43 protein-coding genes and 5 pseudogenes are annotated in these 47228 nt (G+C 38.9%); 33 read left to right on the top strand and 15 right to left on the bottom strand.

Going from position 1 to position 47228, the window contains the following annotated elements:
- Positions 1 to 196, bottom strand: a 196-nt coding sequence (locus AC1DVK_RS19375) for a transposase (RefSeq protein ID WP_477627162.1), incomplete at its 3' end; no start/stop codon positions are given.
- A gap of 446 nt (positions 197 to 642) precedes the next feature.
- Between AC1DVK_RS19375 and AC1DVK_RS19370 the strand changes: the two genes are divergently transcribed.
- From AC1DVK_RS19370 to AC1DVK_RS19360, 3 genes are all read left to right on the top strand, one after another.
- Positions 643 to 1542, top strand: coding sequence for an ABC transporter ATP-binding protein (locus AC1DVK_RS19370; protein ID WP_061462806.1), 900 nt, complete (start codon positions 643 to 645; stop codon positions 1540 to 1542).
- On the top strand, positions 1535 to 2785 hold the full coding sequence (locus AC1DVK_RS19365; RefSeq protein WP_410861796.1) for an ABC transporter permease: 1251 nt from the start codon (positions 1535 to 1537) through the stop codon (positions 2783 to 2785). The genes AC1DVK_RS19370 and AC1DVK_RS19365 overlap by 8 nt, the downstream gene beginning before the upstream one ends.
- 207 nt (positions 2786 to 2992) lie before the next feature.
- Complete coding sequence (locus AC1DVK_RS19360) at positions 2993 to 3301, top strand: hypothetical protein (protein WP_089363285.1); 309 nt, start codon at positions 2993 to 2995, stop codon at positions 3299 to 3301.
- A gap of 189 nt (positions 3302 to 3490) precedes the next feature.
- On the opposite strand, the pseudogene AC1DVK_RS19355 reads toward AC1DVK_RS19360, so the two are convergent.
- Both AC1DVK_RS19355 and AC1DVK_RS19350 read right to left on the bottom strand, forming a co-directional pair.
- Positions 3491 to 3658, bottom strand: a pseudogene (locus AC1DVK_RS19355) (transposase); the annotation flags it as partial.
- Positions 3659 to 3678: 20 nt separating this feature from the next.
- A complete protein-coding gene (locus AC1DVK_RS19350) occupies positions 3679 to 3891 on the bottom strand; it encodes a hypothetical protein (RefSeq protein ID WP_477627161.1) in 213 nt (70 codons plus the stop codon).
- Between the two features lie 421 nt (positions 3892 to 4312).
- Between AC1DVK_RS19350 and AC1DVK_RS19345 the strand changes: the two genes are divergently transcribed.
- From AC1DVK_RS19345 to AC1DVK_RS19335, 3 genes are read left to right on the top strand one after another with little or no spacing between them, the layout of a single operon-like run.
- Positions 4313 to 4648: a metal-sensitive transcriptional regulator gene (locus tag AC1DVK_RS19345; RefSeq protein WP_089363317.1), complete on the top strand. Its 336-nt coding sequence runs from the start codon at positions 4313 to 4315 to the stop codon at positions 4646 to 4648.
- Positions 4649 to 4665: 17 nt separating this feature from the next.
- Positions 4666 to 4872: a copper chaperone CopZ gene (gene copZ / locus AC1DVK_RS19340; protein WP_061462811.1), complete on the top strand. Its 207-nt coding sequence runs from the start codon at positions 4666 to 4668 to the stop codon at positions 4870 to 4872.
- A 58-nt stretch (positions 4873 to 4930) separates the two neighbouring features.
- Entirely contained in the window at positions 4931 to 7363 is a 2433-nt protein-coding gene (locus AC1DVK_RS19335) for a heavy metal translocating P-type ATPase (RefSeq protein WP_477627160.1), read from the top strand.
- 218 nt (positions 7364 to 7581) lie between these two features.
- On the opposite strand, the gene AC1DVK_RS19330 is transcribed toward AC1DVK_RS19335, so the two are convergent.
- The gene (locus tag AC1DVK_RS19330; protein ID WP_089363288.1) at positions 7582 to 8085 is read right to left on the bottom strand and encodes a DinB family protein; all 504 of its coding nucleotides are present in this window, start codon (positions 8083 to 8085) and stop codon (positions 7582 to 7584) included.
- 200 nt (positions 8086 to 8285) lie between these two features.
- The gene (locus tag AC1DVK_RS19325; RefSeq protein WP_477627159.1) at positions 8286 to 8570 is read right to left on the bottom strand and encodes a DUF3784 domain-containing protein; all 285 of its coding nucleotides are present in this window, start codon (positions 8568 to 8570) and stop codon (positions 8286 to 8288) included.
- Between the two features lie 1323 nt (positions 8571 to 9893).
- On the opposite strand from AC1DVK_RS19325, the gene AC1DVK_RS19320 reads away from it, so the two are divergent.
- Together AC1DVK_RS19320 and AC1DVK_RS19315 are read left to right on the top strand one after the other, a co-directional pair.
- Positions 9894 to 10814, top strand: a complete 921-nt coding sequence (locus AC1DVK_RS19320; RefSeq protein WP_477627158.1) for a patatin-like phospholipase family protein — start codon at positions 9894 to 9896, stop codon at positions 10812 to 10814.
- A gap of 1082 nt (positions 10815 to 11896) precedes the next feature.
- Positions 11897 to 12253, top strand: coding sequence for a hypothetical protein (locus AC1DVK_RS19315; RefSeq protein WP_477627157.1), 357 nt, complete (start codon positions 11897 to 11899; stop codon positions 12251 to 12253).
- 178 nt (positions 12254 to 12431) lie between these two features.
- On the opposite strand, the gene AC1DVK_RS19310 is transcribed toward AC1DVK_RS19315, so the two are convergent.
- Both AC1DVK_RS19310 and AC1DVK_RS19305 read right to left on the bottom strand, forming a co-directional pair.
- Positions 12432 to 12806, bottom strand: coding sequence for a DnaA N-terminal domain-containing protein (locus AC1DVK_RS19310; protein ID WP_477627156.1), 375 nt, complete (start codon positions 12804 to 12806; stop codon positions 12432 to 12434).
- A gap of 189 nt (positions 12807 to 12995) precedes the next feature.
- Entirely contained in the window at positions 12996 to 13163 is a 168-nt protein-coding gene (locus tag AC1DVK_RS19305; protein ID WP_089363293.1) for an aspartyl-phosphate phosphatase Spo0E family protein, read from the bottom strand.
- Between the two features lie 541 nt (positions 13164 to 13704).
- On the opposite strand from AC1DVK_RS19305, the gene AC1DVK_RS19300 reads away from it, so the two are divergent.
- The 13 genes and pseudogenes from AC1DVK_RS19300 to AC1DVK_RS19240 all read left to right on the top strand — a co-directional run.
- Positions 13705 to 15447: an alkaline phosphatase D family protein gene (locus AC1DVK_RS19300; RefSeq protein ID WP_477627155.1), complete on the top strand. Its 1743-nt coding sequence runs from the start codon at positions 13705 to 13707 to the stop codon at positions 15445 to 15447.
- Positions 15448 to 15505: 58 nt separating this feature from the next.
- Positions 15506 to 15718, top strand: a complete 213-nt coding sequence (locus AC1DVK_RS19295; RefSeq protein WP_061462820.1) for a twin-arginine translocase TatA/TatE family subunit — start codon at positions 15506 to 15508, stop codon at positions 15716 to 15718.
- A gap of 161 nt (positions 15719 to 15879) precedes the next feature.
- On the top strand, positions 15880 to 16581 hold the full coding sequence (tatC, locus tag AC1DVK_RS19290; protein ID WP_477627165.1) for a twin-arginine translocase subunit TatC: 702 nt from the start codon (positions 15880 to 15882) through the stop codon (positions 16579 to 16581).
- A 784-nt stretch (positions 16582 to 17365) separates the two neighbouring features.
- Positions 17366 to 17986 (top strand): YitT family protein, encoded by a 621-nt coding sequence (locus tag AC1DVK_RS19285; protein ID WP_477627154.1) that lies wholly within the window; start codon positions 17366 to 17368, stop codon positions 17984 to 17986.
- Between the two features lie 356 nt (positions 17987 to 18342).
- Entirely contained in the window at positions 18343 to 19755 is a 1413-nt protein-coding gene (locus AC1DVK_RS19280) for an amino acid permease (RefSeq protein WP_125163299.1), read from the top strand.
- Positions 19756 to 19932: 177 nt separating this feature from the next.
- Complete coding sequence (locus AC1DVK_RS19275; protein WP_289320545.1) at positions 19933 to 20388, top strand: hypothetical protein; 456 nt, start codon at positions 19933 to 19935, stop codon at positions 20386 to 20388.
- Positions 20389 to 20493: 105 nt separating this feature from the next.
- Positions 20494 to 21324, top strand: coding sequence for a phosphonoacetaldehyde hydrolase (phnX, locus tag AC1DVK_RS19270; protein ID WP_477627153.1), 831 nt, complete (start codon positions 20494 to 20496; stop codon positions 21322 to 21324).
- A gap of 174 nt (positions 21325 to 21498) precedes the next feature.
- Positions 21499 to 23262 carry a sulfoacetaldehyde acetyltransferase gene (xsc, locus tag AC1DVK_RS19265; RefSeq protein WP_125163301.1) on the top strand — a complete coding sequence of 588 codons (1764 nt, stop codon included), beginning with the start codon at positions 21499 to 21501 and terminating at the stop codon, positions 23260 to 23262.
- A 144-nt stretch (positions 23263 to 23406) separates the two neighbouring features.
- Complete coding sequence (locus AC1DVK_RS19260; protein WP_477627164.1) at positions 23407 to 24759, top strand: aminotransferase; 1353 nt, start codon at positions 23407 to 23409, stop codon at positions 24757 to 24759.
- A gap of 153 nt (positions 24760 to 24912) precedes the next feature.
- Positions 24913 to 25662 (top strand): PIG-L family deacetylase, encoded by a 750-nt coding sequence (locus AC1DVK_RS19255; RefSeq protein ID WP_477627152.1) that lies wholly within the window; start codon positions 24913 to 24915, stop codon positions 25660 to 25662.
- A 64-nt stretch (positions 25663 to 25726) separates the two neighbouring features.
- Positions 25727 to 26764 carry a YeiH family protein gene (locus tag AC1DVK_RS19250; protein WP_477627163.1) on the top strand — a complete coding sequence of 346 codons (1038 nt, stop codon included), beginning with the start codon at positions 25727 to 25729 and terminating at the stop codon, positions 26762 to 26764.
- 250 nt (positions 26765 to 27014) lie between these two features.
- The gene (locus AC1DVK_RS19245; protein WP_477627151.1) at positions 27015 to 27722 is read left to right on the top strand and encodes a GntR family transcriptional regulator; all 708 of its coding nucleotides are present in this window, start codon (positions 27015 to 27017) and stop codon (positions 27720 to 27722) included.
- A 651-nt stretch (positions 27723 to 28373) separates the two neighbouring features.
- Positions 28374 to 28472, top strand: a pseudogene (locus tag AC1DVK_RS19240) (IS3 family transposase); the annotation flags it as partial.
- Positions 28473 to 28519: 47 nt separating this feature from the next.
- On the opposite strand, the gene AC1DVK_RS19235 reads toward AC1DVK_RS19240, so the two are convergent.
- Positions 28520 to 28657, bottom strand: a complete 138-nt coding sequence (locus AC1DVK_RS19235) for a hypothetical protein (protein ID WP_167555979.1) — start codon at positions 28655 to 28657, stop codon at positions 28520 to 28522.
- 288 nt (positions 28658 to 28945) lie between these two features.
- Between AC1DVK_RS19235 and AC1DVK_RS19230 the strand changes: the two genes are divergently transcribed.
- Entirely contained in the window at positions 28946 to 29317 is a 372-nt protein-coding gene (locus AC1DVK_RS19230) for a hypothetical protein (RefSeq protein ID WP_061466050.1), read from the top strand.
- A gap of 29 nt (positions 29318 to 29346) precedes the next feature.
- Entirely contained in the window at positions 29347 to 30615 is a 1269-nt protein-coding gene (locus tag AC1DVK_RS19225; protein ID WP_477627150.1) for an erythromycin esterase family protein, read from the top strand.
- Between the two features lie 218 nt (positions 30616 to 30833).
- Here the strand turns inward: AC1DVK_RS19225 and AC1DVK_RS19220 are convergent.
- Positions 30834 to 31457 (bottom strand): annotated as a pseudogene (locus tag AC1DVK_RS19220) (YczE/YyaS/YitT family protein).
- A gap of 2 nt (positions 31458 to 31459) precedes the next feature.
- Positions 31460 to 31900 (bottom strand): GNAT family N-acetyltransferase, encoded by a 441-nt coding sequence (locus AC1DVK_RS19215; protein ID WP_089363305.1) that lies wholly within the window; start codon positions 31898 to 31900, stop codon positions 31460 to 31462.
- Positions 31901 to 32024: 124 nt separating this feature from the next.
- Between AC1DVK_RS19215 and AC1DVK_RS19210 the strand changes: the two are divergent.
- Positions 32025 to 32455 (top strand): annotated as a pseudogene (locus AC1DVK_RS19210) (MarR family winged helix-turn-helix transcriptional regulator).
- Positions 32456 to 32575: 120 nt separating this feature from the next.
- On the opposite strand, the gene AC1DVK_RS19205 reads toward AC1DVK_RS19210, so the two are convergent.
- From AC1DVK_RS19205 to AC1DVK_RS19190, 4 genes are read right to left on the bottom strand one after another with little or no spacing between them, the layout of a single operon-like run.
- Complete coding sequence (locus tag AC1DVK_RS19205; RefSeq protein WP_477627149.1) at positions 32576 to 34435, bottom strand: ABC transporter ATP-binding protein; 1860 nt, start codon at positions 34433 to 34435, stop codon at positions 32576 to 32578.
- Positions 34432 to 36156: an ABC transporter ATP-binding protein gene (locus AC1DVK_RS19200; protein WP_289337687.1), complete on the bottom strand. Its 1725-nt coding sequence runs from the start codon at positions 36154 to 36156 to the stop codon at positions 34432 to 34434. The genes AC1DVK_RS19205 and AC1DVK_RS19200 overlap by 4 nt, the downstream gene beginning before the upstream one ends.
- A complete protein-coding gene (locus AC1DVK_RS19195; RefSeq protein ID WP_061462834.1) occupies positions 36153 to 36632 on the bottom strand; it encodes a MarR family winged helix-turn-helix transcriptional regulator in 480 nt (159 codons plus the stop codon). Before AC1DVK_RS19195 ends, AC1DVK_RS19200 begins: the two co-directional genes overlap by 4 nt.
- A gap of 59 nt (positions 36633 to 36691) precedes the next feature.
- On the bottom strand, positions 36692 to 36940 hold the full coding sequence (locus AC1DVK_RS19190) for a hypothetical protein (RefSeq protein WP_477627148.1): 249 nt from the start codon (positions 36938 to 36940) through the stop codon (positions 36692 to 36694).
- A gap of 414 nt (positions 36941 to 37354) precedes the next feature.
- Here AC1DVK_RS19190 and AC1DVK_RS19185 point away from each other — a divergent pair, with 414 nt between their 5' ends.
- The 7 genes and pseudogenes from AC1DVK_RS19185 to AC1DVK_RS19155 all read left to right on the top strand — a co-directional run bounded on the left by AC1DVK_RS19185 (position 37355) and on the right by AC1DVK_RS19155 (position 43745).
- Positions 37355 to 38350, top strand: coding sequence for a thiamine pyrophosphate-dependent dehydrogenase E1 component subunit alpha (locus AC1DVK_RS19185; RefSeq protein ID WP_061462835.1), 996 nt, complete (start codon positions 37355 to 37357; stop codon positions 38348 to 38350).
- 12 nt (positions 38351 to 38362) lie between these two features.
- Entirely contained in the window at positions 38363 to 39346 is a 984-nt protein-coding gene (locus tag AC1DVK_RS19180) for an alpha-ketoacid dehydrogenase subunit beta (protein ID WP_061462836.1), read from the top strand.
- 33 nt (positions 39347 to 39379) lie between these two features.
- Positions 39380 to 39563 (top strand): annotated as a pseudogene (locus AC1DVK_RS19175) (2-oxo acid dehydrogenase subunit E2); the annotation flags it as partial.
- A 378-nt stretch (positions 39564 to 39941) separates the two neighbouring features.
- Positions 39942 to 40175: a hypothetical protein gene (locus AC1DVK_RS19170; protein WP_477627147.1), complete on the top strand. Its 234-nt coding sequence runs from the start codon at positions 39942 to 39944 to the stop codon at positions 40173 to 40175.
- Positions 40176 to 40703: 528 nt separating this feature from the next.
- Positions 40704 to 41627, top strand: a complete 924-nt coding sequence (locus tag AC1DVK_RS19165) for a DMT family transporter (protein ID WP_477627146.1) — start codon at positions 40704 to 40706, stop codon at positions 41625 to 41627.
- 430 nt (positions 41628 to 42057) lie between these two features.
- The gene (locus AC1DVK_RS19160; RefSeq protein ID WP_061462838.1) at positions 42058 to 43035 is read left to right on the top strand and encodes a ring-cleaving dioxygenase; all 978 of its coding nucleotides are present in this window, start codon (positions 42058 to 42060) and stop codon (positions 43033 to 43035) included.
- Positions 43036 to 43145: 110 nt separating this feature from the next.
- The gene (locus AC1DVK_RS19155) at positions 43146 to 43745 is read left to right on the top strand and encodes a nitroreductase family protein (RefSeq protein ID WP_089363312.1); all 600 of its coding nucleotides are present in this window, start codon (positions 43146 to 43148) and stop codon (positions 43743 to 43745) included.
- Positions 43746 to 43895: 150 nt separating this feature from the next.
- On the opposite strand, the gene AC1DVK_RS19150 is transcribed toward AC1DVK_RS19155, so the two are convergent.
- A complete protein-coding gene (locus AC1DVK_RS19150; protein WP_477627145.1) occupies positions 43896 to 45239 on the bottom strand; it encodes an aminotransferase-like domain-containing protein in 1344 nt (447 codons plus the stop codon).
- Between the two features lie 117 nt (positions 45240 to 45356).
- On the opposite strand from AC1DVK_RS19150, the gene AC1DVK_RS19145 reads away from it, so the two are divergent.
- Both AC1DVK_RS19145 and AC1DVK_RS19140 read left to right on the top strand, forming a co-directional pair.
- Positions 45357 to 46313, top strand: a complete 957-nt coding sequence (locus AC1DVK_RS19145) for a DMT family transporter (RefSeq protein ID WP_477627144.1) — start codon at positions 45357 to 45359, stop codon at positions 46311 to 46313.
- Positions 46314 to 47198, top strand: coding sequence for a DMT family transporter (locus tag AC1DVK_RS19140; RefSeq protein ID WP_477627143.1), 885 nt, complete (start codon positions 46314 to 46316; stop codon positions 47196 to 47198).
- Positions 47199 to 47228: the final 30 nt, after the last annotated feature.

Here is a 47228-nt window from a genome sequence, read left to right as displayed (position 1 = left end):
ATGTCAGTTTAACTAAAATAACTGGATCAATACTTGGGCGTCCTACCTCTGAATACATCTCTTTCACCAAGTCATAAATGAATGTGAAGTCAATGGCAGCCTCCATTTTACGAACCAAATGGTTCGGTGACACCAGTTGATCTAACGGAATCATTTCAAGTTGATCTCGCTGAATTGAATCATGTTTAGAAAGCATCCTCATCACCTCAAGTTTTAATACTTCTACTTTAAAACAAAAATGACTCCAGGCAAAAGTGTTTATCTAAAAGGTAAGACAAAGTTGATTGGAGCGGGTGTTCGAGACTCCTGCTTAGAAAAGCGCGTCTAGGGGAGACACCAAAGGCGAAAGCCGAGGAGGCTCCTCGACCGCCCGCGGAAAGCGAGTGCCCTACGTTCCAATCAACTGCCAAATTGTACAACTCATAAAAAATAGACAAACTCGATTTTCATCGAGTTTGTCTACAGTCTGAAAACGCTAAAAGCGTTTGTAATTCTTTTCAAGTGGCTCTAGATAGTGAAAATTTGTTTCTAGAACTTTGCATATAATGGTGGGGAGAAGAGTTCTTTAGATCACCTCGGCAGTTGAAATTGGAAAACCTTTCCGTTAACATGGAATAGAATCATATATTAGGAGGTTGTACATTGGCTTTACAAATCAAAGAAGTTACGAAAAAATTCGGGGATTTCACAGCTGTCAATCAGCTTGATTTAACGATCCCCGAGAAAGAAATGTTCGGTTTTTTAGGTGGGAACGGGGCGGGGAAAACGACAACGTTCCGGATGATACTCGGCCTGCTTGACCCCACTGAAGGCGAAGTGATCTGGGATGGTAAGAAAATCGATTATACGACCAGCTCATTGATTGGCTATCTTCCAGAGGAACGCGGGCTATATCCTAAACTGAAGGTACGCGATCAAATTGTGTATTTGGCTAGATTAAGAGGGATGAACAAACGAGATGCTTTGAAAGAGTTGGAGTATTGGCTAGACCGCTTTATGGTGCCCGAGTACATCGATAAGCGGGTAGAAGAGCTTTCAAAGGGGAATCAGCAAAAAATCCAGCTGATCGCCTCCATGATTCATAAACCTGAATTACTTATCCTTGACGAACCATTCAGCGGGCTGGATCCGGTTAATGTGGAAATACTGAAGAAAGCGGTCATCGACTTAAGGGACAGCGGCACGACGATCGTTTTCTCGAGCCATCGCATGGAGCATGTTGAGGAGATGTGTGAGCATCTTTGCATCATGCATAAAGGTTCCCCGGTTGTGGCTGGAAAATTAAAAGAAATTAAGCGTTCTTTTGGTAAAAAGAATGTTTCAATAAAAGCCGATTTTGATTTATCTTTCCTGGATACTTATTCAGGTGTAACAAAAATTAAGAACACGATGGAGGGGAAAATCCTTCAAGTCACTGGTGAAGATGTAGCTGAGAACATGATTCGTGATCTCGTTCCAAGAGGTTTCGTTCGAAAATTTGAATTGGAAGAACCTTCGCTTACGGATATTTTCATTGAAAAAGTAGGTGCCGTCTATGAATAAATTTTGGATTGTCCTTTCCCATACATATCTATCAAAATTAAAAACGAAATCCTTTATCATTTCTACAATCATTATGATGGCCTTGATTCTTGTCCTTACGAATATTTCGAAACTTATAGATTCATTCGATAGTGATGATCAGGAAAAGGTTGCTGTCATCGATCAGACTGAAGATGGCATATTTGATTCTTATAAAAATGCGGTAGCAGGTGTGAACGAGGGCATTTCGGTAATATCCGCCCAGGATGAAAAAGCAGCGGAGGAAATGGTCAGCAAAGAAGAAATCGTTGGGTATCTGTTGATCAAAAAGGATGAGACCCTCGGCTTCAAGGGAACGTATAAAGCGAATCAAATTTCAGATTCAATGGTAAGTAATGATTTGCTTCTAGCGCTTACCCAATTGAAGGGCCAAATAACAGCGAAGGAATTGAAATTGACAGAGCAGCAAATCGCACAATTGAATACGCCGCCAGCATATGAAACGATTGCGCTTCAGAAAAATGCAAAAACAGAAGAAGACCTCAATCAAGCTCGCGGTCTTGTGTATGTGCTCTTATTCGTCATTTACTTCGGTGTGTTGATGTATGCAACGATGATTGCAATGGAAGTAGCTACTGAAAAGACTTCACGGGTCATGGAAATCCTGATTTCAAGTGTCCCGCCAGTCACGCAGATGTTCGCAAAAATAATGGGGGTAGCTTTGCTTAGTCTTACTCAAATGCTTTTATTTTTTGGCGTGGGTTATTTCTCGATTAAACAAAACTTGACAGGTATGGATGAAGGGTTCTTCTCGTTTTTTGGATTCGGCAACATCAATATCTCAACGATCATTTATGCAATCATCTTCGCTTTGCTTGGTTATCTTCTTTATGCGACTCTTGCTGCATGTCTGGGGTCCGTTGTCAGCAAAATTGAAGATGTCCAGCAAATGATTTCACCGATGACCATGTTAGTTGTCATTGCCTTCATGATTGCGATGTTTGGACTAGGGAATCCGTCAGCCAATTATATTACGATTACATCATTCATTCCATTCTTCACGCCTATGATCATGTTCCTGCGCGTAGGCATGCTTGATGTTCCATTCTGGGAAATCGCCATCAGCATTTCAGTGTTGATCCTAACCATTGTTTTACTTGGTATAATCGGATCAAAAATCTATCGTGGTGGAGTCTTGATGTACGGAAGCTCAAAATCACTGAAAAGCATTAAAAATGCCCTGCAATTATCAAAGAAAAATTAACATGAAATCTGGATCCTTCATTTCCTGTTGGAGGTTTCCAGGTTCGCCGTCATTACGCGTGTGTGCCGCAGTAGTTTCTATAGCAGTTTACACAGTTAATAAAAAAAATTGGGGATTTATGAAAAAGGTGCAAAAAGGAACATAGATATAAGGGAACACACGTAAAATGAATTCCATTTATGGAACCATGATCAGGAGTGAATTATCTTGAGCAATTTTGTAACTTTGACGATAGCTTCAGAAGCGTTTCTCTTGCTATCCTTCATCATCATGTTTTTATCGGCCAGGAATGGGAAAAAGAATGCTCTCTTGGTTATCCTGTTCATCATTGGAGGTGCGCCGCTTCTATATCTAGCCATTGATCATGCGACCAGCGATTACTTGGACGCGAATATCGGATTGGGCCTTGCTTTTATGTTCACCTGGATATATAGCGTAATAGCTTTTATCATTGGCATCATTCTTTTAGTGAAAAAGAAAAGGAATAATGATAATAATATTTCAAAAGAACAGTAATCATCACATTGGAATCATAAATTAAATGAAAATAAAAACGCTGAGGATACATGAGTAGCCTCTAGCGCAGTTTGTAGACAAAAGGGGTTCGGAATGTTTTAATTCCGGACCCCTTTTGAAATCCCCTTTTTAATTTTTCTCAAGATTAAGAGATGGGGCCTCTACGAGCCCACTATATTAAGCCATTCTTGGGCGCCCTATCTCTGAATACATATCTTTCACCAAGTCATATATGAATGAGAAGTCAGTGGCGGCCTCCATTTTTCGAACAAAATGGTTCGCTGGCACCAGTTGATCCAAAGTAATCATTTCAAGTTGATCTCGCTGAAAAGAATGATGTTTCGAAAGCTTCGTCATCACCTCAAGTTTTTATACTCCTATTTTAAAACAAGGCTGTTTTCACATACTTTGTTGCTATTTACCWGGTWGTGAGTTGTKGTTGATTTCCCCTCCAGATGCTCGCTTTCCGCGGGGCGGGCGGTGAGCCTCCTCGGTGTAAACGCCTGTGGGGTCTCACCTGTCCCGCTGCTCCCGCAGGAGTCTCGCACTTCCGCTCCAATCAACCTTAAATAGTTTCGTTTTAAAAACAACAATCTTTACGAAAAGAGCCTAAAACAAAAAAGACTTTAGGCAAAAGCGGTTCTATCTAATTGTTAAAACAAAGTTGATTGGAGCGAGTGTCGAGACTCCTGCTTAGAAAATGGCGTCTAGGGGAGAACCCCCGACCGCCCGCGGAAAGCGAGTGCCCAACGTTCCAATCAACGTTCGAATTTTTACAACCTTCAGCGTTTAGTTTGGGCTAATGTATTAATAAAACATCCTCACTACTCGCATTTCTTAGGCAAAGAGGACCTTGGCTGGTAACTCCCAAAATATGAGTTTCCTAACTAAAGAATAGAAAATGGTAAAAAACGAATAGTAAATAAATAAAGAACGTAAATCTCATTCTTTACATAGGGTAGGAGGGTATGGTATATTAATTTCTAGGAGGGATGGAAAATGGATGAAATAATGAATGGGCATGATTCGATGAACGAAGATGAATGCTGTACGACCTCTTCCCACGGCCGAAAGAGTCATCACTCGGATTCAGTAAAAAAGAATTTAACGACCCGGTTAAATCGCATCGAAGGTCAAATTCGCGGTATAAAGGGTCTTATTGAAAAAGATACGTACTGTGACGATGTGATTACCCAAATAGCTGCTACTCAAAGTGCGATGAATAGTGTGGCCAAGATTTTATTGGAAGGCCATCTTAGGAATTGTGTGGTTGAACGGCTGAATGATGGGGATACGGCGGTTATAGATGAAGTGCTTGTAACGATACAAAAATTAATGAAGAAGTAAAGGAGAAGTGGTTTTAAATGGAAAATGTAACATTGAATGTCAGTGGAATGTCTTGTGGTCATTGTGTGAATGCTGTTGAAGGTAATGTAGGAAAACTTGCAGGTGTTGAAAGCGTAAAAGTGCATTTGGAAGCAGGCAAAGTAGATGTAGCTTTTGATAAAGAAAGAGTATCACTTGAAAAAATAAAAGAAACAATCGATGATCAAGGCTACGATGTCGAGTAGACGAAAAAAGTGCTTCTAAGGCACTTCTTTTTTACAAAAAAATATACCCCATAGCGGTATGGGAAGGCGTGATGATGTGAGYAGCCATATAAAAGAAACAAGTATGCAGATATCAGGCATGACTTGCGCTGCCTGTGCAACCAGGATTGAAAAAGGGTTAAACAGAATGGAAGGCGTGGAAGAAGCCACCGTTAATTTGGCTCTTGAGAAATCAGTCATAAAGTATGATTCAGAAAAATTAAGCAACAAGGACTTTGAAAAGAAAATTCAAGATCTTGGCTATGGTGTAGTGAAAGAGAAAAAGGAATTTATGATTACTGGCATGACCTGTGCAGCCTGTGCTACCCGAATTGAAAAAGGGTTAAATAAGTTGGATGGAGTGAGCCTGGCTAATGTGAATCTGGCGCTTGAAAATGCGACCGTCGAATATGATCCTTCGGAAGCGTCCCCAGTTGATATCATTCAACGAGTGGAGAAGTTGGGGTATGGGGCGATCATCAAGGAAGATAATATGGATTCAGTGGATTTCCGTCAGAAAGAAATTCAAAAACAAAAGAATAAATTCACCTTTTCCGTCATTTTATCTTTTCCATTGTTATGGGCAATGGTTAGCCATTTTAGTTTTACTTCGTTTATCTATATGCCTGATTTCCTCATGAATCCTTGGGTGCAAATGGCATTTGCCACCCCCGTGCAATTCATCATTGGAAAGCAGTTTTATGTTGGTGCTTATAAAGCCTTGAAAAATAAAAGCGCCAATATGGATGTATTGGTCGCAATGGGAACATCCGCTGCCTATTTTTACAGTGTCTATCAGGCGATCATTTCGATTGGATTCCATCACAATACGGCACAACTTTATTTCGAAACAAGTTCGATTCTTATCACCCTCATTCTTTTAGGGAAGCTTTTTGAAGCAAAAGCAAAAGGACGTTCTTCCGAGGCCATCAAAAAATTGATGGGGCTTCAGGCCAAAACGGCATTGGTGTTAAGGAATGGTGAAGAGCGTGACATACCACTTGAAGAGGTCATTGTAGGGGATACGGTTTTGGTGAAGCCGGGTGAAAAGATCCCTGTCGATGGAGTAGTGGTTGAAGGGAACTCGGCAGTCGATGAATCCATGTTAACGGGTGAGAGCATTCCGGTAGATAAAACAATCGGGGATACTGTGATAGGTTCAACATTGAATAAGAATGGTTTTCTCCAAATGAATGCGACGAAGATCGGAAAGGATACAGCTCTTTCTCAAATCATTAAAGTCGTCGAAGATGCTCAAGGGTCCAAAGCTCCGATTCAAAGGCTTGCTGACCAAATTTCCGGTGTCTTCGTTCCTATCGTTGTCGGAATCGCCCTTTTAACTTTTCTTGTTTGGATTATAGGGGTCAGCCCTGGAGAATTCCTACCTGCTTTTGAAGCGATGATTGCAGTGCTAGTCATAGCTTGTCCCTGTGCTTTAGGTCTGGCCACCCCCACATCCATCATGGCAGGATCAGGGCGGGCTGCAGAATTCGGTATTTTATTTAAAGGCGGGGAGCATTTGGAAACCACTCACCATATTGATACGGTCATTTTGGATAAAACGGGAACGGTAACGAATGGTACCCCTGTGTTAACCGATGTCATCATCGAGAATGGAATGGAAGAAGATCAGTTTTTATCTCTTATTGGTGCAGTTGAAAAACAATCCGAACACCCTCTTGCCCAATCCATCGTTCAAGGAATTCAAGCAAGACAGGTATCACTTGCAGAGGTTGGGGAATTCGAAGCGATACCTGGTTATGGGGTGAGAGCTGTAGTGGATCAAAAAGAGCTATTCGTCGGGACGCGAAAATTGATGAAGCAAAATAACGTGGATATAACAAATGCGCTAACAGCGATGGAAGAACTTGAAGTGCAAGGGAAAACCGCGATGCTCGCTAGCATTGAAGGTGAATATGCAGGCCTCATTGCTGTTGCGGATACGATAAAAGATACCTCGGTAACGGCTATAAAAAGGTTAAAAGCAATGAATATCCAGGTCATCATGATAACAGGGGATAATCAAAGGACAGCAAATGCCATCGGCAATCAAGTGGGCATTGACCAAGTGATTGCAGAAGTACTTCCTGAAGGGAAAGCAGAGGAAGTTGAAAAACTGCAGGCCGCCGGTAAAAAAGTGGCAATGGTCGGGGATGGGATAAATGATGCACCAGCACTTGCACTTGCTGATATAGGAATGGCTATCGGAACCGGGACGGACGTAGCCATGGAAGCTGCCGATATCACTTTGATCCGAGGTGATTTGAACAGTATTGCAGATGCAATCCTCATGAGCAGGAAAACGATGCGAAATATCAAACAAAACCTATTCTGGGCATTTGCTTATAACGTAATCGGAATACCAATTGCCGCAATCGGACTGCTTGCCCCGTGGTTAGCGGGTGCTGCCATGGCTTTCAGTTCTGTATCAGTCGTTTTAAATGCACTGCGCCTTCAACGGGTAAAACTATAAAAAATCATATAACCATAAAAAGAAGGCATTGGTAATTATCAATGCCTTTTTCTATCTTAATGACTAATATGATTTGAGAGTATAAAGGAACATCAGGCAGGAGTCGCTGTAAATAACTAAAGTTCATTTTCCAGATGAATGCCGATTGTCCCCTTGCCAAGGATTTATCGGCTTTTTATATGTAATGGCAAATCCAAATCGAGGTTGCCATGCCAAGCTTATTTTAAACAGTAAAATACAAAATCTGTAGGTACGCCACGCTCGCCGTGTTGATGGAGCATCGCTGACACATTACCCCGATGATAGGTTCCATGGTTCACTACATGATGGATGAGGTCGGCAAGTACAAACTCACAAGCCCCCATTTTGGGGTGTTCGGTTACAATGGTCCGTTCCAGATCAGGCTGCGTAGCAAGAAAATCATAATAATCCTTTGCAAGTGCATCATAGCACGATTCTAGTTCATTTATTGAAACTCCAACCACTTCTTCCCGCCGCCGTTCAACTTTCTTAAAAGTATCTTGAATGGTGCTTCCTTTCATTATCTCCAACCATGTGATATCTGTTGCGTAAAGGTGAACCAGGACGTCCTTAATGGATGGAAAGACACTTTTTATCGTGTCGACATAGACTCCGTCAGGTAATTGTTTTAAGTTATGGAAAACTTGCTGATTAGCCCAAACATGGTAATCATACATTTTCGTGGCACGGTTCTTTTCCATTTTTCTCACTCCTTCTATTGTTACTTAACCCATTTCGACAATAATTAAAGAATACCTTTATCAAATCCTGCTAAAAATCTTGATATTAAAGAGGGGAATTTTCCTGAAAAAGTAAAAGGAATGCTGAGTGTTCCTATGCCAAACATTCCTCATAGTTCCCATTTCTAATCCTTCGGTTTTATTCTAAATATGCTCAATGATTAATCCAGTAACTTTCTATTGATAAACACGTATATAATTGTTAAAAAGACAAATATGGCTAGGGTAAGAATTTTACCTTCATAATGATAGTCGATCATGCTGTTTATAATCATTAATAAGCCTAATGGAAGAAAAAAGCCGCTGCCTGTCACTATCCCCAATAAGGATTTATTTTTAATCATTTTTTCATTAACTCCAGCTAACAGCCATGTTTGCTTTTTGATTCCCACTAAATAGGAAATTAATAAAAAAGCTATACCAATGATCAATAAACCATAGTCCATCTCAATACCTCCAATAAGATTTATTCCTATTAATTTATTACGATCTATAATTACAAAAGTTTCCTTTTATTCAAAAAAAATCAATCTCCATCAGAATGACGTAATTCTTGTCTTGAGCGGGGGAAATTAGAAAAAAAACGCACTAAAAAGCGGTAGGTGTTTTCTCTAGTTAGATAACCGTTGTTATAGCTTTATTTTTTCAAAATATACTATTATTAGAAGTGTAGGCCAAGGCATCAGTCTTTCCTATTTTTTATGATAGAAAAAAAGTCAGAATCAAAAGAAGATGAATCCTGGGCACTTTGTGGGTTAAGCGTTTAACGCTAAAACTTTTTTCTAAGCTAATCAAGTCAGTATGCGATGGCTGACCATCCCGGGGAAAAAAATGCCCATGTAGACAACTGTTCCTTTTGCTACTATATGTCCCGAAAATTGGATATGGAGGGAACTCCATGCCCAGCTTAATTTAGATGAACTATATTAAGACAAACCTAGGCTTTTGACCACGTTGACATTTTATAGAAAACATATCCAAATAGTGATTATCAAAATTCATAAATGCATACAAATAGTTCAAGTTCTCAATTAATTAAAAAAAAGTTTCCACAAAGTTTGAAAAAAGAAGAAGTTTTCTCTCACTCGCGACTGGTGGTTATTCTGTTAGTTTAAATAAATGACTTACCCTAAAAAAGGAAGATTTTGAGGCGTTTGTTCAATAATATAAACATTATTTTGATTCAATTAAATTTTTTAGAAGGTATCTGATAATTTGTCCCATGCAAATGCCTCATTATATACATACCATGATAAAAGATGCTATCCTACTATTGCCATTACGGCTGATCCATCAATATTGTGTTGGCCATTGTTAAGGGGGGCTATCCACTATTGATATTTTTGCAGTAGAGACAGAGTAAATGATTAAGGGTTTCTCAAGTGGGAGATGTCACAGAYATGATGAAATAATAAAGGTGATAGGCAACCAATTTGTCAATCAAGGATGAACTGCATAAACAGAGATTAGAAGTATCATTAACCATGCGAACGACTTGAAAATCTGGAAGTTCAAAGAACGTGACTATACAGAAGTTGTGTTACAGATTGAAAAACAAAATCTTTTAAACTCATGAGTGTCTTGATACTGTTTCCGAATTAATTTGTTAGAGAAAATAGAACCGTCATTGATTCCAATCATGGATGGCAAGCGGGGTAGTTTATCCTAAAACTGGCTTGGGCTGATTTTCAGGATTCAAGCGTGTGAAAAATTCTTTCTATTAGAAATTATCGTTAATAATAATAACTCTTATCGAGAGGTGGGAAAAAATGAAAGCAGATGCCGTTTTTGAAGGTGGGGGGGTCAGGGGAATTGCTTTTATTGGAGCGATTCAAGCAATGGAAGAGGAAAAAGTAGAATGGGAAAGACTTGCTGGGACATCAGCAGGAGCAGTAATAGCTGCTCTTTTGGCTAGTGGCTATAAAAGCCATGAAATTAAAGAACGGTATAGTGAAATCAATTACTCAAAGCTTCGAGGCAGGACAATTCTGAATCGAATTCCCATTTGTGGATTCTTTTTGGAACTTATGGTTCATCTGGGGATTTACAAAAACGATTATTTGGAAACATGGGTGGATTCTCTTCTTTCAGAAAAAGGGATTAAGACATTCGCGGATCTTCCAGATGGAAAGTTGAAGATAATTGCTTCTGATGTTTCGAATGGCCAGATGCTTATTTTGCCAGATGATTTGGATCGCTATGGGATGACTCCTGCTGATTTAAAAGTTTCAACTGCCGTAATGATGAGTGCCTCCTTACCATTTTTCTTCCGTCCGGTTATTTGGAAATCAAAAGACCGGAAAAAATCCTACATTTTAGATGGTGGTTTACTTAGTAACTTCCCAATATGGATTTTTGATACAGACAATCCTCGCTTTCCAACGTTCGGATTCCATTTTGTTAAAGATGAAGTTAACATAGATGCAGTTATACCAACGCCAATCCACCTTTTCAAAAATATATTTAAAACGATGCTTCAAGCCCATGATTTACGTTATATGAACAAAGAAACGATTGAACGCACGATTCAAATTCCTACTGGCGGCATCAACGCTACGGATTTTGAACTGAATGAGGATGAAATCGACTTTCTCTATAAATCAGGCTATACTTCTGCAAAAGAATTTTTGTCGAAGTGGGATTTTGAACAATATAAGGTCAAACGCTTGCAAAGAGTCAAAAAAGATTAGGAGAAACAGGGGGAAAGAGGGGACAAGGAGCTGTTACAACGGCTCTTTTTCTTATTGAATGAACGAACCAATCATTTAATTCAAAAGCAATAAGTGGAATTACAATCATAAAAAATTAAGATAATATATTATTTTGATATTGCTTAACAAATATTATAAAAGCATTTAAATGTATGAGGAAATGAGACTTTTAAAAATTATTAGATGACATAATAAATAGTATCTTTTACGACGTCTATGTGAACCAATCAAAGAATTGACCGAACATAAAAAACTACTTCTTTCGAAAAAATTCTTGACTGAGACATATTCCAAGTCTTGAATGAAGTCATAAAATTCCACAGCTTCTAAAAGAGGTAACGATAATTTGGATAATGATTCTTCAGACCCTTTTTTTTATATATATTTATAAAAATAAAATAAATCTAGTTATATTTTCATACTAATGTTAATGTAAAGTGGTAGATAATACCTAAACATGGAAAGGAGAGGATTTTATAAACAGATATAGAAATYGGAATTGTTCCCGCCTCAGCCTTCAGCCTCTACTTAGATCACTCCATAAACAGCATCTTCTATGAGAGAATTTATTTCTTAAATGTAGGAAAAATGTTAAGAAAAAATCTACTAGAAGGGGAATAGAATATTATGAAAAATATATTTGCCTTTTCATTCTGAGATTGAAAATCTATATAATGAAGTTATGAGTATTAATACACTTAACTCAGGGGGTATAACTGCATATGGACCTATATCAGGTGGATCAACAATAACTGAAATAGCTCCTATTTATAGAACCTACAAAAATACCGGTATAAATGAAGCCAAAAATCTAATTTAAACTGACAGATAGTGTATTCGCTAATTGGCTTTTTGTAAAGTTAAATAGCTGGTCCAAAATTAGTCCAACTTACGTGGGTTCTTGGGTATCAAGTTCATATAGCACTGCAGAAAAGAAAAGAAATTATCATGCGACAGTGGTTCATTATGGCAAAAGTAATTACACATCACCTAAATCAGTTCAATATTTCTAATGCAATTACTGGTTTGGGAAATAATAAATCGAGGAAATGGGGAATAAGATGAATTTGAAAATATTATTGAGAATAGGTACCTTTTTATTATTTTCTTTTCTTATGATTTTTGATTATTTCCCTCATCTCGTTCTCAAAGACATTCCTAAAACTGCACTGACAATTGGAATGATCTCATTAGCGGTTGTCTATATTGTCATTAATCGAAAGACTGAAAAAGATTGTGAAAATGCATTAATTAGAGAAGCAGTATTTATTTTTTATATGTTAGTGCTAATAGGATTATTAACGGTAATGGGCGGAAAATCTACTGTAGGAATCTCTTTGAATAATCCTATGTTATGGTTTGTTTTATTATTGACAATCGTTGATATGACCGTAAGATATAGGAAAATGAATGCTTAGAAAACGCTAAACTTATGAAATTGGGGAAATTCCGGACGAAAAAACAGCCAGTTGGCTGCCTATTTACTTCATATTATCTCAGACTAAAGCTTTAGGCACATAACATGTACTTTATTATTTTCTTATAACGAACGAAGGAGCCTTTATAGCTTCTTCGTTTGGTTGATTAAGAGTTCCCTTATTTCATAATAAATTGAATCGTATAATCTTTTCCATTGATACTCTTCAGCAAGAATTTAATTAATTCTGCGTACCTTTCCTTAAGCCAATCTCGAGCGAATACATTAGGTGCAACTAATGTCATTTGGTCACTTTCAATAGAAGAAAAGTACACATCTTTCATCCAAGTCTCATAGCTCGGTTTAGAGATCTTTTTCTGCATTTGTAATTTAACAAGGGAGAATATATCCTTATCGTCCAACAATTCATTATGTATTGACACATCTTTTAAAGGAGGTACAGCCTCTTGATCCGGGTTTAAATGATCTATTATTTGAGTGACACGATTTAATTCATGTCTTAGTGAAAGTTTTAGCTTTAGTAACTCCTGCATTAAAAAATCTTTAGATTAATCATTACTATCCATTGTACGTCCCCTTGATGTCTGGTTATCTTTCTATTATAACTTTTTTATGTTCTAGTCCCATGGCGAATTCTACACGAAATAAGGTAGAAAACTATACTAGGAAGCAATAGGTAAAAGTCCAAGAAAGATCCATGAAGTATTAGTTCATGGATCTTTTTAGACATATTCTAAATCATTTGGTTCTTTTTCATTTGTAAGTAAATTCAACAGTTCATCTAGTTCCTGGCTTTTATGTAATGTTTTTGGGGCAGTAAATCCATAAATCAATCCGGTGTTTATTAGTTCTTTCCTCAATATCTCAATTTTTTCAAATAATGCTTCCATACTCTCCAATGCAGAATCCTCAAGTGCTTTCTTTTTTTGTCATGAAACTATTATTACATAAATTAGGATGTTTTTAAACCAAAGGTGAATATTGACTTATAAGATTATTACTGAAGCATTTTTAGTCCGATTTTAGAAAACTATGATGATTTCTAAACCTTCCTTTGAATCAAGGTTTCCTTACTGCGGTGGGATCCAACCACGTGATGGCGATCTTTCTTTTATTCCATTATTTCGCTGGTTTCTTTAGGCTTTTATAGTTTTAAAGGTTTATTGTAAAAATAGCCCATATCAGTTATTTGTAACGATTAAATAAATGATTCATTAAGAAAAGTAGGTTGAAAGAATGACGTTGTATGTAAAAGTTTGTAGGTCTATGTAAATGCATGAGTGAATCAGATCTGTTTTATTGATTTTAGAGACCCATAAGTCCTGCACGGAAATCCCTAATTGGAAATTTGTTGATTTACACTTATTCATACACCTTTAAAAGGGCCATACTATACTTGAAACAGATTCAAATAATAGGAGGGAAAGATCAATGAATAATGAAAGAGCAATGGATGATTTAATTAAGAATTGGAGCGAATTAGGTAAGAATATGGACCGCCGAAACTTTATCCAGGGAGCAAGTAAACTTGCCGGACTTTCATTAGGTCTTGCCCTTGCTCAATCAATGGGCGGGATTGAAGTGAATGCTGCCCCGAAATTCAGTGATTTTCCATTTAATCTTGGTGTAGCTTCCGGTGATCCGCTCTCGGATAGTGTTGTTTTATGGACAAGGCTGGCACCTGATCCGTTAAATGGAGGAGGTATGCCACAAGAAGCCATATCCGTTAAATGGGAAGTGGCAAAGGATGAAAATTTCAGACAGATTGTACAACAAGGCAAGGAAATAGCCAGGCCGGAACTTGGCCATTCCGTTCATGTGGAAGTAAGCGGGTTAAAACCGGATAAGGTCTATTTTTACCGTTTTAAAAGTGGAGGGGAAGTAAGTCAGACTGGAAAAACGAAAACACTTCCGCCAATCGGTTCAAGTGTTTCAAGCCTGTCATTCGCTTTTGTTTCATGCCAGCAATTTGAGCATGGTTATTATACGGCATATAAACATTTGGCAAAAGAAGACTTGGATCTTGTCTTTCACCTTGGCGATTACATATATGAGTACGGGCCAAATGAATATGTTGCTTCTACAGGTAATGTCCGTGTACATAACAGTCCGGAAATCATTACTCTTGAGGATTATCGAAATAGATACGCACAATACCGCTCTGATACTCATTTAAAAGCGGCACACGCTGCTTTCCCATGGGTCGTGACTTGGGATGATCATGAAGTTGAAAACAATTATGCAAATGTCATCCCGGAAAAAGGACAATCGGTTGAAGCATTCATCAAGAGAAGGGCAGCCGCTTATCAGGCTTATTATGAGCATATGCCCCTTCGTAAATCTTCCTTGCCAAAGGGAGCGGATATGCGGTTATACCGAAATTTCACTTATGGCGACCTGGCCTCTTTCTTCGTACTAGATTCACGCCAATACAGGGATGATCAGGCAAACGGCGATGTCAGTTCACCGCAAACGCCTGAGTCACTTGATCCAAATCGTACATTACTAGGTCGAGAGCAGGAACAGTGGCTATCTGATAATCTGTTGAAATCAAAAACGAAGTGGAATGTGCTGCCACAGCAGATTTTCTTTGCACAACGGAATTATGGAACACCTACCGCTCCCAAATTTAGCATGGATTCTTGGGATGGTTACCCGGCTGCACGTGATCGTTTGATTGATGTAATTAATAGTAATAATATAGAAAATTTGGTCGTGTTGACCGGTGATGTACATGCAAGCTGGGCAGCCAATTTAAAGGCGGATTTCAATGATCCAAATTCAAGGACTTTCGGTGTGGAGTTTGTCGGCACATCCATCACATCCGGTGGAAATGGAGCAGATAAGCGTGCGGATACAGATAAAATACTAAGCCAGAATCCACATATCAAGTTCTTTAATGATTACCGTGGGTATGTCCGATGCAAAGTAACACCAGAACAATGGAAGGCGGATTACCGTGTAGTTCCTTTCGTGACAGATCCAGGAGCGGATATATCGACAAGAGCATCCTTCGTGTTTGATAAGGATCAAGCTGGACTAAGAAAGGTCGCGTCAGCAACGGTTACGGAAGGTATCCAAAAAACGAAAGAAGTCGAGGAAGATCGGACACGGGCCCATAATCGCGCACATGAAAAACAAAGAATGAACAAGCAGAGGAAAGTCACTAATTGATAGAAAGACAAGGAAATGTGAATGGAAAAATAATTATACTTGATTGGAGTGAATGAGAATGCTTTCTAATATAGGGATACCTGGTCTGGTCATCGTCCTCGTGATTGCACTGATTATTTTTGGACCGTCCAAGCTGCCGGAAATCGGCCGTGCATTTGGTCGAACTTTATCCGAATTCAAAAGTGCAACCAAAGGATTGGTGAATGATTCAGATAAAGAGGATGAAAACGAGAATAAAGCTGCGTTAAAAGCCGTTAAAAAAGAAGGATGATTTTAATGGGATAGAGCGGGCGGAAAGACTCGCCTGCTTCTTTTCATGAGAAGAGTTCGAGGGATATTGGATTTAGCAATTCTAATACTTATATATGGCTTGTAAATTGTCAAAAAGGAGGAGTGAAAGTGGAGAGCAAGGATATACACGTTATTGAGCATATGGAGGAACTCCGAAGCAGAATCATTAAAACACTGATAGGTTTTCTCGTTTTTTTTATAGTAAGTTTCATTTTCGTACAGGATATTTATGAACTGCTTATTAAGGATTTCGATGGGAAGCTTGCCGTGCTCGGTCCAAGTGACATCCTGTGGGTCTATATGATAATTGCTGCGGTTTGCGCAATAGCTGCAACGATTCCGCTAGCTGCCTATCAGTTATGGCGCTTTGTGGCTCCTGCATTGAAACCGGAAGAGAGAAGAGTTACATTCCGGTTCATTCCTGGGCTGTTCATCTTATTCATCACAGGTATCTCATTTGGATATTTTGTTTTGTTTCCAATAGTGCTTGGTTTCCTCACTTCCCTATCAGCCGGGCAATTCGAGATGATGTTCACAGCTGAAAAGTATTTCCGGTTCATGATTAATTTGATCTTACCATTCGGGATTCTATTTGAAATGCCGCTTGTGGTCATGTTCCTGACCAGATTGGGAATTATCAATCCAACAGTGTTGAAAAAGTCTCGAAAGATTTCTTATTTCGTCTTGGTCATCATCTCTATCCTGATTACGCCTCCTGATATGATTTCGGACATTTTGGTTATCGTCCCTTTACTTGTGCTTTATGAAGTGAGTGTGCAGCTGTCCAATATGGTTTATCGGAAAAGGCTTATGAAAGATGAGTCAGCATTACCTGTAACATGAAATGGTTAGCTGCTATTGAAAAAAACATTTCTTGGGAAATAGTCAATGGAACACTAAAAAGTTGAGGGACATAATTCCCTCAACTTTTTTATTACGGAATAATATTTGATGGATCACTTTCTAATCCATTTTTTGTCAGGTTTCCACATCTCTTGGATCGGGCAGCTGTGGGAATCAGAACTAAGTCAATGGAGGCAATCATAAGAATGAGTGAAGGTTAATACGGCGCTTCACTATGTAAAGTCCTTCATGAAAAGTGTCTGGCCTTTCAGGTTAAATCGGTAAATTCAAAGCCTATAACTTGTAATATAACCTGTGGAAAGTACGGGAATTGAAAATTCAAATCATTTTTTTGGAATCATATTCATTTAGGTAAATCAAAGACTTCTGTAAATCGTTTCAAGGAAATCATAAGTTACTAGTTGGACAAAAGGCCTGCAATCCCTAAATGATTATAAGTGGCATGTTTTATTTTATTTATTAGAAGGAGAGGGGGTTATGGTTAGCGAATAATTGTAATCACTTGACATAAACCAGCCTATTTTAATTTCGCCCAATCATTTTAAACAAAAGACCACTAATGTAAGAAACCCCAACATGGATAAGGTAAGCGGTCATTCCAAAGGAAGCATTATTAAATCAATGTGATTGTAAAGCTGAATGATTCGAAAAAATTGGATGGAGAAATGAATGTTGATTGCATCGTTCAAGTATAAATATATATCTAGGGGGGAAGCATGATCAAAATATTGAAAGGGGTGGTGAGAAATTTATGAGGGATTTAATGAAAATTATCGCAGGAAACATTTCCATGACCTTTGCCTATGCTTTTTTTATCGTTCCCAATGAAATTATTAATGGAGGCGTAACTAGCTCGGCATTATTATTGCATGCATTATCAGGTTATAATATTGCCATGCTCGCCAATTTAGTTACAGGATTATTGTTAATCATTTGTTTAGTTTTTCTGGGGAAAGAGTACTTTTTTAAGTCAATTTTAAGTTCCTTTAGCTATATGCTGTTCTTCAATTTTTTTTATTCATTGAATATTGATTTTGATGTGAATATCGTTCTAGTGATTCTTATTTCATCGATTTTGATAGCGATAGGATACTATTTATGTATAACAGCAAATGCCTCCACTGTTGGCTTTGACGTGATCGCCTTAATATTACATCATAAAAATGAAAAAATAGATATTGCAGCGACAATAAGGATTATTAATCTTATCGTACTGATATTGGGCCTTCTTGTTTACGGTTATACATCGATTGTTAAGGGAATTGCGTTTACATTGTTTTTTTCATTTCTTTTAAAGAAAATGCTGGATAGGAAGCATAAGGCCTTAATGATAGGAAGGGATAGTGCGTTCGATGAAACCTCCAGTGTGAAAGAAGTAAAATGAAAGAATTAGAGGTTAGCAGTGATTCTTGTATTAAGGGCCGCCATTTATTTAAATTTTCATTTTGTTATCTAAATATTCTGATTTTTAAATTGACTTTAAAAAAATCAGAGTGTATTATACACATAGAAAGTGGTACTAACATCATGACGTAGTGATGTTAGGTTCGCTTTGAATTTCAAGCCTTCAGGAAGGAGGAATAGTGATATAGATCTTAAGTTCATAGCGTCATCTCCTGTGCTGTTTGAAAATGCCATGTTTCCAAGTTTCAAAGGACAGGCAGCCGAAAAGCCTTGTTTTACATTCAAGTAGCGATTATCTTAGTTGATTCCCCAAAATATTGAAAGTTGGTGGAGGGTATGAAACATCAACAGGAAGAACTGAAACCAGGTCTGAAACAAAGACATTTAACGATGATATCTTTAAGTGGTGTCATAGGCGCTGGTTTATTCGTAGGAAGCGGTATCATTATTGGTCAAACGGGCCCCGGGGCGATTTTATCATATGTTTTGGCTGGCTTGATCGTTGTTTTAGTCATGAGGATGCTTGGGGAAATGGCCACAGTGAATCCAAATACTGGATCTTTTGCCGTTTATGCAAGAGAGGGGATTGGTGAATGGGCCGGTTTTACAACAGGTTGGTTATATTGGTTCTTTTGGGTTATCGTAATCGCTTTGGAAGCAACAGCGGGAGCTGCAATCATACACAGCTGGCTTCCTTCCGTTCCCGTCTGGGTAATAAGTCTATCTTTGATTATCCTATTGAAAATGACGAATATTTTTTCAGTAAAATCGTTTGGTGAGTTCGAATACTGGTTTTCAATCATTAAAATAATCAGTATCATCCTTTTTTTGTGCCTCGGCGTGGCAGTGATATTTGGGTTTATCCCAACGATAAAACCACCTGGCACTTCTAATCTTTTGAATTTTGGCGGTTTTATTCCAAATGGGATAAGTTCTGTGCTTGTTGGTGTCGCAATTGTTTTTCATGCTTTTGTTGGAGTGGAGATTCCCGCGATTGCCGCTGGTGAGACCAGTGATCCGGTAAAGTCAGTCAGAAGTGCATTGAATAGTGTAGTTTGGCGAATCCTGATTTTCTATATTGGGTCCATCGCCATACTAGTGACGCTATTACCCTGGAATTCGGCTTCTTTGCTGAAAAGTCCATTTGTTGCTGTACTTGAAATGATGGGTATCCCTTCTGCTGCCCTGATCATGAATTTAGTGATTCTCATTGCGTTGCTTTCTTGTTTGAATTCGGGATTATATACAAGTTCACGCATGTTATTTTCACTTGCACAAAAAGGCGACGCTCCAAAGTTATTTTCAAAAGTGAGTAAAAACGGCGTTCCTATATTTGCTGTAGTCGGCTCTACCTTATTTGCCTTTATCAGCACCATTTTCAGTTATGTTTCACCTGATAAAATCTTTTTCTTTTTAGTGAATTCCTCGGGTGGAGTCGGAATTCTTGTTTATCTGGCCATTGCGGTTTCACATCTCCGATTAAGGAAGAGAATGGAGAAAGAGAATCCCGGAGTTTTCAAAATCAAGATGTGGTTATTCCCGTATTTGACTTATGCGACCATAATTTCCATGATTTCCGTGTTAATATTAATGGCATTTATCGATTCGCAGCGTCCACAGTTTATTTTTACCATGCTATTTAGCTTGATCGTTATCTGTTCATTCTTTTTCCTTCGGCGAAAAAAAGCGAAGTATATGGAGAATGAATTAAATATTGTTTCTGGATCCCCTAATTCTGAAAAGTTATAGCTTTGGCTCTAAAGCATTGATTTAATTTAAGGTAATGCTTCGTTTACTTCTATGGAATTCCTCAGACAAAATTCTTCAATCACTAATCAGCTAGAATATGATTTCCCATAGAAAAAGAGAGTTGTGCCAACAAGTGCTTGGTGACATCTGTCTTTAAATCATGAAGGAGGGATTATGTTGAATGGTTTCCGTGTAATTACTAGTGGGGTTGTCCTTGGAGCCATATTGCTGTCAGGCTGCAACAATTCAAGCGAACCAGACGAGGCCCAACAAGAAAATAGTCCAGTCATGAATGAAAATCCAGATTCAAATACGGGTGAAACCCAAAATGCAGAGGTTATTAAAAAAGGTGTCGACGATGTGATTCAATCCATAAAAGGATTGGAATCAGAAATAAGTACGGAGGCGGATTCAGGGAAAATTCAAGAAATGGGAAAAGAGATCAGTTCTACTTGGGATTCGATAGAAAAGCAAGTGGAAGATGAATACCCTGATTGGTATGAACGGATTGAGAAAAACCTTTACCCATTAATTGGGGAGTCAGGGAATCCGGATAAGGATCTTGAAAAGATAAAACGACTCTCTGAAGCTACAAAAGAAGATCTACAGTTATTTTTGGAAGAAGTGAAATGAATTCTCTTTATAGCCGGGTTATCACCAGTGGGGAATTTATGGGCTTTAACAGGTTTAGCAAGTTCGGTTATTTTGGAGGGGGTAAGCGATAGGAGGGGACATAGTTTGGAAAGTGCAAAAGAATGCAAAGAGGTTCAGGCAGTGATATTTGATTGGGCAGGAACGACGGTGGATTATGGTTGTTTTGCACCGGTCCAAGCATTTGTCGAGATTTTCAGGATAAGGGGGATAGATATTACCATTAAGGAAGCAAGGGAACCTATGGGTTTATTGAAAATGGATCATATAATGGAACTCCTGAAAATGAAACGAATCTCCAATTTATGGATTGCTAAATTCGGGAAAGAACCGGACGAAAGAGATCTAAAATCATTATATATGGATTTTGAGGCTTTGCTTTTTAAGGTTCTCAAGGAAAACGCCAAGCCAATACCAGGTGTAATTGAATTAGTCAGCCGTTTAAGGCAGCAAGGAATAAAAATCGGTTCGACAACAGGGTACACTCGTGAAATGATTGATGTTGTTAAACAAGAGGCGGAAAAATGGGGCTATCAACCAGATTCCATCGTTGCGTCTACCGAAGTGCCTACAGGAAGGCCTGCCCCTTGGATGTGCTTTATGACGGCGATTAATCTCCAAGTGTATCCACTCAGTAAAATCGTTAAAGTCGGCGATACGATAAGTGAYATCAAAGAAGGCATTTCTGCGGGAATGTGGACTGTTGCCGTATTGAAGGGCGGCAGTGAAATCGGCCTTTCAGAGGCAGAAATCAACGAAATGGACCCATATGATCTGCAAAAACGGATGAAACATGCAGAAAATCGTTTTTGGAATGCAGGAGCCGATTTCGTAATTGATGATATAGGTGATTTATTGGAAATCATCGATAGGATCAACTACAGATTGACAGAAAAAAAGGATATATTTATTGGTTAAAAAAGATTCAAATACATGAGGTAGTGACTATGATGGTTAGAGGTTTTAAAAATATTCAAAATATTCAATTTATTTATTGACTGTTTCATCCAATGGTAGTATTATACATCTTATAACTGGTACGGACGTCGCAACGTCGTTATCAGAAATAACTAAAATTAAGGAGAATGTGCTATGGTCGAAACAAAAATGTTAAGAGGAACGAAAGTTAAAATGACACCAAGTGAAGCCATCGTTGAGACATTAGTGGCTGAGGGAGTTAAACATATTTCTGGAATTCTGGGATCGGCTTTCATGGATATGCTTGATTTATTGCCAACTGCAGGCATTCGTTTCATTGGTGTCCGCCATGAACAAAGTGCAGCACATATGGAAGATGCGTATTGTCGTGTATCAGGTGTTGCTGGAGTTGTCATCGGGCAAAACGGACCTGGAATGACGAATATGGTCACCTCTGTTGCAGCGGCCAATCAAGCTCATACTCCTATGGTGGTCATATCACCTTCAGCTGGTACACCAACAGTTGGATGGGATGGTTTTCAAGAATGTGATCAGGTATCCATCTTCAAGGCAATCACGAAAGAAACGGTTAGAGTGACACACCCAGGCCGGGTCGCTGATTGCCTGAGGACAGCATTCCGGATTGCCTATGCCGAAAGGGGACCGGTTTTATTCGATATCCCCCGTGATTACTTCTATGGTGAAGTGGAAGATCAAATACTTCAACCACATCAATATCGCGTAGATGAAAGGGGCTGCGGATCTTCTGCATCCTTGGATAGAGCAGCTGAAATTTTAGCTGAGGCTGAGTATCCTGTCATCATTTCCGGGAGGGGAACGGTTGATTCAGATGGTATTGAGGAAATTAAGGATATTGCAGAATATTTAACGGCACCGGTAGCTGTCTCCTATATGCATAATGATGCCTTTCCTGCCGATCATCCATTGTCAGTCGGCCCAATCGGTTACATGGGTTCAAAGGCTGCCATGAATACACTTAAGAAAGCGGACGTCATATTGGCGGTCGGTACAAGATTATCGGTATTTGGAACGTTACCATGCTATGACATTGATTATTTCCCTAAAGATGCGCAAATCATCCAAATAGATATTAACCCAAGGCAAATAGCGAGGACGCACCCTGTGGAAGTCGGGATCATCGGAGATGCCCGTGAAGCGAGTCGTGAAATCTTGAAACGGTTGAAGGCAAGTAAACCTAACCTAAAACAAGAAAAAGGGCGGATAGTCGAAGTAACGAATGAAAAACAAAAATGGGAAGAAGAATTGGTGAAACTTGCGATGATCGATGGAACCCCGATCAATCCGCGTCGAGCCCTATTGGAATTGACTAAAGTGTTGCCTGAAAATGCCATCGTAACTACAGATATCGGTAATGTATCGTCAACTGCAAACGCTTACTTGAAATTCAATCAGAGCCGCAGGCATATCGCTGCGCTTACATTCGGGAATACGGGATTTGCTTACCCATCCGCATTAGGTGCCAAATTAGCTGAGCCGAATACGCCTGTTATAGCCATTGTTGGAGATGGCGCATGGGGAATGAGCTTACATGAAGTGAGTACGGCTGTAGAAGAAAACATACCGGTCATAGCATGTGTCTTCAATAATAATGCATGGTGCGCAGAGAAAAAGAACCAGGTCGATTTTTATAATAACCGTTTTGTAGGGGCTGATATCCAAAATCCTGATTTTGCAGAAGTTGCCCGCTCTATGGGTGCTGTCGGCATTAGAGTGGAAAAACCTGAGGAATTGGGTTCTGTCATTGAAAAAGCAATAAAATCAAACAAACCGACTGTCATTGATATACAAGTGGATGGAACACAATTAGCTCCTCCATTTAGAAAAGATGCATTAAAAATGCCTACTAGATTATTAGAAAAATATTCTCATTTAGATCATAAAAACTGGGATAAATAATGGTTCTAAAAGAGTGATATGACTTGTGCGATGACCTGAATTTGGGTCATCGCACCATCACCAATTCGCTCTAAAGATCTGTAACAGCATGGGAACTTAACTTAATTGCATTCAATGAAAAATAAGGGGGTTTCAATAGTGAAGATGGAAACTGAAACGAAAGACCTTGTTCAAATGGATAAAGACCATTTATGGCATGCGATGCATCGCTATAATGAGAAGGATGCTCCCATGATGGCTACAGAAGGATCCGGTTCATGGTTCACAGATACTAAAGGTGATAAATATTTAGATGGGGTTTCCGGTTTATGGTGCTTGAACCTGGGTCACGGACGAAAGGAAATCGCGCAGGCCGCCTATGAACAAATGATTAACTTATCTTACTTCCCTTTAACGTTAAGCCATAAGCCGGCAATCGAATTATCTGCAAAAATAAGTGAACATTTAAAGGGCTCCTATACCACTTTTTTTACGAACAGCGGCTCTGAGGCGAATGAGACAGCTTTCAAGATTGCCAGGCAATATCATTCACAAAATGGAAATCCAGGTAAATACAAATTCATCTCTAGGTATAGGGCTTATCATGGTAATACTTTCGGGGCGCTAAGCGCGACCGCACAGGCGAACCGGAGAGTGAAATATGACCCGGCGGTTCCAGGTTTCCTGCATGTGCCACCGCCGTACAGTTATCGAAGCCCATTTGGGGACAACGTTGAAAACACCGATTTGCTAGCAGCCGAATATATCGATCAGGTTATTAATTTTGAAGGGTCCGAAACGGTAGCCGGTGTTATTCTTGAACCATTCATCTCTGGCGGCGGGGTCCTCATTCCTTCGAAAGAATACTTAACAAGAGTTTCAGAAATCTGTAAGAAGCATGATGTTCTCTTAATTGTGGATGAAGTGGTTTCAGGTTTTGGAAGAACCGGAAAAATGTTTGGATTCATGCACTCCGATTGTGTCCAACCTGATATTGTAACGATGGCAAAGGGTTTAACCAGCGGTTATCTTCCACTTGGAGCAACGGCAGTGAATTCTAGGATTTATGAAAAATTCAAAGAGAATGGAAAGTTAAATCATTTCAGGCATGTGTCAACATATGGAGGCCATCCTGCATCTTGCGCAGTTGCTCTAAAGAATATTGAAATCATAGAAAATGAAAAAATCGTTCAACGAGTATCTGAACTCAGTGAATCGACACTCAGTGAACTCTTTGAATTGACAGCCCTGGATAAAGTAGGGGAAGTCCGTGGTGTTGGATTTTTATATGGCATTGAATTAGTGGAAGATAAAAAGAAAAAAACACCTGTTTCCGATGAGTTCATGGGTAAAATAATAGGGGCTTGCAAGGAAAAGGGCCTTATCATCGGCCGTAATGGTGATACAGTTCCTGGATATGGAAATGTATTGATCATTGCACCGCCTTTATCTTCGACCGTTGAAGATTTACGCTTTGTCATAGAAACGGTTAAATCCGTTTTATATGAATTATGTTGACCGATATAAGATGATGGTGCTTTAGGGAGCTATATTATAGAGGGAAAATGAAGATGGGCATGATTTGTCTGACCGCTTTGACATCCATGTCCATTTTTTTATGTTGGGTCTCACAGTGTGGGGAAAACTGGAGAATCCGAAGTAGGAGGAAATATGCAATCACAACAAAGTTTATTGGTGGTTCTTGCTCATCCCGATGATGAATCATTCCTGTGTGGCGGAACCATTGCCAAAATGTCTGAAAGAGGTGTTCATATAACTTTACTATGTGCGACAAAAGGCGAAATGGGCAGGCGCATGGGAAATCCGATTCTTACATCGAGGGAGACATTGCCTGGAGTAAGGGTAAGGGAATTAAAAAGCGCTTGTAAAGAATTAGGGATCAACGACCTTCGATTTTTACATGTGAGGGATAAAACGATTGAATTTGAAAGCTTCGATTTATTGGCGGAGAGAATCGTGAAGGTGATTCGTGAGGTTCAACCGAATGCACTAGTAACATTCCATGAGAAATATGGGGGGCATCCAGACCATTGTGCGATTGGCCGTGCTGCCGAATTTGCTTTACTAAAATCCGGTGATCCCGATTTTTATCCAGATCCAGTATTTCCAGCTTTTAAAGTTCAAAGTCTGTACTTTGTCCTTTGGCATGCGTTTTATGATGAATGGTTAAAGGAAAACGGGCTGAGCAGAATCACAAGAGTGAATATAGCAGGGACTATACAGAAAAAGATCCGAGCTTTAAGATCTCATCGTTCCCAGACTCTAGCCGTTCCTGAACTGTGGGGAAACCAAAAGCCGAACTTACCTTTTTTAAAGGAATCCGAGTATTTTATCAAAGGGAATTCACCTACTAATATAGAAGAAACCGATCTTTTTCAAACGATTGAAAGTAAGGGATGATCCTAATGCTTCAGGTTATCTGGGAAGGGGGAAGGAATGTATGGAATTAGAAAAATATGAGCCAATGGAAGAAATGTGTCAGGAACAGCAAATTTCGAATTCACCGCTTCAAAATAAGGTGCTTTTGTGGATGGGCGGTATCGCTTTCACCTTTTTTATAGCACTTTTAGGCTTGGGGCTGTCCAAGATTACAGGATTCAATCGAATCGGTCCTCTTGCGTGTTCGATCATCATTGCCGTGATTTATCGTCAAATCGCTGGCTATCCAGAAAAATTCCGGACGGGAATTGAATTTTCCGCTAAAAAGCTTTTGCGTTTTGCCATTATTTTATACGGATTGAAGTTAAATATTGATGTGATTTTCAATCAGGGTTTACCATTGTTGTTACGTGACATAGGCACAGTAACATTTGCCATAGTCGTGATGGTCCTGATTGCAAAGTGGTTTAAGGCAGATGCCTCCATTTCCCTTCTTCTTGCTGTTGGAACTGGGATATGCGGTGCAGCGGCTATTGCGGCAATATCTCCAATCGTGAAAGCCAAGGAAGAAGATACAGCAATAGGCGTCGGGATAATCGCTTTAATGGGAACGCTTTTCTCCATTGTTTATACACTTTTACGTCCAATCCTACCGATATCCGCTTTGGATTATGGTATATGGTCTGGAATCAGTCTTCATGAAATCGCCCATGTTGCATTGGCAGGAGCTCCGGCTGGTGAAGATGCGCTAGCGATTGCACTCCTCGCAAAATTGGGCCGTGTCTTTTTACTTATCCCTTTATGTTTCATTTTTATGTATTGGATGAAAAAACGTACATCCGGGAAAATGGACCATGATGCCAAAATTGATTTTCCCTGGTTCCTCGTTGGTTTTATAATCATGAGTCTAATTGGAAGTTATGTGTTTGGAACTTATATTAAGGTGTCTCCAATCGTAATGGATGGTATTTCCAATACGACTACATTCATATTGACAATGGCCATGATCGGTCTTGGACTGAATGTAAGCCTGCAGGCACTGCGCACAAAAGCCATGCGTCCTCTATTAGCCATGACCATTACCTCTTTGCTTCTTTCCATAATCTCGTACTTTATTGTTTAATCTTCCACTTGTGGTGAAGGGTGCATATAGGAAACCCCTGAATACGAGGTACTATTCGGGATTATTTATTCATTCATAGAAAACGGTTTTTGAATGTGAGTTGTATTGGAAAAGAAACAATGGTTAACCCATGGAATCCCAATATTAGGAAAAATTAGTGTTAGCATGTTTGAAAATTATAACTATTTGGTTTACAATATAAGAACTGATACGAACATTACGATGTCTTTTTCTGTTTGGAGGAAATTTTATGGAGTTAGACTTTAAAAATCCAATCCCATTACACGCTCAATTAAAAACCATATTGGAAAATCAGATTTTAGAAGGTTATTATAAAGACAAGATCCCGAGTGAAAGGGAACTAATGGATATGTATTCAGTCAGCAGAAGCACTGTACGGGAAGCCGTATCCATCCTGGTTCGTGAGGGGATATTGGAAAAAAGGCATGGGAAGGGAACGTTTGTTTCCCTTAAACCCGTACAGGAATGGCTTAAAATGATAAGTTTCACTGAAACCACTAAAGGCATGGGGATTGAATTACTGGATCATGGCCGTGTAATGACACCTGAAAATATAGCTGATGCAAATGGTTTTGAGGATGAATCTTACCATATTAAAAGGCTGCGACTACAGGGGGATGTCCCCATAGCCATTGAATTGCATTATTATTCTTTGGACCTAGGAAAAGAATTGACGAAATTCGATTTAAGTACCACCGTATTGTATGACGCACTCGAAGGAGATCTGAACATTAACTTTTGTGAAGCGGAACAAATTATAACCTGCGGCTTTCCAACAAAAGAAGATGCTGAACATTTGGGGATAAAAGTTTCGATGTGTTTGCTGATTACTGAACGGATGATTTTTGATTCTGATGGTAACTTAGTAGAATATTATAAAGGATTATTCAGATCGGATATGTACTCTTTCGCTATGAAAATGTCCCGGAAGAACTGATTTTGGGGACATGAAATGACCTAAGCCTTTCTAATAAGCAGAGAGGCCTAGGTCCTTTTCGGCTCTAAATTCATTGAGATAAATTATTCGGTTTTGAACTGTTAAAAACCCATTATCTTAAGTTATTGTTCGTCTATTTTAATAGCACAGGAACGGATTAATATAAGCGTTATGAAATTTTTATACATTTCTTCAAGATTTAGAATATGAAGGCTTATCCACCGTTTTCAGCCGTTTGATTTTTGAGGGCTTGCCATCCTCAAATTTACCCGACATAAACCCAAGTACAACTCCAAGCAGTTCATCAGCTCCCACTTCCACAGGCTAATGTCCGAGCAGTTCATTTAGTTCTTTCTCACGCTCCACAAACTCAAAACTCGGAAACTCTCCAGAAAACTTCGCAGATTATCTTAAAGATCATTCACAAGCTTAGCACCTGTATGGCGCCGAATCCCTGAGCATCATTCATCACAATCACGGCAAACACTGTCGCAGGAGATGTCTCCGTATGCAACCAGCCTTTATTCTCTCCCACATAGGATTAGTGCGAACTTGGCATGCCACCTGTTGTGAAGGCCTGCTTCAAATCCCACTTTCCGTTCAGATTTAATATCCATAAAATTTTCAGCCCTTCCGAATGCCGATCACCGACAGCAACTAGAAGATTATATCCACTTCAATCACCGACGAATCAAAGCGAAATTAAAAGGCATGATCCCAGTAGATTACCGGGTTCATGCCCTCCAATAAAGTGTCTAACTTTTTGGGTTCACTTCAATATGACCGGTTTGTTTCATTTAAATTCCACTATCTCTTTTTGAACTTTGATCTTTATTTCTTTTATTTCCTTTACTGTTGTCCCCACTAACAGGAGCTTGTCCGTGTAATTGCGGTGAATTTTGATTTCGGCTGCCTTTATTAAATTTTTTTGTCATGTCTCACATCTCCTTTCTTATTTCAAATATAGTTTGTCCCCTTTTGGGCAGTGATATTAAGTGATATTCTGACCGACCCAGTCTCACCTAAAATTAATGAAGAATCTGAACAATAATTAGTATATGGCAAATAATTTGGTTCTCCTGAAGTTTATGCCAGTCTAGGCGGTTCAGGCGTGCTTTTTTCCGTGGAAAGTCATTTTTTCATAATAATATTTATAGGATTGGTCCCTTAAGGAAAATCTATAACTGATGATTATTAACAAGGGTGTTAAGGGTGGCTATGGAATGAATAAGATCAAGGATCTAAACCCGGAAGATTTAAAAAAGATACAGAATGTAACCGAGCGAATGTCTTTCACAAAAAACTTCAGGTCTGCTACTGCTGAAGAATGGTTTGTTTTTATTCCCGGCTTTAAGGATCCAGTTACTGGAGGCGCTGCTGGAAAGGTTATAGTTCACTACAATCTATATGGAAACAAGGATATGTTCATTAATACGACGGTCATTCTGGATGACTATGCTCTATTTGAGGAAGAAAATTTTCAGCTGGTTTACTCCATTTGTGATGAACTTGTAAATCGTCTAGTAGGATACGCTGATACACTACTGTCAGTACACGCAGGTTCAAATTCTTATAATGCTGAGTACAAACGATAATGGTCGTGAGAAGAAAAGGAGGAAAAACAGTGCATCATAATCTGGTTCAGTCAATAATCGAACATTCAGTCCCGCTTACAAGTGAAGCTGATTGGGATATGCTCGTTCAGCAAGTTAAAAATTCAAAATTTGTTTTGCTGGGTGAGGCATCACATGGAACATCCGAGTTTTACACGGCCCGAGTTGAAATAACAAAAAAACTGATTAAAGAAAAAGGGTTCACCTTTGTAGCCGTTGAAGGTGATTGGCCCGCATGCCAGGCAATTAATAGATATGTTAAAGGTTATGACCTAGAAACTAAATCCGCACAGGATGTTCTTAAGAATTTTGACCGCTGGCCGACCTGGATGTGGGCAAACGAGGAAATAATCGACTTGATCGAATGGATGAAACAATACAATGAGTCTGGACAAAATCAAACGAAAATTGGATTTTATGGAATCGATATCTATAGTCTTTGGGAATCCATGGATGAAGTCATCCATTACTTAAAGCAAATTGATTCACCTGACCTCGATGCTGCCAGACATGCGTTCACATGTTTTGAGCCATTCAATCGGAATAACGAAGAGTACGCAGTTTCGGCAGGCATTTATTCGGAAGACTGTATAGAGGAAGTGGCCGAATTACTGACAACTATTCAGCGAAAAAAAGAAAAATACCCTCATCACGAAGAATTGAATTTGAATCTTCAAGTGAATGCACTGGTGGCGTATAATGCAGAAAATTATTACAGGACAATGGTAGTTCATGACGATAGATCATGGAATATTCGAGATATGCATATGGTGGATGCACTTAATGAAATTATGGATTTTTACGGCTCTGAAGGCAAGGCGATTGTGTGGGAACATAATACCCATGTTGGCGATGCCAGTGCTACTGATATGAGAGATTCCGGGATGATTAATGTCGGCCAGGTCATTCGTGAGCAAAACCCAACTGAAGATGTATTTATCACAGGTTTCGGAACCTACAGGGGAACTGTAATTGCAGCAGACGAGTGGGGCATGGATTTTGAAATAAAAACAGTACCCCCGGCAATGAAAGGAAGTTGGGAGGAGGCTATGCACCTTTCGGGGGCGTATGATAAGTTGCTCATTTTCAATGATGAAAATCGGCAGCTATTCCAAGATAGGATTGGACATCGGGCGATTGGGGTTGTATACAGACCGGAATATGAACAATATGGAAACTATGTACCTTCTGTATTGTCAAATAGATATGATGCTTTTGTTTACATTGATGAGACTCAAGCGCTTCACCCGCTTGTTCATGAAAAAGCACCCGTTGTGTAATGAAAAGGCGGAGCCCTTTATAACAATTCGTGTTATAAAGGGCTTGGAGTTATTACGGTTCCTTAGCTTGAACCGGAAATACGCGGATTTACAACGTTAAGGAAATCCAAATTTAAATAAGCCTATTTCCTCGATGGAAAGTGAGAAATTAAGCTTTAGTTGCTTCATAAAAGGGACAGATTGTGGAATAAAACTGAAAAATAAAGATAAAAACCGTCCTATATAGAATGGTTTTTATCTTTATCTCTATTTGCTGATGGAATGGGGTTATTTAATAAACTACTAGTTAATGGGAAAAGCAATTGAGAAAAGGCCCTCCTAAACAACCGGTTAATAGAGTCCCGATACCAATTGTTCCATTGAATGTGATTACCAAAACAAGATAAATTAATGTTTTTTAATCATTCCAGTTAAATCTTGAATGATCAACATCAAACGGTCTATTGGTGCAAAATTTTCATGTAAGTAGATAGCCGTTCCTAGTCCTATAACAGTTAACCCAACAGCTAAACAGACAAGTTTATTGAGTATTAGTTCTGGCTGTACCAAATTATGCAATAAAAAAAGCCATATTCAATTACCAAGACCTGTTATAAAAGCTGTCAGCAGACCAAAAATTCTGGTCTTTGCCTTTTTAAAAGCGAATATAAAAATATCATGATAAAGGCTATTATGAATTCCCAGCTTCCGACAGTAAGGTAGACTTGTATGGAAAGCCCGTCCAAAAGGGCGCCAAATGGTGATGTTCCAAGGTCTGATTGGATAGTTAAAGAACAACCAAGGGTTAATAGTATGATCCCGATCAGATAGAGGTTAATTTTTGTTTTACCTACATTTAACACACTTATTCATTAATTAATTCTTTTTTCATTAAAAGATGTGGACCGCCATCTTCCATAAAGACATCGGATGAAGTTTGATAGCCGAGTTTTTTATAAAAGCCCTCTGCCTGTGTTTGACCATGTAATTTAACCAGGGATAATTCCATTTCTTTTGCAATTTCTTCTAACGTTTTTATTATTATTTTTCCAAGACCAAATTTACGGTAAGGCTCTAAGATGCAAATTCTCTCCAATTTACCTAAACCATCAACAACTCTTAACCTTCCAGTTCCGACTGGTTTTTCATTATAATAAACTAATATGTGTTCAGAAAGAGCATTAAGTGTATCAAATTCATCAAATTCACTTTCTAATTGGAAACCTTGTTCCTCGACAAATACTTCTTTTCTGATATGAAAGGCTATTTTTAAATCATTTTCTGTAGTTATTCTTTTAGAATCCAATGTTCTTCATCCCTTTTCTAAATTTATTTAATAAGACAAGTCATAATAAATGTCTATCCTTTTTATAGTATAAATGAAATTACTTTTGTTGAAAATACAACAAAAGTAGTCAGAGGCTTTTTGAATGAAGGAAATACTCCGTGAAATTGGAATGATAGCAGGGCATTGGACTCTATAAGTAATATCGAATTTAAAGAATTTGACCTTACAAAAGGGCAGTATTTGTATTTTGAGGAATCATTCAAGAAAAGTTAGCAGAAATGATAAAGGTCGACCGAACGACAGCAGCTCGTGCCATTTAAAAACTTGAAATTCAAGGTTTTATCGAAAAGAAAAATGATGAGGGCAACAAAAAAATTAAAAAGTTATATCCTACTGATAAAAGTGAAAAGGTCTATCCCTTTTTACAGAAAGAAGGGGAGTATACGACAAGGTTGCATTATCTGGATTTTCTTTGGAAGAAACGGAAGCGGTGTTTCATCTTCTTCAAAGGGTCAGAAAAAATATTGAGTTGATTGGGAATTTGTGAAAAAGGGAAATGAAAGGGGATATTGATACAGCTAATAAGTTTTCGCTTATTTATGGGTGACTAATCGGTGTAAGCATGGAGTGGTTGTGGGTAAGAATATTGTAAAGAGAGGCTCGATTCCGAATGGAAATCGAGCCTCTTTCTTATTAACCAGCTACATTTTCAGTAAACTGACTATTGTAAAGATCTGCGTAGAAACCATTTACTTCTAATAGTTCCGAATGCGTTCCTTGCTCAATCACTTTTCCTTGATCCATAACGAGAATTAAATCTGCATCCTTAATCGTTGAGAGACGATGGGCAATGACAAAGCTAGTCCGTCCTTCCATCAGTCTGTTCATCGCCTTTTGGATAAAGACTTCGGTCCGAGTGTCCACACTCGACGTAGCTTCATCCAATATCATGATTGGTGGATCTGCAAGAACAGCTCGTGCGATTGTCAAAAGCTGCTTTTGTCCTTGTGAGATGTTCGAAGCTTCTTCGTTCAAAACTGTCTCATAACCATCTGGCAGTGTCCGAATGAAATGGTCGGCATGTGCCGTCCGAGCAGCTGTAAAAATTTCTTCATCTGTTGCTCCATTTTTTCCATAAGCGATATTATCCTTAATCGTGCCATTAAAGAGCCAGGTATCTTGAAGCACCATCCCAAAGTTCTTACGAAGATCATTCCTGGACATATTCCGTGTATCCAGACCATCAATTTTAATCTTTCCGCCATTTAGTTCATAAAATCTCATCAAGAGATTTATCATAGTCGTTTTTCCAGCACCAGTCGGTCCAACAATTGCGACCGTCTGTCCAGGCGAGACATCGATGTTCATATCTTTAATTAACATTTCTTCCCCATATCCAAAGTCGACATGTTCAAAAGTGACAGCACCATTTGCTCTCCTTATTTTAGCTGTGGTTTTTTCTTTCATTTCCTCTTCTTCACCAAGTAGCTCAAAGACACGCTCAGCTGCTGCAACCGTTGACTGAATAATGTTTGCGATGTTGGCTGTTTGTGTGATCGGCTGGGTGAACTGCTTTGAATATGTGATGAATGCTTGAATATCACCAATTGAGATCGAACGTTGCGTTACCAATATTCCGCCGACAACGCTGATGAGGACATAGCTTAAATTTCCGATAAAAAACATCATGGGCATGATGATTCCAGATATAAACTGTGCCTTTCTTYCCGCTTTATACAATTCTTCATTAACCTTAGTAAACTGGGCACTTGCCTTTTTTTCATGTCCGAATGCTTTAACGACTTGATGGCCAGTGTACATCTCTTCAATGTGCCCATTTAATTGCCCAAGTGTACGCTGTTGATCGGCAAAATGTTTTTGGGATCTTTTTAAAATAGGCCGTATTGCAAATATTGACAAAGGTAAGCTGACTATCGAGATTAATGTCAATAACGGGCTAATGGAAAGCATCATGATGATAATCCCCAAAATCGTGACGATTGATGTGATGAACTGCGTTAAGCTTTGTTGAAGGGTGCTCCCGATTGTATCAATATCATTTGTCATTCGGCTAAGTGTTTCCCCGTTAGGACGTCCTTCAAAATATTTGAGAGGAAGTTTCTCGAGCTTTTTATTAACATCTTCCCGTAGATCATATACCGTTTCTTGTGCAACACTGGACATAATGTATTGTTGTACATAGTTGAAAAGGCTGCTTAAGACATACAGTCCAGCAAGTAGTAGAAGAATCTGGCCAATTTTATCAAAATTAATAGCTGCTCCAGGTATTCCTTGAAATTTCCCGTAAGCCCCTTCGAATAATTCCGTAATCGCCGTTCCCATGATTTTTGGTCCGACAATCATGAAAATCGTACTCATGATTGCAGCGAAGAACACGGCAATCAATTTGTTGCGCCGCGGTTTTAAATAGGCCAAGAGACGTCTTAGTGTTCCTTTAAAATCTTTTGCTTTTTGACCCATCATCATCATGTTACCGCCACCAGGACCATGCCCCATCTGACCGCCGCTTTGAGGTTTTTTTTGATTACTCATGCAATTTCCTCCTCTGAGAGCTGTGATAAGGCGATTTCACGGTATATGTCGTTTGTACTTAGCAATTCTTGGTGTGTTCCCATACCCGCAATGTGTCCTTCGTCCAATACAATGATTCGGTCAGCGTCAACGACCGTACTGACCCGCTGTGCAACGAGTAGTACCGTCGCATTTTTCGTTTCATCTTTCAAGGCTGCACGAAGGTTGGCATCTGTCTTGAAGTCTAGTGCAGAAAAACTATCATCAAATATATAAATATCAGGTTTCCTAATGAGTGCCCGTGCAATCGAAAGCCGTTGCTTTTGCCCTCCTGATAGGTTTGAGCCCCCTTGTTCTATTTCTGCATGATAGCCGTCTTTCATGTTACTGATAAAATCTTCAGCTTGCGCGATACGGGCTGCATGCTCAATTTCATCTTGTGTGGCGGTTTGTTTTCCAAAGCGAATGTTTTCAGCAATGGTACCCGTAAAGAGGACAGCCTTTTGTGGTACAAAGCCAATTTTTGACCGAACTTCATCTTGTGATGAATTACGAATATCAACACCATTGACGCGAATTGTCCCACTTAAAGTATCATAGAAGCGAGGGATCAAATTGACGAGCGTCGTTTTCCCTGAACCAGTTCCACCGATTATTGCGGTGATTTCACCAGGTCTTGCAGAAAAACTGATATCCGATAATGCAGGCTCTTCTGCTCCTGGGTAACTGAAGGTCACATGTTCAAATTCAAGTGTACCGTGTTCACGATCTGCCTTTTCTGTCCCTTCATCTAAGAATGAAGGTTTCATGTCAAGGACCTCGTTTATCCTCGTTGCGGATACGGCCGCGCGTGGAACCATAACGAACATCATGGATGCCATTACAAGGGCGAACATAATTTGCATTACATATTGGATAAAGGCCATTAAGTCCCCGATCTGCATGCCGCCGTTATCAATACGAACTCCTCCGAACCAAATGATACCAACAACCGTCAAGTTCATGACAAGCATCATTACAGGCATCATGAACGCCATGATTTTATTGACTTTGATCGAGACATCTGTCAATTCTTTATTTGCTTTCTTAAGGCGTTCTTTTTCTTGTGTTTCATGATTGAAGGCACGAATGACACGAATTCCAGTTAAATTTTCTCTTAATACAAGGTTCAACCGGTCTAATCGTTTTTGCACCTTTTGAAAAAGAGGTACACCTTTGGATAGAATAAGCAGGATGGAACCAATCAAAAAAGGCATAGTGACGACAATGACAAGGGACAATTTTGCATCCATGGATACTGCCATGATCACTCCACCGACTAACATGATGGGTGCACTGATTACCATACGTAGCATCATGATAACCACTTGCTGGACTTGTGTTATATCATTGGTCGTCCGTGTAATCAATGACGCGGTACCGACTTCGTCAAATTCTTGTAACGAAAATTTTTCTACATGATTAAAGACTCTCAGCCGGAGATCCCGTCCCATTCCCATTGCTGCTTTGGACGAATAGTAGCTTGCGATTATGGAAGCACAAGCGCCAAGTGCTGAAACCACCAGCATCAAACCACCGATTTTCCAAATGTAAGGAGTGTCACCTCGAACGACGCCTTTATCAATAATATCCGCCATGAGTGTAGGTAAAAAGAGGTCCGACATCGATTGAATAAAAACCAGACCGATAACTGCTGAAATAATCCACTTATAAACGGATAAATTTTTCAGTATTTTTATCATTTTGTACACTCTCCTTTTTCTATTGCTTGAGCTTCTAAAAAGTTTGTAATTTGAAGATGCGTTTCAAGCAACTCTTCAAACTGTTCTTCAGAAAGCAATTCAATCGCCGATTGAAATATTTGGTGGATACTGCTTTCTTGAAAATGAATCATTTTTAATGTATTTTTCCCCTTTTCGGTGATTGACAGCTGAATCTCACGCCGGTTGCCCTCCACATGCTCTCGTTGGAGCATGCCTGCCCGAACAAGGCCATCGACCGCTTGACTCAGTGTGCTTTTTGGAAGAAACGTTTTCTCCCCAACTATTTTTTGAGTGGTCTCCTTATGAGGGGAAATGGTCATCAAAATCGAATATTGCGGAACTGTTAAATCATTTTCTGCCGCTGTCTTTTGAACGAATCGCATGATATTTTTCTGCACGTTCCAAAATGAACGCAATAGTTGTACTGATTGAATTATTTGTTTTTCATTCTTCACTCAACATCACCATTCTTTCTTTATTAAACTGTTCCAAACTGAACATTTATTTTTATGAATTATTTTAATTTACATCTATTTTTCAACTTAGTCAACAAAAAAACGATTTCATCATTCCGGTGTTTTTCTTGACTTTGGTTCGTACATAAAGTTGTGGTTGATTTCCCCTCCAGATGCTCGCTTTCCGCGGGGCGGGCGGTGAGCCTCCTCGGCGTAAACGCCTGTGGGGTCTCACCTGTCCCGCTGCTCCCGCAGGAGTCTCGCACTTCCGCTCCAATCACCCTTAAATAGTTTCGTTTTAAAAACAACAATAGGCTTTGTACTTCAGGCAAAGTCGTTTAGGAAATTCAAACAACACATTTTTTCATGTTCTTAATTCACTAGACAAGAAAATTGATCTGTTTTACAAAGTGAAATTAGTTGAAAATATGTGATAAAAAGTGTTAGGATAATATTGAATTGGATTAGTACCAGGTAATAATACTAGATGATAACGTAAATGAGAATGTATGGGTGTTAAATAGAAAGCATGTTTACATAATGGAGATTTTTCTTCCTTCGAGAAAATATAAGCGAATTTAGTTTGCGAGACAAAGAGATAGCTAAAGAGAAACAATAGTGTTTCGTGATACAGCACTCCCGTTTGAAAAGGGTGCCAGTATGAGGACCAGCATTTGGGTTTTAAAGTAAAATGTTCTGATTATTAGGAGGGATGATGACATATGGTTGAAAACCGTCATCTGCAAGCAGGTCTGAGTGATGAAAATGTGCTAGAGATGTATAAAGTGATGTTGTTGGCAAGACGTATAGATGAACGGATGTGGCTGTTGAACAGATCTGGAAAAATTCCATTCGTCGTTTCTTGTCAAGGACAAGAAGCAGCTCAAGTGGGTGCTGCGTTTGCTTTAAATCGTGAAAAGGATTATATCCTTCCCTATTACCGGGATCTTGGGGTAGTGCTTGCATTTGGGATGACCGCCAGAGATTTAATGTTATCCAGTTTTGCAAAAGCGGAAGATCCGAATTCAGGCGGAAGGCAAATGCCTGGCCATTTTGGGCAAAAAAAGAATCGCATCGTAACGGGATCTTCGCCAGTTACCACTCAAGTGCCGCATGCAGTGGGGATTGCACTCGCTGCAAAAATGGAAGGAAAAGATATCGTTTCATTCGTTACATTTGGTGAAGGGTCATCAAACCAAGGTGATTTCCATGAAGGAGCGAATTTTGCAGGTGTACATAAACTTCCGGTTATCTTGATGTGCGAGAATAATCAATATGCCATTTCCGTCCCTATCGAAAAACAATTGGCCTGCAGCAAAGTGTCGGACCGGGCCATTGGTTATGGCATGCCAGGGGTGACGGTTGATGGAAATGATCCGATCGAAGTATACCGGGTGGTGAAAGAAGCGGCTGAGAGGGGAAGGCGTGGTGAAGGACCAAGCTTGATTGAAACGGTTTCATACAGGTTGACACCCCATTCAAGCGACGATGATGATAGTCAATACAGGTCGCCTGAAGAAGTATCGGAGGCAAAAAAAATAGATTCAATCATTACATTCGGGGCCTATTTAAAAGCTGTAGGGATCATGGATGATCAATTAGAGAAACAAATGAACGAGGAAATAATGGAAGTTGTGAACGAAGCGACGGATTATGCGGAAAATGCTCCATTTGCAAATGAAGACACGCTTTCAAAATACGTTTATGCAGATAAGTAAGGAGGAAAGAAGATGGCAGTGATATCTTATATAGATGCCGTTATAATGGCTATGCGAGAAGAAATGGAACGTGATTCCCGTGTATTTGTCTTAGGGGAGGACGTAGGGAAAAAAGGCGGCGTTTTTAAAGCGACATCTGGTTTATACGAACAATTCGGGGAACAGCGGGTCATTGATACCCCGCTTGCTGAATCAGCAATCGCAGGAGTGGGCATTGGCGCGGCCATGTATGGGATGAGGCCGATTGCAGAAATGCAATTTGCTGATTTTATCATGCCTGCAATCAACCAAATCATTTCAGAAGCTGCAAAAATTCGTTATCGCTCCAATAATGACTGGCAATGTCCTATCGTCATCAGGGCTCCATACGGCGGGGGAGTACATGGCGCGTTATACCATTCACAATCTGTTGAAGCCATTTTTGCCAATCAACCGGGACTTAAAATTGTCATGCCATCTACGCCATATGACGTGAAAGGGTTATTGAAAGCAGCCATTCGTGATGATGACCCGGTCCTTTTCTTTGAACATAAACGTGCCTATCGCCTTATTAAAGAAGAAGTGCCGACTGATGATTATGTTTTACCCATTGGTAAAGCGGATGTAAAACGTGACGGCGAGGACGTTACCGTGATTACTTACGGCCTTTGTGTTCATTTTGCGCTTCAGGCAGCTGAAAGACTTGCCAGTGATGGCATATCCGTTCATATACTTGATCTGCGAACCGTTTATCCATTGGATCAAGAAGCCATTATTGAAGCTGCATCGAAAACAGGAAAGGTCCTATTGATTACTGAAGATAATAAGGAGGGGAGCATCATTGGTGAAGTATCGGCAATTATTGCAGAAAACTGCCTCTTCGATCTGGATGCCCCAATCATGAGACTGGCAGGCCCGGATGTTCCAGCGATGCCATATTCCCCAGCATTGGAGAAATCCTTCATGGTGAATCCTGAAAAAGTTGAAAAGGCACTGCGGGACCTGGCAGCCTATTAAATGATCGGCACGGAGGAACGAACCTAGTAGGAAATTGCCAAGGATGTCCGTGAACTTGCCCAAAAAGTCCGAACAGGTAAGGTGAAACCTGAAGATATGGGATAAGGGTACATTAACAATCAATAAAACAGGTGATTTCTATTCCATTCAGCCAATGGGGATAATCAATCATCCACAGAATACCACCATTCAAGTTGAGTCTATCGTCAAACGACCTTAGAATTTTCTCGGATCTTATACGTTGCAGCAAGTCGGCAAATATTAAACTTAATCTTGTATTATTGGAGACGAGACTACAGCGAGTATAGACCAAGCACCTGAAGAGTAATGTTCGAACAAGTTGACTATTTCATAAATTACTATTACTTTCAATAGTTCACATAATACAGATTAGTAAACATCAAAATCAGCCGTTTATATCGGGGTTGAATCTTAAAAATGAACGTAAGTCTAGCAACTATAAAAAAGGTTGCCAGGCTTTTTTTGCGCTAAATAAAATCTATAGAAGCGTGAAAAAATAATCTATTTGATTACGATAGAGAGGGCATATAATATCTCGACCGATTTTTTTAAATGGCTCTTTTCGTAAAGATTGTTGTTTTTAAAACGAAACTATTTAAGGTTGATTGGAGCGGAAGTGCGAGACTCCTGCGGGAGCGGCGGGACAGGTGAGACCCCACAGGCGTTTACGCCGAGGAGGCTCACCGCCCGCACCAAGGAAAGCGAGCATCTGGAGGGGAAATCAACCACAACTCACTACCTGGTAAATAGCAACAAAGTATGTGAAAACAGCCTTTTAAAAACACTTTATTTCGCGGTGATTTTTTGAAAAAATTTCATTTTGTAAGGATGTATTGAACAAAAGCGCGGCATTATATGGTAAATGATTCTGGGTAAAGGAGACTTACTGGACAATTCTCCAATAATAAACTATTAGATATGGTATTTGAAAGTACATATTATGGAATTGTAATTGTCGATAAATTCGATATATTAGCAATGAATATTGTGAATTTTTAAATGTTGTACGCGGTACAGTGATTGGTGAACATGTTAAGTATTACCCAAAACTTAGCTTAAACGGGCGGTAGGAGGAAGAAACGAAATAACATGTTGTGTTTTTTTACTTTTTTTTCAGATGAAAGCAAGCCTATAGACTGGCTTGCCTTCTTTAATGAACTCCAGCTTCTTTAGTTTTTTATGATATGAAAAAACATTTATTTGATTCGAAATCTGTGGCATTTTTATCCTGCTCTATACCGATTTTGGCAGAAAATAAATTTCAAGTTCATCTTATATTTTATATGAAATCCCTAACAATGTTTGTCATAATAAGAAAGTAGGAAGGGGGAACATCATGCTTCGATTATACGGGGCTTTAATCGGCCTTAGTTTGATATGGRGTTTATCGTTTGTTTTTATGAAGTGGCTGCTCCCGCCAGCGGGCATTTGGGGAATTGTTTTTCTCCGCTGTTTGGCAGGTGCTGTTATGCTGCTTCCCATTTTATGGTTGAAGCGCAGGGATATCAATTGGAAATTGCCGTGGAAAGCACTGGTCGTTGTCGGAATCTTCAATTGTGGATTAGCATGGGGATTAATAGCTTTAAGTGAAACAGAGATTAACAGCAGCACGGCATCAATTCTTAATGCAACCACTCCGATCTGGACGGGGATCATCGGATTTATCATTTTTTCATATGTTTTAACCGCCCGACAATGGGTGGGCATTCTTATCGGTTTTTTCGGAATTCTAGTATTGATGGATTTTCAAGTCGGTCAGCTTTTCGGCAAGGAATTCATTGGGATTGGGACAATGCTGCTAGCGTCCACCTGTTATGGTTTTGCCGGCCAATTTACGAAAAGATTTCTTTCCAATACCAGCATATTGGTCATTACGACGTTTACGCTGCTCACGGGTGCCGTTATCGGTTTGATCGGGATGCTGATAACAGAGCCGATTAAGCCAGTGATGTTGTTGGAACCGCTAACGATTTTATCCATAGTCGGACTTGGGTGCTTTGGCTCTGGGCTAGGACAGCTGATCTATTTCTACATCAATAAAAATGGCAGCCCAGAGTTAGCCGCAACGGTCACATATCTTATTCCTGGAACCGCTATGGTTTGGGGCTATGTCCTGCTGGGAGAAGCGATTAATCCTAATGTAATTATTGGCCTGCTTATTATTTTCGCAGGAGTTTATCTTTCTTCTAAGAAGTCAAAAGTAAATGATGGTACAAATTCTTCATCCGAAAAACAAGGGGAATTGCGTCAAGTAAAATAAAAAAACAAAACGAAATAGCCCTCACGTAAAGGATTTGTTTTTTCCTGGGGGCTTTCGTATTAAAACACATTTAATTCTGATTCAATTTTGCCAAAGAAGTGATGGATCGTCTTTGCCGCGACTTTATAGCTATAGCAGTAACCTATATTCTAAAATGGTATTTGCTTTAGGGGATATTATAAAAATGAAAATGGACAAGGACGTTTTTTTTTTGCCTAAATTATTTTGAAGTTGAGATATATTAATTTGAGGTAATGTTGTTGACAACAAATGTTATTCATGATAAATTATCTTTAAATAAAGATATATTAATTCGAGATAATAAACCTCCTTTAATGAATAGGCCACTCTTATTGAAGGAAAAATGTAGGGGATAAAGAAAGAAGCTGAACATCCAAAAGTTGAATTGTTTTAATGGGAGGAATAAAATATGAACGGATTAAAAGGAATACACCACGTAACAGCCATAACAAGCAGTGCAGAAAAGAATTATGAATTTTTCACAAATATATTAGGCATGCGTTTAGTCAAGAAAACAGTTAACCAAGATGATATCCAAACGTATCACCTGTTTTTTGCTGACGATGTAGGCGGTCCAGGTACTGACATGACTTTCTTCGACTTTCCTGGTATTCCAAAAGGAGTGCATGGGACTAATGAGATTTCAAAAACATCCTTTCGTGTACCGAATGATGCAGCATTAGATTATTGGGTTAAGCGCTTCGATCGATTAGAAGTGGGGAATACAGGAATCCAAGAACAATTTGGTAAAAAGATCATTTCTTTTGTTGATTTTGATGATCAGCAATATCAATTGATCTCAGATGAAAACAATGAAGGGATTGCAGCTGGAATCCCTTGGCAAAAAGGACCGATTCCCCTGGAGTATGCAATTACAGGATTAGGACCAATTTTCATTCGCATCGCCAACTTCGAATACTTTAAAGAAATGATGGAAAAAGTCCTATTATTCAAAGAAATAGACACTGAAGGATCATTTCATTTATTCGAAGTAGGGGAAGGTGGGAATGGAGCACAAGTAATTGTCGAACATAATTCTATCCTTCCTCAGGCACGGCAGGGTTTTGGGACTGTTCACCATACAGCCTTCCGTGTAGAAGATCGTTCCGTTCTTGAAGAATGGATCAAAAGAATGGAAAGCTTCCAATTTCATACTTCCGGTTATGTTGATCGTCACTTTTTTGAGTCGCTTTACGTGCGAGTGGCGCCGCAAATTTTATTCGAGTTTGCCACGGATGGTCCTGGATTTATGGGGGATGAGCCATATGAAACGCTTGGGGAAAAGTTATCTTTACCACCGTTCTTAGAACCGAAAAGGGATCAAATCGAAAAGTTGGTCCGTCCCATTGATACAGTAAGAAGCACCAAGGAATTCATTAAAGAATAAATGATAGCCTTTTGCGAATTATATATTGGTTTATGCCCATACTAAAATAGGTAGAAATAAAAAATGGAATAATCATTTGAAATAGAAAAAATGCTCTGGAGGAATGAATCATGACAAAAGATTTTTACACCGCGATTAAAGAGAGACGATCATATTATGGAATCAATAAAGAAGTCCAAGTATCGGATGAGAAAATTAAAGAAATAGTTGAATTTGCGGTAAAACACACACCATCGGCTTTTAATTCCCAATCCTCCCGCCTTGTTGTTTTGACAGGCTCGGCACATGATAAATTTTGGGATATTACGACACAGGCTTTAAGGAAAGCTGTTGGAGATAGAGATTTCTCTGGTACTCAACAAAAAATGGATTCCTTTAAAGCGGGATATGGGTCAGTTTTATTCTTTGAAGATGAATCTGTGGTGAAATCACTTCAAGAACAATTTGCAACCTATGCCGATAACTTCCCAATCTGGTCTCAACAAACATCAGGCATGCATCAATTAGTTGTTTGGACTGCACTCGAAGCAGAAGGATTGGGAGCAACTTTACAGCATTATAATCCTCTAATTGATGATGAAGTGAAAAAAGAATGGGATGTTCCAAGTAACTGGAAATTGATTGCGCAAATGCCATTTGGAAATCCAACAGCTCAACCGGGTGATAAAGAGTTCAAACCACTTGAGGATCGTATAAAATTTTATAAATAAAGTGGACTGAAAAGATAAACATTGTTGAGAGCCAATTCTAATTGGCTCTCTTTTGTTTGTGCTCATTTGCCCATGTTTTCATTATTACAATAGCAAAAAATATATTTCCACTATTTTTTGCTATAAAGTGGCTATACATTTGTAAAAGTTCTATATGTAATAATTTTGCTTGTTATTCAATTCTTTAAAAATGAGAGCTATTCCTTGGTCAAGTTTTTGTATATTTGTATTGGACACGTTTATCTTTACTATTTTTTCCTGGTGAAAACCATCTATATAATTTTGACCTATCRTCTCTACCAGTACTTGTTGATTTTGTAAGTTTTTGATGAGGTGAGCACTATTTAAACGATTAGGCAGTACGATATGAGCGTTCATACATATGGATGATGGGCGATAAAAGCCTTGAGCAGAGTGCTTTTCTAGAGCATCATATAGCAATTTTGCACGCCCTAGATAGGACAGACGTACTTTGTTTCTATGGCGTTCAAACATACCGCTCTTTATATAGATTTCCAAGGCTGCTTGTGAAATCATTGAACTATCAATATCCGCTGTTCTTTTATATAGTTGAAAGCTGACCGCTAATGGTTTAGGCAATACGGCAACACCTATGCGCAATCCTGGAAACATTATTTTAGAGAAGCTTTTTAAATAAATGACCATGTGATGAGTATCCCCGGAAAAAATGGGGTCTACCTTCATATTCTCTTCGAAATCTGCTAAATAATCATCTTCTACAATATAGACACCATACTTTACAGCAAGTTTTAGTATCTCTTCTCTGTCCTTTTTAGAGTAAGAAGTCCCTAACGGATTATGGAAACGGGGCATCGTATAAAAGAATTTAATTTTCTGACTGCTGAAAATCCGCTCTAATTCCCCAAAATCAATACCTGCCGCTGTTCGTTGGATTCCTAGCACGGAAATCTTGTACGCTTTCAATTGCTCCACAAACAGATGATAACTAGGCTGTTCAACAAGTATATGGGTACGTTCATTAGGAAATGGGATGAACGTTAATAAGGAAAGGGCTTGTTGCACGCCAGAAGTAATGAAAATCTGTTCTTCTTTTGCGAAAACCTGATACTGCTCTAATTGTTTTTGTATCACTTTAATTAAAGAGGGTAGTCCTTTTGGGGTGCCATAGATAAACAATTCTTGCTGATAGGTATCGATGGCTTTGTTGATACAATGTTGAAAGTCATGATACGGAAATTGATGCCAAGAGGGAGCGGAGGTAACAAAGTCGATTTCCGCTGTTGGTTCACTTTTACCATCAAATTCTTTTTGAACGACATAATATCCACTTTTAGGAACCGCGTAGATTAAATGCCTCTTTTCCAATTCTTGCAGGGCTTTCAAGACTGTACTTTTACTACATTGATGTTGTTCGCTTAATCGACGAATCGATGGGAGTTTAAAGCCCGCTTTGAGCTGTCCATTTTGGATCAGAGATTCAAATTCATTAAACAAAGCTTCGTATTTTAACATGAATTCCTCCTAAAAACTGTACCGTTACAGATGCTTCTTATTTGTATTGTATCGTAGTGAAGCTTTTAATACGATATTAACAACCGGCCGGGTGTTGAAAAGGAGGATTGACTCAATATGCCAGAACAAAAAAAAGCCTATTTTGCGGCGATACTATATGCTTTTATTATTGGATTTTCATTTATTTTCACAAAAATATCATTAATGGAAGCGAGTCCGCTAGATATATTGGCACATCGATTTACGATGGCTTTTTTGATCGCGATAATTTATAAGCTGTATAGGAGGACATCAGTGAAAATGAGTGCAAAGGATACTTTGAAAATTCTTCCGTTGGTGCTCCTTTATCCAATTTCATTCTTTACCTTTCAAGTGTTTGGTCTCGTATATACCTCATCTTCAGAGGCGGGTATTATCCAAGCGACCATACCAATTTTCACGTTATTATCAGCTTCATTATTTTTGAAAGAATATGCGGGTAAAAGTCAAAAATTTTTCCTTTATTTTTCAGTGATGGGGGTCATCTTTATCTTTGTCATGAACGACTTGCAACTTGAGGCTCATAGTTTGAAAGGAACGATCCTGATCTTATTATCCTCGATTGCTGCCGCTCTCTATAATGTGGTAGCTAGGACATTAACAAAGCAATATTCACTATTTACATTAACTTATGTGATGACGTTCTTTGGTTTTGTTGCTTTTAATAGTATGGCCATCATCAACCATATAATTAATCAATCAATTAGTAGCTTTTTTTTACCCTTAACAAGTAGTTCATTTCTTATTTCAATCGTATATCTTGGTGCATTATCGTCACTGCTTACTGCTTTTTTATCAAACTATGCATTATCTATATTACCTGCCTCTAAAATGAGCGTTTTTAGTAATTTAGCGACATTGATTACGATCATAGCTGGGGTAATTTTCTTACATGAAACCATTCACTATTATCACGTTGTAGGTGCAATGATTATTCTTGTTGGTGTAATCGGCACGAACTATTTTGGTGGAAATCGGTCAAAGCATATTAGTAAAACTATTGCCGAGCCATTGATGAAAAGGGAGGTAAAGTGAATGAATAAATATGTGTTGTTACTCTTGATTAGTGGTATATGGGGATCTCAATTCTTCTTTATTGCATTAGTTATAGATGATGTTGGGGTTATTACTTTGTCAGCCATCAAAGCATGTATCGGTGGTATCTGTTTATTCTTCATTGGTTTTTTCTTATCAAAAGAAGAGCGCAGAGTAAATAGGAGTTATTATAAATGGTATATAATCATTGCGGTTTTCGAGGTTGTACTGCCATTCGCGTTTATTGCACAAGGGCAGAAAACGGTGCCTAGCAGTATCGCAGCGATGCTGATTGGAATGGTTCCTGTCTTTACCATCCTCTTTTTAATAGCATTTTTCAAAAGAAAAAGCACAAGGGGGGAGATTACAAGTATCCTATTCGGGTTTGCAGGTATTGCTTTCCTATCCTGGCCAACACAAGGATTCCAAGACTTTTTTAACAGTATTCAGGGTAGTATCCTATTGATATTGGCCGCCATGAGTTTTGGATTATCATTGATTATCATGGAGAAATTAAACGAGGGGTCTTCCGTTATTCATATGAGAAATGTATTACTGATTGCCAGTGCATTTCTAATCCCCATGTCCCTTTTGTTTGAGCAATCTTTCAAATTGGATATAGAACCATCTCAATCCATCTACTTAGCGATTTTAGGCATATTCCATGCGGGTGTTGTTTACGCATTATTTAATAGGCTGATTCGGCAAGAAGGCGCTTTATTTACTTCATTTAGTAATTATATAGTGCCTGTCATCGGAATGATTCTAGGCTTTTACTTTTTACATGAAGCGCTGTCTATTCATCAATTGATTGGAATGGGTATAATTATGATGTCATTAGTTTTTTTAGACAAAAAATTAATGAAAAAGTTGATAAGAAAGTAGTTTTTTATATGCTCTGGTTCATAGCATAGC

Source organism: Peribacillus sp. P4_B1, assembly GCF_056402395.1.
This window is presented reverse-complemented; position numbering and strand designations above follow the sequence as displayed.

Bases quoted from the DNA above. Each gene is read 5' to 3' on its own strand.
- AC1DVK_RS19245 (WP_477627151.1), top strand. From the start codon at position 27,015: ATGGAGTTAGACTTTAAAAATCCAATCCCATTACACGCTCAATTAAAA.
- AC1DVK_RS19345 (WP_089363317.1), top strand. From the start codon at position 4,313: ATGAATGGGCATGATTCGATGAACGAAGATGAATGCTGTACGACCTCT.
- AC1DVK_RS19310 (WP_477627156.1), bottom strand. From the start codon at position 12,806: ATGCAGGAGTTACTAAAGCTAAAACTTTCACTAAGACATGAATTAAAT.
- AC1DVK_RS19285 (WP_477627154.1), top strand. From the start codon at position 17,366: ATGAAAATTATCGCAGGAAACATTTCCATGACCTTTGCCTATGCTTTT.
- AC1DVK_RS19145 (WP_477627144.1), top strand. From the start codon at position 45,357: ATGCCAGAACAAAAAAAAGCCTATTTTGCGGCGATACTATATGCTTTT.
- AC1DVK_RS19320 (WP_477627158.1), top strand. From the start codon at position 9,894: ATGAAAGCAGATGCCGTTTTTGAAGGTGGGGGGGTCAGGGGAATTGCT.
- AC1DVK_RS19295 (WP_061462820.1), top strand. From the start codon at position 15,506: ATGCTTTCTAATATAGGGATACCTGGTCTGGTCATCGTCCTCGTGATT.
- AC1DVK_RS19305 (WP_089363293.1), bottom strand. From the start codon at position 13,163: ATGGAAGCATTATTTGAAAAAATTGAGATATTGAGGAAAGAACTAATA.
- AC1DVK_RS19140 (WP_477627143.1), top strand. From the start codon at position 46,314: ATGAATAAATATGTGTTGTTACTCTTGATTAGTGGTATATGGGGATCT.
- AC1DVK_RS19255 (WP_477627152.1), top strand. From the start codon at position 24,913: ATGCAATCACAACAAAGTTTATTGGTGGTTCTTGCTCATCCCGATGAT.
- AC1DVK_RS19325 (WP_477627159.1), bottom strand. From the start codon at position 8,570: ATGGACTATGGTTTATTGATCATTGGTATAGCTTTTTTATTAATTTCC.
- tatC (WP_477627165.1), top strand. From the start codon at position 15,880: ATGGAGGAACTCCGAAGCAGAATCATTAAAACACTGATAGGTTTTCTC.
- AC1DVK_RS19365 (WP_410861796.1), top strand. From the start codon at position 1,535: ATGAATAAATTTTGGATTGTCCTTTCCCATACATATCTATCAAAATTA.
- AC1DVK_RS19260 (WP_477627164.1), top strand. From the start codon at position 23,407: ATGGAAACTGAAACGAAAGACCTTGTTCAAATGGATAAAGACCATTTA.
- AC1DVK_RS19300 (WP_477627155.1), top strand. From the start codon at position 13,705: ATGAATAATGAAAGAGCAATGGATGATTTAATTAAGAATTGGAGCGAA.
- AC1DVK_RS19250 (WP_477627163.1), top strand. From the start codon at position 25,727: ATGGAAGAAATGTGTCAGGAACAGCAAATTTCGAATTCACCGCTTCAA.
- AC1DVK_RS19180 (WP_061462836.1), top strand. From the start codon at position 38,363: ATGGCAGTGATATCTTATATAGATGCCGTTATAATGGCTATGCGAGAA.
- AC1DVK_RS19230 (WP_061466050.1), top strand. From the start codon at position 28,946: ATGAATAAGATCAAGGATCTAAACCCGGAAGATTTAAAAAAGATACAG.
- AC1DVK_RS19160 (WP_061462838.1), top strand. From the start codon at position 42,058: ATGAACGGATTAAAAGGAATACACCACGTAACAGCCATAACAAGCAGT.
- AC1DVK_RS19330 (WP_089363288.1), bottom strand. From the start codon at position 8,085: ATGGAAAAGAACCGTGCCACGAAAATGTATGATTACCATGTTTGGGCT.
- AC1DVK_RS19155 (WP_089363312.1), top strand. From the start codon at position 43,146: ATGACAAAAGATTTTTACACCGCGATTAAAGAGAGACGATCATATTAT.
- xsc (WP_125163301.1), top strand. From the start codon at position 21,499: ATGGTCGAAACAAAAATGTTAAGAGGAACGAAAGTTAAAATGACACCA.
- AC1DVK_RS19315 (WP_477627157.1), top strand. From the start codon at position 11,897: ATGAATTTGAAAATATTATTGAGAATAGGTACCTTTTTATTATTTTCT.
- AC1DVK_RS19280 (WP_125163299.1), top strand. From the start codon at position 18,343: ATGAAACATCAACAGGAAGAACTGAAACCAGGTCTGAAACAAAGACAT.
- AC1DVK_RS19185 (WP_061462835.1), top strand. From the start codon at position 37,355: ATGGTTGAAAACCGTCATCTGCAAGCAGGTCTGAGTGATGAAAATGTG.
- AC1DVK_RS19200 (WP_289337687.1), bottom strand. From the start codon at position 36,156: ATGATAAAAATACTGAAAAATTTATCCGTTTATAAGTGGATTATTTCA.
- copZ (WP_061462811.1), top strand. From the start codon at position 4,666: ATGGAAAATGTAACATTGAATGTCAGTGGAATGTCTTGTGGTCATTGT.
- AC1DVK_RS19235 (WP_167555979.1), bottom strand. From the start codon at position 28,657: ATGACAAAAAAATTTAATAAAGGCAGCCGAAATCAAAATTCACCGCAA.